The 50,928-nt window shown below is 71.8% G+C and carries 43 protein-coding genes and 1 tRNA gene; 16 read left to right on the forward strand and 28 right to left on the reverse strand.

What is annotated here, in order from left to right; all coding sequences use genetic code 11:
• Positions 1–167: 167 nt before the first annotated feature.
• The gene (locus NS184_RS06575) at positions 168–1,136 is read right to left on the reverse strand and encodes an oxygenase MpaB family protein (RefSeq protein ID WP_058725336.1); all 969 of its coding nucleotides are present in this window, start codon (positions 1,134–1,136) and stop codon (positions 168–170) included.
• A 99-nt stretch (positions 1,137–1,235) separates the two neighbouring features.
• On the opposite strand from NS184_RS06575, the gene NS184_RS06580 reads away from it, so the two are divergent.
• On the forward strand, positions 1,236–2,921 hold the full coding sequence (locus NS184_RS06580) for a long-chain-fatty-acid--CoA ligase (RefSeq protein WP_058725337.1): 1,686 nt from the start codon (positions 1,236–1,238) through the stop codon (positions 2,919–2,921).
• A gap of 164 nt (positions 2,922–3,085) precedes the next feature.
• Here NS184_RS06580 and NS184_RS06585 read toward each other — a convergent pair whose 3' ends face one another.
• From NS184_RS06585 to NS184_RS06620, 8 genes are all read right to left on the reverse strand, one after another.
• A complete protein-coding gene (locus NS184_RS06585; RefSeq protein WP_242862983.1) occupies positions 3,086–4,987 on the reverse strand; it encodes an amino acid transporter in 1,902 nt (633 codons plus the stop codon).
• A 109-nt stretch (positions 4,988–5,096) separates the two neighbouring features.
• A complete protein-coding gene (locus NS184_RS06590) occupies positions 5,097–5,945 on the reverse strand; it encodes an ABC transporter permease (RefSeq protein WP_058725339.1) in 849 nt (282 codons plus the stop codon).
• Entirely contained in the window at positions 5,942–6,973 is a 1,032-nt protein-coding gene (locus NS184_RS06595; RefSeq protein ID WP_058725340.1) for an ATP-binding cassette domain-containing protein, read from the reverse strand. Before NS184_RS06595 ends, NS184_RS06590 begins: the two co-directional genes overlap by 4 nt.
• Positions 6,974–7,061: 88 nt before the next feature.
• Positions 7,062–7,784, reverse strand: coding sequence for a hypothetical protein (locus NS184_RS06600; RefSeq protein WP_058725341.1), 723 nt, complete (start codon positions 7,782–7,784; stop codon positions 7,062–7,064).
• 82 nt (positions 7,785–7,866) lie between these two features.
• Positions 7,867–9,480, reverse strand: a complete 1,614-nt coding sequence (locus tag NS184_RS06605; protein WP_058725342.1) for an inositol monophosphatase family protein — start codon at positions 9,478–9,480, stop codon at positions 7,867–7,869.
• Positions 9,481–9,604: 124 nt separating this feature from the next.
• On the reverse strand, positions 9,605–10,015 hold the full coding sequence (locus NS184_RS06610; protein WP_058725343.1) for a DUF3054 domain-containing protein: 411 nt from the start codon (positions 10,013–10,015) through the stop codon (positions 9,605–9,607).
• A gap of 43 nt (positions 10,016–10,058) precedes the next feature.
• Positions 10,059–10,712, reverse strand: coding sequence for a hypothetical protein (locus tag NS184_RS06615; protein ID WP_058725344.1), 654 nt, complete (start codon positions 10,710–10,712; stop codon positions 10,059–10,061).
• 69 nt (positions 10,713–10,781) lie between these two features.
• Positions 10,782–11,723, reverse strand: coding sequence for a DUF3097 domain-containing protein (locus NS184_RS06620; RefSeq protein ID WP_058725345.1), 942 nt, complete (start codon positions 11,721–11,723; stop codon positions 10,782–10,784).
• An 80-nt stretch (positions 11,724–11,803) separates the two neighbouring features.
• Here NS184_RS06620 and NS184_RS06625 point away from each other — a divergent pair, with 80 nt between their 5' ends.
• From NS184_RS06625 to NS184_RS06655, 7 genes are all read left to right on the forward strand, one after another.
• Complete coding sequence (locus NS184_RS06625; protein ID WP_058725346.1) at positions 11,804–12,853, forward strand: alcohol dehydrogenase catalytic domain-containing protein; 1,050 nt, start codon at positions 11,804–11,806, stop codon at positions 12,851–12,853.
• A 162-nt stretch (positions 12,854–13,015) separates the two neighbouring features.
• Positions 13,016–14,251, forward strand: a complete 1,236-nt coding sequence (locus NS184_RS06630; protein ID WP_058725347.1) for an ROK family transcriptional regulator — start codon at positions 13,016–13,018, stop codon at positions 14,249–14,251.
• A gap of 114 nt (positions 14,252–14,365) precedes the next feature.
• Positions 14,366–15,706 (forward strand): extracellular solute-binding protein, encoded by a 1,341-nt coding sequence (locus NS184_RS06635; RefSeq protein WP_058725348.1) that lies wholly within the window; start codon positions 14,366–14,368, stop codon positions 15,704–15,706.
• On the forward strand, positions 15,706–16,776 hold the full coding sequence (locus NS184_RS06640; RefSeq protein ID WP_206556265.1) for a carbohydrate ABC transporter permease: 1,071 nt from the start codon (positions 15,706–15,708) through the stop codon (positions 16,774–16,776). The genes NS184_RS06635 and NS184_RS06640 overlap by 1 nt, the downstream gene beginning before the upstream one ends.
• Positions 16,776–17,684: a carbohydrate ABC transporter permease gene (locus NS184_RS06645; RefSeq protein WP_058725349.1), complete on the forward strand. Its 909-nt coding sequence runs from the start codon at positions 16,776–16,778 to the stop codon at positions 17,682–17,684. Before NS184_RS06640 ends, NS184_RS06645 begins: the two co-directional genes overlap by 1 nt.
• A 7-nt stretch (positions 17,685–17,691) precedes the next feature.
• Positions 17,692–19,029, forward strand: coding sequence for a 6-phospho-beta-glucosidase (locus NS184_RS06650; RefSeq protein ID WP_058725350.1), 1,338 nt, complete (start codon positions 17,692–17,694; stop codon positions 19,027–19,029).
• Positions 19,026–20,087: an N-acetylglucosamine kinase gene (locus NS184_RS06655; protein WP_242862981.1), complete on the forward strand. Its 1,062-nt coding sequence runs from the start codon at positions 19,026–19,028 to the stop codon at positions 20,085–20,087. The genes NS184_RS06650 and NS184_RS06655 overlap by 4 nt, the downstream gene beginning before the upstream one ends.
• 573 nt (positions 20,088–20,660) lie before the next feature.
• Here the strand turns inward: NS184_RS06655 and NS184_RS06660 are convergent.
• The 9 genes from NS184_RS06660 to mnmA all read right to left on the reverse strand — a co-directional run bounded on the left by NS184_RS06660 (position 20,661) and on the right by mnmA (position 34,071).
• A complete protein-coding gene (locus tag NS184_RS06660; RefSeq protein WP_275935019.1) occupies positions 20,661–21,380 on the reverse strand; it encodes a methyltransferase domain-containing protein in 720 nt (239 codons plus the stop codon).
• Positions 21,377–22,594, reverse strand: a complete 1,218-nt coding sequence (locus tag NS184_RS06665) for a type III polyketide synthase (protein WP_083513512.1) — start codon at positions 22,592–22,594, stop codon at positions 21,377–21,379. The genes NS184_RS06660 and NS184_RS06665 overlap by 4 nt, the downstream gene beginning before the upstream one ends.
• Before the next feature lie 196 nt (positions 22,595–22,790).
• Entirely contained in the window at positions 22,791–24,296 is a 1,506-nt protein-coding gene (gene gatB, locus NS184_RS06670; RefSeq protein ID WP_058725351.1) for an Asp-tRNA(Asn)/Glu-tRNA(Gln) amidotransferase subunit GatB, read from the reverse strand.
• A complete protein-coding gene (gene gatA / locus NS184_RS06675; protein ID WP_058725352.1) occupies positions 24,296–25,840 on the reverse strand; it encodes an Asp-tRNA(Asn)/Glu-tRNA(Gln) amidotransferase subunit GatA in 1,545 nt (514 codons plus the stop codon). The genes gatB and gatA overlap by 1 nt, the downstream gene beginning before the upstream one ends.
• A 12-nt stretch (positions 25,841–25,852) precedes the next feature.
• On the reverse strand, positions 25,853–26,152 hold the full coding sequence (gatC, locus tag NS184_RS06680; protein ID WP_058725353.1) for an Asp-tRNA(Asn)/Glu-tRNA(Gln) amidotransferase subunit GatC: 300 nt from the start codon (positions 26,150–26,152) through the stop codon (positions 25,853–25,855).
• Between the two features lie 196 nt (positions 26,153–26,348).
• Positions 26,349–28,715, reverse strand: a complete 2,367-nt coding sequence (locus tag NS184_RS06685; protein ID WP_083513513.1) for a transglycosylase domain-containing protein — start codon at positions 28,713–28,715, stop codon at positions 26,349–26,351.
• Between the two features lie 259 nt (positions 28,716–28,974).
• The gene (locus NS184_RS06690; RefSeq protein ID WP_058725354.1) at positions 28,975–30,336 is read right to left on the reverse strand and encodes an alpha/beta hydrolase; all 1,362 of its coding nucleotides are present in this window, start codon (positions 30,334–30,336) and stop codon (positions 28,975–28,977) included.
• A 182-nt stretch (positions 30,337–30,518) separates the two neighbouring features.
• Positions 30,519–32,873: an NAD-dependent DNA ligase LigA gene (gene ligA / locus NS184_RS06695; protein ID WP_058725355.1), complete on the reverse strand. Its 2,355-nt coding sequence runs from the start codon at positions 32,871–32,873 to the stop codon at positions 30,519–30,521.
• A gap of 91 nt (positions 32,874–32,964) precedes the next feature.
• The gene (mnmA, locus tag NS184_RS06700; RefSeq protein WP_083513514.1) at positions 32,965–34,071 is read right to left on the reverse strand and encodes a tRNA 2-thiouridine(34) synthase MnmA; all 1,107 of its coding nucleotides are present in this window, start codon (positions 34,069–34,071) and stop codon (positions 32,965–32,967) included.
• Positions 34,072–34,109: 38 nt separating this feature from the next.
• On the opposite strand from mnmA, the gene NS184_RS06705 reads away from it, so the two are divergent.
• From NS184_RS06705 to NS184_RS06715, 3 genes are all read left to right on the forward strand, one after another.
• Positions 34,110–35,411, forward strand: coding sequence for an MFS transporter (locus tag NS184_RS06705; protein ID WP_058725357.1), 1,302 nt, complete (start codon positions 34,110–34,112; stop codon positions 35,409–35,411).
• Positions 35,412–35,501: 90 nt separating this feature from the next.
• Positions 35,502–35,581, forward strand: a tRNA-Leu gene (locus NS184_RS06710).
• Positions 35,582–35,716: 135 nt separating this feature from the next.
• Entirely contained in the window at positions 35,717–36,415 is a 699-nt protein-coding gene (locus tag NS184_RS06715) for a DedA family protein (RefSeq protein ID WP_058725358.1), read from the forward strand.
• A 191-nt stretch (positions 36,416–36,606) separates the two neighbouring features.
• Here NS184_RS06715 and rdgB read toward each other — a convergent pair whose 3' ends face one another.
• Genes rdgB through murI form a run of 3 tightly spaced genes read right to left on the reverse strand, consistent with a single transcriptional unit; the run spans position 36,607 to position 38,776 of the window.
• Entirely contained in the window at positions 36,607–37,203 is a 597-nt protein-coding gene (gene rdgB, locus NS184_RS06720; protein ID WP_058725359.1) for an RdgB/HAM1 family non-canonical purine NTP pyrophosphatase, read from the reverse strand.
• Positions 37,200–37,934: a ribonuclease PH gene (gene rph, locus NS184_RS06725; protein WP_058725360.1), complete on the reverse strand. Its 735-nt coding sequence runs from the start codon at positions 37,932–37,934 to the stop codon at positions 37,200–37,202. Before rph ends, rdgB begins: the two co-directional genes overlap by 4 nt.
• Positions 37,931–38,776, reverse strand: a complete 846-nt coding sequence (gene murI, locus NS184_RS06730; RefSeq protein WP_058725361.1) for a glutamate racemase — start codon at positions 38,774–38,776, stop codon at positions 37,931–37,933. The genes rph and murI overlap by 4 nt, the downstream gene beginning before the upstream one ends.
• A 119-nt stretch (positions 38,777–38,895) precedes the next feature.
• Here murI and NS184_RS06735 point away from each other — a divergent pair, with 119 nt between their 5' ends.
• Complete coding sequence (locus NS184_RS06735; RefSeq protein WP_058725373.1) at positions 38,896–40,146, forward strand: nicotinate phosphoribosyltransferase; 1,251 nt, start codon at positions 38,896–38,898, stop codon at positions 40,144–40,146.
• Between the two features lie 24 nt (positions 40,147–40,170).
• Here the strand turns inward: NS184_RS06735 and NS184_RS06740 are convergent, their stop codons facing one another.
• The 3 genes from NS184_RS06740 to NS184_RS06750 form a co-directional block, all read right to left on the reverse strand.
• Complete coding sequence (locus NS184_RS06740) at positions 40,171–40,431, reverse strand: DUF3039 domain-containing protein (RefSeq protein ID WP_022904204.1); 261 nt, start codon at positions 40,429–40,431, stop codon at positions 40,171–40,173.
• A gap of 251 nt (positions 40,432–40,682) precedes the next feature.
• Positions 40,683–42,254 (reverse strand): hypothetical protein, encoded by a 1,572-nt coding sequence (locus NS184_RS06745; protein ID WP_058725362.1) that lies wholly within the window; start codon positions 42,252–42,254, stop codon positions 40,683–40,685.
• Positions 42,230–43,549 (reverse strand): ABC transporter ATP-binding protein, encoded by a 1,320-nt coding sequence (locus NS184_RS06750; RefSeq protein ID WP_242862982.1) that lies wholly within the window; start codon positions 43,547–43,549, stop codon positions 42,230–42,232. Before NS184_RS06750 ends, NS184_RS06745 begins: the two co-directional genes overlap by 25 nt.
• 323 nt (positions 43,550–43,872) lie before the next feature.
• Here NS184_RS06750 and NS184_RS06755 point away from each other — a divergent pair, with 323 nt between their 5' ends.
• The 4 genes from NS184_RS06755 to NS184_RS06770 all read left to right on the forward strand — a co-directional run bounded on the left by NS184_RS06755 (position 43,873) and on the right by NS184_RS06770 (position 46,621).
• Entirely contained in the window at positions 43,873–44,568 is a 696-nt protein-coding gene (locus tag NS184_RS06755) for an NTP transferase domain-containing protein (protein ID WP_058725363.1), read from the forward strand.
• Positions 44,569–44,654: 86 nt separating this feature from the next.
• Positions 44,655–45,434 carry an ABC transporter permease gene (locus tag NS184_RS06760; RefSeq protein ID WP_058725364.1) on the forward strand — a complete coding sequence of 260 codons (780 nt, stop codon included), beginning with the start codon at positions 44,655–44,657 and terminating at the stop codon, positions 45,432–45,434.
• Positions 45,434–46,204: an ABC transporter ATP-binding protein gene (locus NS184_RS06765; RefSeq protein WP_058725365.1), complete on the forward strand. Its 771-nt coding sequence runs from the start codon at positions 45,434–45,436 to the stop codon at positions 46,202–46,204. The genes NS184_RS06760 and NS184_RS06765 overlap by 1 nt, the downstream gene beginning before the upstream one ends.
• A gap of 114 nt (positions 46,205–46,318) precedes the next feature.
• On the forward strand, positions 46,319–46,621 hold the full coding sequence (locus NS184_RS06770; protein WP_058725366.1) for a hypothetical protein: 303 nt from the start codon (positions 46,319–46,321) through the stop codon (positions 46,619–46,621).
• A 32-nt stretch (positions 46,622–46,653) separates the two neighbouring features.
• Here NS184_RS06770 and NS184_RS06775 read toward each other — a convergent pair whose 3' ends face one another.
• The 4 genes from NS184_RS06775 to NS184_RS06790 are packed head-to-tail and all read right to left on the reverse strand — an operon-like array spanning position 46,654 to position 50,667.
• Positions 46,654–47,886, reverse strand: a complete 1,233-nt coding sequence (locus tag NS184_RS06775) for a CDP-glycerol glycerophosphotransferase family protein (RefSeq protein ID WP_058725367.1) — start codon at positions 47,884–47,886, stop codon at positions 46,654–46,656.
• 8 nt (positions 47,887–47,894) lie between these two features.
• Complete coding sequence (locus NS184_RS06780; protein ID WP_193750417.1) at positions 47,895–48,803, reverse strand: glycosyltransferase family 2 protein; 909 nt, start codon at positions 48,801–48,803, stop codon at positions 47,895–47,897.
• Entirely contained in the window at positions 48,800–49,618 is an 819-nt protein-coding gene (locus tag NS184_RS06785; protein WP_058725375.1) for a CDP-alcohol phosphatidyltransferase family protein, read from the reverse strand. Before NS184_RS06785 ends, NS184_RS06780 begins: the two co-directional genes overlap by 4 nt.
• A gap of 5 nt (positions 49,619–49,623) precedes the next feature.
• Entirely contained in the window at positions 49,624–50,667 is a 1,044-nt protein-coding gene (locus tag NS184_RS06790; RefSeq protein ID WP_058725369.1) for a glycosyltransferase family 2 protein, read from the reverse strand.
• Between the last annotated feature and the right edge of the window lie 261 nt (positions 50,668–50,928).

Here is a 50,928-nt window from a genome sequence, read left to right on the forward strand (position 1 = left end):
GCCACGCGCCTCCAGTCCGGCGACGGCGGCAGCAGCCGCTCTTCCGGTCCGGGCGCCCGCTTCCGTTCGCCGGATCGGGTCAGGACGCCGCGGCGCACTCGGCCTGCCCGTTCGCCGGATCGGGTCAGGACGCCGCGGCGGATTCGTGACCCGCTCGTCGGATCGCGTCAGGACGCCGCGGCGGACTCGGCCTGCCCAGAGCCAGCGGATCGACCGCTCGACGCAGACGACCCCGCGGCCAACCGCGCGATGCGCCGCCTGGCCGCCGTCTCGGTGTCCGGTCGCCCGCCGAGGACCCCGGTCATCCCGTCGATGACGAGCCCGGCCGCTCGACGCGACGGGAACTCCAGCGGCCCCACGGTCGGGACCCGGAGGTCGAGCATCTCCCGGTGCCGCGGGTCGAGGGTCGACACCGCCCCCGCGAAGAGCGCCCGGTAGCCCGGTCGGAGCAGCTTCGCGAGCGGCGGGTCCTTGATGAAGCGGACGACCTCGTGCGTCCGCGCTGTGGCGATCAGCTCGCCCCGCTCGAGGTAGCCGTCCATCTGCGTACGGAGCTCGGCCTCGGACTCCGGGGCGTCGGCGACACCCATGAGGTGCCCCGCGGTCGCCCACTCGCGGACGTAGGCGTCCGCTCCACCGGGGATCGGCTCGCCCCAGGTCTGCGCGCTGCGGAGGAAGGCGTCGGTGAACGCGAGGTGCACCCAGCGCGCGAGATCCGGGTCGTTCGCCGCGTACGGCCGCGTCACCCCGTGGCCGTCGACGTACTCACCCCGGACCTTCTCGTGCAACCGGACGACCCAGGCACTCGCGTGCTCCGCTGCGGCACGGTCGCCGTGCGAGACCGTGTAGATCCACCGGATGGTGCCCGCGAGCCGCCCGAACGGGTCCTCCCGGTAGCGCGAGTGGTCGACGACCCCGGCGAGGGCACCCGGGTGGAGTGCCTGGACGAGGAGCGCCCGGACCCCGGCGAGCACGGTCTGCCGACCGCCGTGGACGCTCCACGTCGCGGACCCCGGACCGAAGTACCCGGCGTCGGAACCCTGCTCGAGGGCGTCGATCCACTCGGGACGGCCGGGAGAGCCGCCGGTGAAGGTGTCGTCGAGTCGGGAGCGGAAGGCGTTCGAGAGCGAGGCCATGCCCCCATGTTCCGTCCGGCCCCTGACACTCCGCCGAGGACATCGACGCAGTGCGGTACTTCACAGGCGCCCGATGTCCCGGCCGCTAGGTTGGACGGCGTGAGCATCGACACGCCTCGTCCCTGGCTTGCCTCGTACGCCCCGGGGGTCCCGCACGACATCGACGAGCCCACCGGCTCCCTGTACGACCTGGTCGAGGAGTCCGCACGGCGGTTCCCGAAGCGTGTCGCCCTGGAGTTCTTCGGCCGGACGACGACCTACGCGGAACTCGAGGAGCAGGTGCTCCGCGCCGCGAACGGCCTCCGCAAGGCCGGGGTCACCGCGGGCGACCGGGTGGCGATCGTCCTGCCGAACTGCCCGCAGCACGTCGTTGCGTTCTACGCCGCGCTCCGGCTCGGCGCGATCGTCGTCGAGCACAACCCGCTGTACACCCCGCGCGAGCTCCGGCACCAGTTCGAGGACCACGGCGCGAAGGTCGCGATCGTGTGGGACAAGTCGGTCGCCACCGTGCAGGACTTCCCGGCCGACGTCGCGCTCGACACGATCGTCTCCGTCGACCTCACCCGTGCGATGCCCCGCAGCACGCGGCTGGCACTGTCGCTGCCGGTCGCGAAGGCCCGCGAGAGCCGCGCGAAGCTGACCACGAAGGTCCGCGGCACGACGACGTGGGACGACCTCGTCGGGAACCGGAAGCTGTCGAAGCGTCACCCGCGCCCGGCGACGGACGCGATCGCGCTCATCCAGTACACGTCCGGGACCACGGGCACGCCGAAGGGGGCGGTGCTCACGCACGGCAACCTCATCGCCAACGCCGAGCAGGCCCGGGCGTGGGTCCCGCAGATCCGCCGCGGCGACAACACCGTCTACGCGGTCCTGCCGATGTTCCACGCCTACGGCCTCACGCTCTGCCTGACCTTCGCGATCAGCATGGCCTCGCGCCTGGTGCTCTTCCCGGCGTTCGACCCGGCCCTCGTGCTCAAGGCGATGCGGAAGCACCCGCCGACCTTCCTGCCGGCCGTGCCCCCGATCTACGCCCGGCTGCAGCACGCGGCGGACTCGGCGAAGGTCTCGCTCGAGGGCATCGAGATCGGCATCTCCGGAGCGATGCCGCTGTCGCAGGACGTCGTCGAGCCGTGGGAGGCCCGCACCGGCGGCTACCTCGTCGAGGGCTACGGGCTCTCCGAGTGCTCCCCCGTGCTCATGGCCAACCCGGTCTCGCCGGAGCGCCGTCTCGGGTCGATCGGCCTCCCGCTGTCCTCGACCGAGGCACGCGTGGCCGATCCCGACGACGCCACGAAGGTCCTCGGGACCGGCGAGGCCGGCGAGCTCCAGGTCCGTGGGCCGCAGGTGTTCCGGGGGTACTGGGGCAAGGCCGAGGCCACCGACGAGGTCTTCACCGCCGACGGCTGGTTCCGCACGGGCGACATCGTCGCGATCGACCCCGACGGCTACGTCCGGATCGTCGACCGCCTCAAGGAACTCATCATCACCGGCGGGTTCAACGTCTCACCGTCCGAGGTCGAGGACACCCTCATGCGCCACCCGAGCGTGCGCGAGGTCGCCGTGGTCGGCATCACCCAGGGCGGCAACGAACAGGTCGTCGCCGCCGTCGTCCCGACGGACCCGTCGTCGTTCGACGCGGACGCGCTCCGTGTGTGGTCGCGCGAGCACCTCACCCCGTACAAGGTGCCGCGGCGCATCGTCGTGGTCGAGGACCTGCCACGCTCGATGATCGGCAAGGTGCTGCGCCGCAAGGTGCGCGACCAGATCACGGGCGGTTCCTGACGCGACCTGCACGACGGCCGGCAGGCTCGTGGCGGCGCCGCCACGAGCCTCCCGGCCGGTGATCGGAGCCGTCCGACGGCGCAGCTTGGTGCCGCCCTCGGGTCGCCCGCGCCGGACGCCTCGCCTCGCCCGCACCGGACGCCTCGCCCGCACCGTCCGCGGTGTCAGGACACGTGGACGCTCGGTCGGCGGTGGACGTCCGGCTCCGCCTCGCGCAGCACCTCGCGCGTCACCGGGGCGACGTCGCCGACGCCGGTGAACACGAAGCGCAGCGCGTTCTGGATAGGGCTGCCCTCGTTCCACTCGAAGTAGATGCTCGGGACGACCCCTGCGAGGTCACGGATCGCGAGCAGCGTCGACGCGATGGTGTTCGGCACGTTGCCGGAACGGACCCGCAGGACCCGGTGGCCGTGCACGACGTGACCCTCGACGACGAGGTCCTCCTCGAAGTCCGACGAGTCCGCCGGCAGGACCTCGAGGAACATCGTCGGGACGCGCGCCGGGATGCCCGAGTCGCGTCGTTCCTCCCGTCCCTTCGACCGGTACGCCTCGGCGGTGCCCGCTCCCGGCTCGTTCGCGATGATGCAGACCGAGCTGAACTGGTCGGCGTCGGCCTCGACGAACTGCCGGGCGACGGCGTCGAGCTCGATCGACGAGGCCCGGAGCTCGAAGGACCGCCGCACGCGCGAGATCAGCGAGACGACCACGATCGCGATGATGAACACCGCGGCGATCCGGACGCCGTCCGGGCGCTCGATCACGTTCGCGACCGTCGTGTAGACGAACACCACGGTGATGATGCCGAAGCCGACCGTGCGCTTCTTCTGTCCCTTGCGCCGGGCCGAGAGGGTCACCGCCACCGCAGCACTCGTGATGAGCACGAGCACGCCGGTGGCGTACGCACCGCCCTGCGCGTCGACGTTCGCGTCGAAGAGGATCGTGATCGCGAAGGCGATGAGCGTGAAGATGACGACGAGCGGTCGGGTCGCGCGGGCCCACTGCGGCGCCATGCCGTAGCGCGGCAGGAAGCGGGGCACGAGGTTGAGCAGCCCGGCCATCGCGCTCGCGCCCGCGAACCAGAGGATCGCGACGGTCGAGAAGTCGTAGATCGACCCGAAGACGCCACCGAGGTACTCGTGCGCGAGGTACGCCAGCGCACGGCCGTTCGCCTGCCCGCCGGCCTGGAACTCGCGCTGCGGGATGAGGAACGTCGTGACGATCGACGAGGTGATGAGGAAGCTGCTCATGATGATCGCCGCCGTGGTGAGCAGTCGCTTCGTCCCGCGGATCCGACCCTCGGGCCGGGGCGACCCCGCGTCGGACGCGTCGCCGCGCACCTGGGGCATCACCGCGACACCGGTCTCGAAGCCGGAGAGGCCGAGCGCGAGCTTCGGGAACACCACGAGCGCGATGCCGATCATGACGAGCGGATTGCTGTGCTGGGCGGTCAGGCCGCTCCACCAGTCGCTCGCCACGATCGGGTTCTCGAACACGTGCGCGAGCGCCACCACGACGACCACCGCGTTGAGCGTGAGGTACACGGCGACGAGCCCGACCGCGATGCCGATGGCCTCACGGAAGCCGCGGAGGAACACCACGCCGAGCAGGAGCAGGAGCGCGAGGGTCAGCGGCACCGGGATCTCGGTGAACCAGTGCGGGGTGAAGGGGTTCTCGGCGATGTGCGCGGTGGCGTCGGCGGCCGAGAGCGTCATCGTGATCATGAAGTCCGTGACGGCGAACCCGAGCAGGACGAGCACGAAGAGCTTGCCTGCCCACCACGGCAGGAGCTTCTCGAGCATCATGATCGACCCGGCGCCCTTGAAGCTGTCCTGTGCCACCCGGCGGTAGACCGGCAGCGCGCCGAACAGGGTCACGAGCACCAGGACGATCGTCGCGATGGGCGAGAGCAGCCCGGCGGCGAGCGCGGCGATCGCCGGCTGGTAGCCCAGCGTGGAGAAGTAGTCGACGCCCGTCAGGCACATGACGCGCCACCACGAGTGGGTCTTCTCGACCTCGACCTGGTGGGGGCCCTGGTGCGAGGCACCGCGGTCGGTGCCCTCGAGCATCCAGCGCTTGAGACGGCTTCGACGCTCGGGCAGGCGTCGGGGTTCGGTCGCGGTCACGGGACGATGCTAAGCGGTCGCGGAGTCCCCACAGTGCACCCTGTCGCGCTCCTCACTTCGCGCTGATGCGGGTGTACTTGTTGACGGCCCACGGCACGAACACCACGAGCATCAGCGCGATGCCGATGAGCACGGTGACGACGGGGTGCTGCATGGTCCAGATGTCGGGTACCGGTGCCGACCCGACGTTGCCGAAGAGCTCACGGGCGGCCTGCACGAGGGAGGACACCGGGTTCCACTCCGCGAACACCCGCAGCACGAGCGGCAGCGTGTCGCTCGGCACGAACGCGTTCGAGATGAACGTCAGCGGGAACAGGATCATGAACGAGGCGTTGTTGATCACCTCCGGCGTCTTGACGCTCATCCCGAGCAGCGCCATCACCCAGCTGAACGCGTAGCTGAACAGCAGGAGGAGCGCGATGCCGGCGAGGAACTCCGGTGGCGAGGAGTTCACCCGCCATCCCACGGCGAGCCCGGTGAGCATCATGATCACCATCGAGATGCCGTTGAGGACGAGGTCGGAGTTCGTGCGTCCGATGAGCACCGCGGAGGCCGACATGGGCAGCGTCCGGAAGCGGTCGATCAGCCCTTCCTTGAGGTCCTGCGCCATCGCCGACCCCGAGAAGGTCGCGCCGAACACGACGGTCTGCGCGAAGATCCCCGCCATCAAGAACTGGGTGTAGTCCGTGCCCTCGACGTCGATCGCACCGCCGTAGACCTGGCTGAAGAGCAGCACGAACATGATCGGCTGCAGCACCGCGAACACGAGCATGTCCGGCGACCGCTTGATCTTGGTGACGTTCCGCTTCGTGATGGTCCAGCCGTCCTCGAACCAGACGGCGACCGGCGATGTGATCGCGACGGGGAGCGCCCGACCCGGCGCCGTGACGGTGGCGGTCATCGCGCCGACTCCTTCTGCTTCTGCCCCGCCTTCTGCTTCGTGCGCCCCGGCCCCGTGGCGGTGTCGTCGGGTTCGTCCTCGGTCGCCGCGTGGCCGGTGAGCCGGAGGAACACGTCGTCGAGCGTGGGGCGGCGCATCCCGGCGTCGTGCAGGTCGATGCCCGCGTCGCCGAGGTCGGCGAGCACCCGTTGGAGGGCGGCAGGGCCGGCGTCCACCGCGATCGCGTGGGTGCGGCCGTCGCCCGAGACCTCGACGTCACCGACGCCGTACCGGCGGAGTGCGGTGGTGGCGGCGTCGCCGTCCGCGCCGTCGACGAGGGTCACGACGACACGGTGTCCGCCGACCTGGGCCTTGAGCTGGTCGGCGGTGCCCTCGGCGATCACGGTGCCGCCGTCGATCACCGCGATGTCGTCGGCGAGCCGGTCGGCCTCTTCCAGGTACTGCGTCGTCAGGAGCACCGTCGCACCGTCGGCGACGAGGCCCTCGATGATGTCCCACAGGGCGAGTCGACTCCGCGGGTCGAGTCCGGTGGTGGGCTCGTCGAGGAACAGCACGCGCGGGTTCATCACGAGGGCGCCCGCGAGGTCGATGCGACGGCGCATGCCGCCCGAGAACCCCTTCACCGGCCGGTCGCCGGCCTCGGCCAGGTCGAACACGTCGATCAGCTGCCGAGCTCGTTCCCGCGCCGTCCGACGACCGAGGTGGTACAGCCGCCCGATCATCTCGAGGTTCTCGAACCCGGTCAGGTTCTCGTCGACCGCGGCGTACTGCCCGGACACCCCGATGGACCGACGGGTCGCCTGCGGGTCGCGCACGACGTCCACCCCGTCGATCGTCGCGGTGCCGCTGTCGGGGGTGATGAGCGTGGTGAGCACCTTGACCGTGGTGGTCTTGCCCGCGCCGTTCGGGCCGAGCAGGGCCTTGACCGTGCCCTGCGGGACGGAGAGGTCGAGCCCCGCCAGTGCGTGCACGGGGCCCGACCCCGACCGGTAGGTCTTGGTCAGCCCGGTGGCTTCGATGATCGCCATGTCGCTCCTCGGTCGAGCATGGAGAATACCAGTGTGTCAGCGGGTGACCGGACGCCTGTGGACGACCGTTGCCGACCGGTCCGCGTGCTCAGATGTCGAAGTCACCACCGAAGTCGCCACCGAAGTCGCCGCCCCAGTCGGAGCCGCCGTCGGCAGACGCTTCGTCGTACCCGCCACCAGTGTCCCCCGAACCGCCGTCATCCGCAGCGTCGGTACCGCCGTCGAACGATCCGGGGTCCGGCAGGAAGGCGCTCATGATCGCTGAGCCGATGACGTAGCCCGCGACCGTGCCGAGGATCGACGCACCGACCATGCGACCGAACGACGGCCCCTGGCGTCCGCCGAACGCACCGCCGCCGCCCATACCGCCCAGCGAGCGCTCCATGAACCCCGGCTGCCGGATCTCGGACCGCGTCGCCGCCTGGGCGAGGGACCGCGGGTCGTCGCCGCGCGGGGCCTCACCCGCGGGGGCGCTGCGGGTGAACTCGTCGTAGACCATGCGCCGCTGCTCGGGTGTCAGGGTCGCGAAGGCCTCGGCGTGCACCTCCTCGATGCGCTCCGGCGGCGCGGTGCGGAGCAGGTACCGGTAGCGCTCGACGGCGCGTTCGTCCTCGGCCGACCCGGTCTGCGCCGTCGGTCCACCCGCGGGGGCGCCTGCGGGTGAACCGGATCCCCACTGCGGCGTTCCGGACGGCACCTGGTACGACTGCTGCCCGTAGCGGTAGCCCTGCTGCTGCTGCTGGGGCTGTCCCCACTGGTTCTGGTCCTGCGGGCGCTCGGGGCGGCCGAGCAGTCGATCGAGGAAACCCATGGTCCGTGCTCCTTCGGGAGGTCGGTGCGGTGCTGGGATGCCGAGCCTACGAGCGACGAACGGCCGCTCCCTGTACGCCGACTCAGAGAACGCCGAGCGCCGACGACCACACCGCGTGCAGCTCGTCGGCGGCGCCTGGGTGGGCGACGAGGAACGGCTCGCCGAGCGGCGGGAAGCCCTCGACGGGACCGCTGCGTGTCAGCACCACGCCGCCGGCCTCGTGCACGAGCAGCACCGCGGCGCCGTGGTCCACCGGGTCGAAGGCGGACACGCAGCCGCCGATGCCCCGTCCGGCCGCGACCTGCGCGATCGTCAGCGTGCCGGAGCCGAGCACCCGGAGCGTGCACGACCGGTCCGCGAGGGCGTCGAGGAACCTCCCGAACCCGGGCCACGGCCGGTGCCCGTCGAGCTCGGTGCCGACGACCGCGCCGGCGAGCGGACGAGGGTCGTCGTCCAGCCGCAGGGGTCGGTTGCGCACGACCGCTCCTCGACCCCGCCGAGCCTCGAGGACCTCGCCCCGCCACGGGTCCGCCACGACACCGACGACCGGGTGACCACCACGGGTCAGGCACAGCGACATCGACGTCCACGGGACGCCGTTCGCGAGGTTCGTGGTGCCGTCCACGGGGTCGAGGTACCAGCGGTGCCGGTCCCCCGGCGCGTCGCCGTACTCCTCGCCCGTGAAGCCGTGGGTCGGGAAGGCCGCACGGACCCGCCCACGGACGTGCTGCTCGACCAGACGGTCCACGTCCGTGACGAGGTCGGCGGGGTGCGCCTTCGTCGCGACCTGCCCGACCGGGTGCTCGCGGGTGAAGGCGATCACCTCGTGCGCGATGCGGTGCGCGAGTGCCTGCGCCCGTGCGGCGACCTCGGCCTCGGTGGGCTCGTGGGCGGACGTCGGCCACCCGTCCCGCTCGGCCGCCGCGAACGCCGCGTGCAGGGTCGTGAGGTCGTCGGTCGTGACGAGGTCGGCCCCGGTCCGGGCTGCCCAGAGCGCCGGCTCCGGGTCGTCGACGGTCCGCACCGACACCAGCAGGCCGAGCCGGTGTGCAGCCGCCACGGTGCGGGGCGTGAGGAACGCGACGTCGAGGTCGAGCGTCGACGGGGCGGCCCCGCTGTCCACACCGGCCCCGGCACCGGCACCGGAACCGGCACCGGCACCGGCCAGATCACCCGCGGTCGGCGGCTGCAGCGACTCCCACGCGAGCCACGTGTCCGCGTCCGGCAGGACCGCCCGGACGGCGCGGAGGGCGTCCGGGGTCCCACGCCACGCCACCGACACGTCGGCCGACGACGACGAGACCGCGTCCGCTGCGACCTCGGCGTCCGCAACCGAACGGCACGTGACCACGAGCGAGGACCGGCAGCCGTCGAGCCGCTCCAGGACGTCGTCGAGCCGCGGGATGCGGTCGAGCCCGTTGCCGAGTCGGGCGACCTCGCACCACGGCACCTCGTCGACTCGGCGGGCGTCGCCCCACAGTCGTCCGAGGGTCTCGTCGCGGAGCAGCACGGCGACACCGTCGGACGTCCGCCGGACGTCGACCTCGACCGCCTCCGCGCCGAGCGCCTCCGCGACGGCGACAGCGGGCATCGTGTTCTCCCGGCGGACCCGCGGCGCGCCGCCCCGGGCGATCAGTGAAGGTCGCCCCACCGGTCGCACGTGCCGCGTGGTCGGTGCGTGGTCGAGCGTCGTCATCCCGGCATCGTGCCGCCGCCCGGCGAATGGCCGGTGACGCTCCGGTGAACGCCGCCCGTCAGTGCGCCGGCGCCCGACCGTCAGCGCACCGGCGCCCGACCGTCGATGGGCCGGCGCCCGACCGTCAGCGCACCGGCGCCTCGACCGAGCGCCGCTCCCGTCGGGCGACGAGCGGACCCGCGACGAGACGCCACCCCAGCAGGAACACCGCGAGCACGATGGTCGCCACGATCACGAACGACACCGGCAGCGGGTTCCCGTCCACGACCCCCTGCCCCGTCGCCACGCGGATCGCCATCCCGATGAACACGGTCAGGATCCACACGACGACCCCGGTCGGCCAGAGGCGCAGCGGCCGACCCCACGCACCACTGGAGACGTACCCGATCGCCCAGCCGGCGAGGAACGGGTACGCGGTGGTCCAGAGGCCGAGCGGGGAGAACGCCTCGGCGTGCGACGACCGTCCGATCGCGGCGAAGGCGACGATGAGGACGATGTCGACGACGGCTGCGAGCCAGCCCCAGGTACGAGTCACGCCACCATTCTCCCGCCCCGCGGGGGCGGCCCGGACGCAGCGGTCAGAACAGCCCGTCGCGCCGGTCCTCGCCGAAGCCGTCGAACCCGCGGAACATGTCGGACACGAGCGCCTCGATCTGCGGCTCGACCAGTCGCTCGACGGCCTCGGCGATCCGCGGCCGGTGCTCGACGAGCGCCAGGCACACCGCCGTCCCGGTCGCGCGGGCGCACTCGTCCGAGAGCTCGATCTCGTGTCGGAGCGCGGCCTTCGCCTCGTCGGACAGCGGCTCGCGCGGCGCCTGCTCCCCCGCACCGGTGCCGGTCAGCTCGCCGAGGGTGAACAGGAACGGCGCGCCGGGCGACGGCTCCGGGTCGACGTCGAGGCCCTGGAACTCCGGCGACAGCCCCTCGGTCGGCTGGTAGCCCGCCTGCTGCTTGCGGGACGCCGCCCGTTCGAGTTCCCGTTGCAGCAGCGGCAGGTTCTTCGCCGTGTACTCGTCGACGGCGTCCTCGACGATGGTCGAGATCCGGCCGATCAGCGCGTGCTGGACGGCGTGCGGCACGTCCGGTCCGAAGCCCGCCGCGCGGGCGATCGGCGAACCGGTGCACTTCCGGCAGATGCGGGTTCGGGGTCGGGCGGTGCTGATCTGCCACCGCGGGAGCCACCGCAGCCAGACGTCGACGGCGCTGCGCACGCGACCGTCGATGCCGTCCATCCCTCAACAGTAGGCCTGGAGGACCGGATCACCCCGCCATCCCGCGCGCGTGGGCGAAACGGCGGGCCCTCAGGCCCTCGGTTCCGTCACGAAGTCGATGAGCTCCTCGACACGGCCGAGGAGCTGCGGCTCGAGGTCCGCGAACGTGCGGACCCGGCCGAGGATGCGCTGCCAGGCACGCGCGATGTCGGCATGCTCGGCGTGCGGCCAGCCGAGGTGTCGGCAGATGCCCTGCTTCCACTCGATCGAGCGCGGGATGGTCGGCCACGCCTCGAGACCGAGTCGCGCGGGCTTCACCGATTGCCAGACGTCGACGAACGGGTGCCCGACGACGAGCACGTGCGCGCCCCACTTCCCGCGCATCACGGCGTCGGCGAACCGGGACTCCTTCGAGCCCGGCACGAGGTGGTCGACGAGGACGCCCACGCGGCGCTCCCGGGTCGGCCGGAACTCGTCGAGGACGTCCGCGAGGTTGTCGACCCCGGAGAGCTCCTCGACGACGACGCCCTCGACGCGGAGGTCGGCTCCCCAGACCTTCTCGACGAGCTCGGCGTCGTGCTTGCCCTCGACCATGATCCGCGACGGCAGCGCCACCCGTGCGCGCTGCTGCTCGACCGCGAACGATCCGGACGCGGTGCGGAGGCGACCACCGTCGGTCGCGTGCCGCACCGACGGGGTCGACCCGGGCCTCCCGGCCGCCGGAGCAGCCGCGGCAGACTGCGCGGGCGCGCCGTTCCCGGGGCGCCGACCGACCGGCGCCTGCGGACGTCCCAGCGTGACGAGCTCGCCCTCGAGCAGGAACTGCCCGGTGAAGGGGAACGACCGCGTGCGGCCCTTCCAGTCCTCGAGCTCGACGTTGCCGGCCTCGAGCCGCACCACCGCGCCGGCCCACCCGGTCGCGGGGTCCTCGAGGACCATGTCGCGCTCCAGCGGCACCTGCCGCACCTTCTGCACGCCCCGCGAGCGCCAGTCGCCCGAGAGGACGTCGTTGCCGTACCGGTCGTCGTCCACCCGCAGGAGCGTAGTGTCGACCCGGCCCGGGACGACGTCGACCGGCCGAGCACCCCACAACCCCGACGGAAGGCAATCCCGTGCGCGCAACGATCATCCACGCCCCGAACGACATCCGTGTCGAAGAGCGCGACCGTCCCGCGATCATCACCCCGAAGGACGTCGTCGTGCAGGTCGTCGCGGCGTGCGTCTGCGGCTCCGACCTGTGGCCCTACCGCGGCGTGACGGAGACGAAGCAGCCGCACGGCATCGGCCACGAGCTCGTCGGGACCGTGGTGGCGGTCGGCGACGAGGTCACCGACCTGCACGAGGGCGACTTCGTCATCTCCCCGTTCACCATGAACGACGGCACGTGCCAGGCCTGCCGTCACGGCATGACCACCGGGTGCGAGCACCTGTCCGGCTTCGGCGGGAAGGACGCGTACGGCGACCCGGTCGGCGGCGCACAGGCCGAGTACGTGCGCATCCCGGACGCCTCGGCGACGCTCGTGAAGGTCCCGGGACCGGTCGACCCCGCGCTCGTCCCGTCGCTGCTCACACTGTCCGACGTCTTCTCGACCGGGCACCACGCCGCCGTGTCGGCGCAGGTCGGTCCCGGGCGCACCGTCGTCGTGGTCGGTGACGGCGCCGTCGGGCTCTCGGCGGTGCTCGCGTCGAAGCGACTCGGCGCCGAGCGCATCATCGCGATGAGCCGGCACGCGGACCGGCAGGCGCTCGCGCGGGAGTTCGGCGCGACGGACGTCGTGGCCGAGCGCGGTGCCGAGGGCGTCGCGGCGATCCGTGCGCTGCTCGGCGGCGACCTGGCGGACTCCGCGGTCGAGGCCGTCGGCACCGAGGAGAGCATGGACCAGGCCCTGCACTCGGTCCGCCCCGGCGGCGCACTCGGCTTCGTCGGGGTCCCGCACGGGGTGCCCACGATCGGGACGCGCTACCTCTTCGACACGAACATCACGGTCGCGGGCGGCATGGCCCCGGCGCGGAAGTACATCCCCGAGCTGCTGCCGGACGTGCTCTCGGGCGCGATCGACCCCGGCCGCGTGTTCGACCTCGAGCTGCCGCTCGACGAGGCCGCCGAGGCCTACCGGGCGATGGACGAGCGCCGCGCGATCAAGGTGCTGCTGCGTCCGTAGCGCGCCGCGTCCCCCGCGCGACCACGACCGGACGGGAGGCACGGTGCGGATCCGCACCGTGCCTCCCGTCCGTCGGCCACCCGCGTTCCGCGGTGCGGAACCCGTGTTTCGGATCTGTGAACAAACCTTTCAGTAAAGAAGGTTGTCCGTTACAGTCCTCGCATGAGCACACGCGGACGCACCCCCGGCCAGCCGGGACTGCTGCGCGTGCTCAACGACCGTGCGGCCCTCGAGCTGCTGCTCGACGAGGGGCCCCTCACCCGCAACGAGATCGCCGGCCGGACCGGACTGAGCAAGCCCACCGCTGCCGAGATCATCCGCCGGCTCGAGTCCGCCGACCTCATCCGGGCCGCGGGCACCGAGGCCCAGGTCGGTCGCCGAGGGCCGAGCGCCGCGGTGTACGAGGCGATCACCGACCGCGACCTCGCGGTGGCGGTCGACGTCCAGCTCGTCGACGTCCGGTCCACCGTGGTCGACGCGCTCGGGCAGACCTACCCCGTCGCCACGCACACCATGACGCCCGACGAGGTGCGCGGGCCCGGAACGGACATCGTCGCCGCCGCGATCGCACGCGCAGCGTCGGCTGCCGGCATCGACGAGGACCTCGTCACGGCGGTCGCGGTCGGGGTGCAGGCCTCGGTCGACCACACCACCGACACACTCATCTTCACGGACGGCCTGCCCGGTTGGCCGCGTGAGCGCGTCGCGGCGACGCTCTCGGCCGGACTCGGCGTGCAGGTCGTCATCGAGAACGACGCCAACCTCGCCGCGATCGCCGAGCGCAGCATGGGCGCCGGCCGGGCCGTCGGCTCCTTCGCGCTGTTCTGGATGGCCGAGGGCCTCGGCATGGCGCTCGACCTCGACGGTCGCCTGCACACCGGGGCCTCCGGCGCCGCCGGTGAGATCGGCTACCTCGGCGTCCCCGCCGACGCACGCCCCATCGACCCGACGGCCACGATCATCGCGGACCTCATCTCCGAGTCCGCGATCACCGCACTCGCCGCCGAACACGGGATCACCGCTCCGGACGGCGCTCCAGCCGACTGGCGCGAGGTGCTCCTGAAGCTGCCCGGACTCCCCGAGCAGCACCCCTTCACGACCGCCCTCGGCGAGCGCATCGGGCACAACGTGCTGCCTGCCCTCGCCGTCGCCGATCCCGAGACGGTCGTCCTGCACGGCCCGACCGGCATCGCGGGCGGTCCCGCCCTGGCCGCCGCCGTGACCGCCTGGCTCCGGACCCGCACCCGCTGGTCCACCGCCGTCGTCGCGCCCGGCGTCCCCGACACCCCCGTCCTGCACGGAGCACGGCACGTCCTCATCGACGTGGTGCGCTCCGCGCTCGCCGGCCGGGTCGACCGCATCAGCGACGATGCGCCGGCCCCCGTCGAGCGCACCTGACCAGCACCACCCCACCCGCACCACTCGAGGCACCACCACCCGGCCCTGTCCCAGGGCTCTTCGGCGCGCCCGGAAACGGGCTGCGCCGGAGCGAGCGCAGAGAGCGAGTCCCACATGTCACTCCCCAGTCCCAGGTTCCGGCGCGTCGTCGCCGCGACCGCCGTCGCCGCCACCGGAGCGCTCGTCATCGCGGGCTGCAGTTCGGGGTCGAGCGCCCAGAGCATCGACAAGACCGCACCGAAGGAACTCAAGGGCACCGTCTCCCTCTGGCACTTCTTCACCGGTCGCGAAGCCGGCGTCGTGAAGAGCGCGGTCGACGGGTTCGAGAAGGCGAACCCCGGCGTCACGGTCGACATCCACGCCGGACAGGACGACGAGAAGCTGCAGAAGGCGATCTCGTCGGGCCAGAACATCGACGTCGGACTGTCCTACTCGACCGCCATCGTCGGGAGCTTCTGCTCGTCCGGTGCCTTCCGCGACCTGACGCCGTACATCGAGCGGGACGAGGTCGACCTGTCCGACATCCCGAAGGCCGTGCGCTCGTACACGGAGTACAAGGGCAAGCGCTGCACGCTGCCGGCCCTCGCCGACGTCAGCGCGCTGATGTACAACAAGCCGCTGCTCGAGAAGGCCGGGATCACCACCCCGCCGAAGACCCTGGACGAGCTGAAGACCGATGCGCTCAAGCTCACGACGTACAACGCGGACGGCTCGATCAAGCAGCTCGGCTTCAACCCGCTGATCGACTTCTACGAGAACTCCCCCGAACACTGGGCGCCGATGGTCGACGGCCGCTGGCTCGACAGCAAGGGCAACAGCGTGATCGGCACCTCGTCGGCGTGGAAGAAGCTCATCACCTGGCAGAAGGACTTCGTCGACGAGATCGGCTACGACAAGCTCAAGGCGTTCACGTCGGGCCTCGGGCAGGAGTTCGCCGCCGACAACGCGTTCCAGACCGGTCAGGTCGCGATGCAGATCGACGGTGAGTACCGTACGGCGTTCATCAAGGACCAGAAGCCGGACCTCGACTACGGCACCGCGCCGACCCCGGTGATGGAGGGCCTCGGCAACTACGGCTCGACGTACATCGCGGGCAACGTGGCGGGCATCGCGAAGGGTTCGAAGCACCCCGAGCTCGCCTGGGCACTCCTGAAGTACCTGTCGACGAACACCGACGCGCAGGTCACGATGGCGAACGGGCTGAAGAACATCCCGACGATCACCTCGGCGCTCGAGTCGCCGAAGCTCGAGGTCGACGAGAACTACAAGACCTTCGTCGACGTCGCGGGCAACAAGGACACGATGACCTCACCCGGCACCGCGGACGGCGCCGCCTACATCGGCACCTTCACGAAGTTCTGGCAGGCGTACCAGGAGAACGGCGGGAACCTCGACCAGAAGCTCAAGCAGCTCGACCAGGACATCGACAACGCGAACCAGCTGGCGGGTCCGTGATGACGGACGTCACCAGCCCCGGAACCGACAGCCTGGAGGCGCGGGCCGCCCGCGCCTCCCGGCCCGCCTTCCCGAAGGGGTCGGCTCCCGACCCCGCTGGCGGCACCGCGCACTCGTCCCGTCGGAACACGTCCGGTCGGCGCCGCAGCGCCGAGTCGCGGCGCAGGCTCGTCGCCCTGACGATGCTCGCGCCGGCGCTCCTCGGGCTCGTGGTCTTCTTCGTGTACCCGTTGGTCGCGTCGATCGTGTACTCGTTCACGCGGTACAACCAGCTGCAGGAGCCGCAGTTCGTCGGGCTGCTCAACTACCGGTTCCTCTTCACGCAGGACCCGCAGATCGGCGCGGCGGTCGTCAACACGCTCTGGTTCGTGGTGATCCTCGTGCCGGTGCGGATCGTCTGTGCGCTGCTCGTCGCCGGACTGCTCAGCCGGGCGAAGACCGCCACCGGGTTCTGGCGGACGCTGTTCTACCTGCCGGCCCTCGTGCCGCCGGTGGCGAGCGTCGTCGCGTTCGTGTTCCTGTTCAACCCCGGCACCGGCCCGGTGAACCAGATCCTGCGGTTCTTCGGCATCGACGGTCCCCTGTGGTTCAACGACCCGTCGTGGTCGAAGCCGTCACTCGTGATCATGGGCGTCTGGGTGATGGGCGACATCATGATCATCTTCCTCGCGGCGCTGCTCGACGTGCCCCGAGACCTGTACGAGGCGGCGTCGCTCGACGGTGCGAACGGCCCCCAGCAGGTGCGGCACATCACCCTGCCGACCATCGCGCCCGTCATCGGGTTCGCGGTCGTCACCGGGGTGATCGCGGCGCTGCAGTACTTCACCGAGGCGGCGGTCGCGTCCGGGGTGGCATCGGGCAAGGCCACGATCGGCGGTGGGACGGCGGCGCAGCTCGGGTACCCGGGCACCTCGCTCCTGACCTACACCGAACTGCTGTACCAGCACGGGTTCGCGAACTTCCAGTTCGGGTACGCCTCGGCGATGGCCGTGGTCCTGTTCGTGGTCACCGCGATCGTCCTCGTGTTCACGATGCGCCGCATCTCCGTCTTCCGACCGGAGGAGTCCTGATGACCGCCGTGTCCCAGTCCCCGCTCGCTCGCGCGCCTCGTGGAGCAGCCCCCGGCAGCACTGCGCCGGGCACCGCCCGCGGCCCGCGGCGGAGCCTGCTCGTCTGGATCGCCGAGCACGCGGCCCTCGTCGCGCTCGGGGTGCTCACGATCGCGCCGATCGTGTTCGTCGTGCTGACCTCGCTCATGTCGAGCAACCAGGCACTGACGGCGTCGATCGTCCCGAAGCCGTTCGACCCCGCGAACTACGGCCGGGTGTTCACCGAGCTGCCCCTCGCGCAGTGGTTCGGCAACTCCGCGCTGTACGCCGTGCTCGCGACGGCGTTCATGCTCGTCAGCTCCGTGCCGGCGGCCTACGCCCTCGCCCAGATCAGGTTCCGCGGCGCGAACGCGATCTTCACGATCATCATCGTGGCGATGCTCCTGCCCCCGCAGGTGACCGCCGTGCCGGTGTACGTCATGTGGTCCGAGCTGCACCTCACCGGGACGCTGTGGCCGCTCATCCTGCCGAACCTGCTCGGCGACGCGTTCAGCATCTTCCTGCTCCGCCAGTTCTTCCTGACGATCCCGAAGGAGTACGGGGACGCCGCCCGCATGGACGGCTGCAGCGAGTGGGGCGTGCTCGCGAGGGTCGTCGTGCCGATGGCGCGGCCGGGCATCGCGTCGGCGGCGATCTTCATGTTCTTCCACTCCTGGAACGACTACTACGGACCGCTGCTCTACGCGTCCGAGAACCAGGCGGCGTGGCCGGTGGCGTACGGCCTCGCCACGTTCCGCGGGCAGCACGGCACCGACTGGTCGATGACGATGGCGATGACCGTCGTCGTCATGGTCCCGGTCGTCGTCATCTTCTTCTTCGCACAGAAGGCATTCGTCGAGGGCATCGCGCTCACCGGCGTGAAGGGATAGCACCACAGTGAAACTCACGGTCATCGGTGGCGGATCCACCTACACCCCAGAACTCGTGGACGGCTTCGCCCGGCTCCGCGACCAGCTGCCGATCGACGAACTCTGGCTCGTCGACCCCGACCCCGAACGCCGGCGCCTCGTCGGTGGTGTCGCGCAGCGGATGTTCGCCCACGCCGGGCACCCGGGCACCGTCCACGTCACGGACGACGTGGTCGCGGGCGTGTCGGACGCCGATGCCGTCATGTTCCAGCTGCGGATCGGCGGTCAGGCGGCGCGGCAGCAGGACGAGACCTGGCCGCACGAGGCGTGCTGCATCGGGCAGGAGACCACGGGGCCCGGCGGGTTCGCCAAGGCGCTCCGGACGGTGCCCGTCGTGCTGGAGTACGCCGAACTCGTCCGGGAGCACGCGAAGCCGGACGCCTGGATCGTCGACTTCACGAACCCCGTCGGCATCGTCACCCGCGCGCTGCTCGACGCAGGGCACCGCGCGGTCGGGCTCTGCAACGTCGCGATCGGGTTCCAGCGCCGGTTCGCCCGGGAGTTCGCCGTCGCCCCCGAGGCCGTCCGGCTCGACCACGTCGGTCTCAACCACCTGACCTGGGAGCGCGGGGTGCACGTCCGGTCCGCCGACGGGACGGAGCGCGACGTCCTGCCGGAACTCCTCACCGCCGACACCGGTGCGCTCGACCGGATGGCGGAGAGCGTGCACATGCCGGCCGACCTCATCCGGCTGCAGCACGCCGTGCCCTCGTACTACCTCCGCTACTTCTACGCCCACGACGTCGTGCTCGAGGAACAGCTCCACGAGCGCACCCGCGCCGAGGCCGTGATGGACACCGAACGGGCACTGCTCGCGAAGTACGCCGACGAGGCCGTCGTGACGAAGCCGACCGAGCTCGAACAGCGCGGCGGCGCGTACTACTCCGAGGCCGCGATCGACGTGCTGTCCTCGATCCTCGGCGACCGCGGCGACGTGCAGGTCCTCAACGTGCGGAACGACGGCACCTTCCCGTTCCTCCCCGACGACCACGTCATCGAGGTCCCCGCGCGCGTCACCCGACAGGCGATCACCCCGCTGCCGGTGGAGCCCCTCGCGCCGGACATGGTCGGACTCGTGTCGCACGTCGCCGGCTACGAGCGGCTCGCCCTCGAAGCCGCGGTGCACGGCGGACGCGACCGGGTACTCCGGGCGATGTGGGCGCATCCCCTCGTCGGACAGGTCGACAAGGCCGAGCGCCTGACCGATCTGCTGCTCGCGGCGAACGCCGACCTCATCCCGTGGGCCGGCGGCACCGCTGCGGGCAGCGGCGGGGCGCACGGCGGTGCGCTCGCGGGGGCACGGTGACCACCGCGGACGGCGTGGTCCGCGCGTCGACCGGCTCCGGGTACGGGCCGGACGACGTCGTGCTCGCGGTGGACGGCGGCGGCAGCAAGACCGACGTCGTCGCGATCGGCCTCGACGGATCCCTCGTCGCCCACGCGCGCGGCCCGGGGACGAACCCGCAGACCCGTGGCTGGGCTGCGGTGCAGCCGATCCTCGACGAGATCCGTGCCCGGGTGCTCGACGAGATCGGCACGCGTGAGGTCCGGACCACCCATGTCTACCTCGCCGGGCTCGACCTGCACGACGAACTCGTCGCGGCCGAAGCGGCGCTCGCCCACTGGTCGGAGGACGGCGGTGCACCGGACGTCCTCGACAACGACCTGTTCGCGCTGCTGCGTGCCGGGACGCTCTCGCCCGACGCTGCGGCACTCGTCTGCGGCACGGGCATCAACGCCCTCGCGGTCCGGGCCGACGGCGCCACGATCCGCTACCCGGCGATCGGCGACGTCTCGGGCGACTGGGGCGGTGGCGCGTACCTCGGCAACCGCGCGCTCTGGCACGCGGCTCGCGCCGACGACGGCCGCGGCCCGGCGACCGCCCTCGTCGACGCCGTCCCGCGGTCGCTCGGGTTCCGGTCCGTCCGCGAGGTCACCGAGGCCCTGCACTTCGGACGCCTCGACCCCGCTGCCGTCGGTCGGCTCTGCCCGGTCCTCTTCGACGTGGCCGGAGCCGGGGACCCGGTCGCCCGGTCGGTGGTCGAGCGACAGGCGGAGGAGATCGTCCTCATGGCCTCGGTCGCCCTCGAACGGCTCGGCCTCGGCCGCACGGACGCCCCGGTGCCGATCGTGCTCGGCGGCGGCGTCCTCGCGGCACGGCACCCGCTCCTCGTCGAGCCGGTCGTCGCCGGCTTCGCCGAGCGCGTGCCGGGTGCGGTGCCGACGTGGGTCACCGCACCGCCGGTGCTCGGTGCGGGGCTCGCGGCGCTCGAGTCGGTCGGGGCCGGACCGGAAGCGCTCGACCGCTACCGCGCAGCGGTCCTCGGGCGCGAGTTCGCGTCGACGGCAGCGCCGATCGTCTGAGACCGCACCACAGGACGGACGGGAGGCCCGTGGCGGCGCCGCCACGGGCCTCCCGTCCGTCCTGTGCGCGAGTCTCGTGCACGGCGTGGCGAGTCTCGTGGAGAGCGACGTGCCTCGCGCTCCTGGGCACGAGGGTCGTCGCCGAGCCCGAGTCTCGCCTGCGCGGACAGTTTCGCGATGACCCGACCGCGAAACCGTCCGCGGGGCCGAGTCTCGGCCGGCGTGGCGCGGCCAGCAGCGCAGCCGCTCCGCGGCGGCCGCGCGGTGGCGCAGCCAGCAGCGCAGCCGCTCCGCGGCGGCGGCCGCGACCGCGCGCCCGAGCAGGCCGAGCGTGTCCACGCCGGGATCCCGACGTCGAGGGGCTTGGCGCCGGGCAGGACGAGGACGGCCACGCGGTGCGGACGATCGGCCATGCGCCGACGCCAGCGGATCGGCCGCGACCACCGGCCGCCGCAGGACGGATGCGCTGCGCGGGCCCGCCGCCCGGCCCTGCCGCCGCACGGCCCTGCCGCCGCACGGCTGTGCCGCTGCCCGGCCCTGCCGCCGCCCGGGACCGCCACCGCCGCCCTCCTGTCAGGTGTCGCAGACGGCGAGCACCCGGTGCGGGGACGCGGCCTCGGCGACCCAGCCGGCGGGCAGCTCGCGGCGGAGCTCGTCGACCGTGAAGCTCCGACGGATCGAGCGGAGGCCGTCGACCCGCACGAAGGTGCCCGCGGCAACGAGGGGAGACGCCAGGGCGTACGAGCGGTAGGCGCTGCGCGAGCGTCGGATGTCGGAGTGCACCACGCGCGAGCGGGCGAGGCGCGCAGAGTCGGCGAGGAAGCCGGAGCGTTCGTCGTCACCGAGGTGGTGCAGCACGTGGTTCGAGACCACCACGTCGAAGCGTTCACCATCCGCGACGAGGTCCCCGCTCGACGCCTGCCGGAACGTCGTGCCCGGGAGCCTCGATCGGTCGGCCGCGGCGATCGCACGCGGGTCGGGGTCGACGCCGACGACCTCGACGTCGAAGCCGTCGCTCGCTGCCCACCGGACGAGTGCGCGGGCGAGGTCCCCACCGCCGCACCCGAGGTCGAGCACCCGACCCCGCCCGGTCGGCGGCAGCGCCGGCATGACGTGCGTCCGCCACGCCGTCCGCCACCCGCTCACGAGGGCGTTCACGACGGCGAAGCGCCGGAAGGTCCGGTGCAGCGCGCGCGGGTCGCAGTCGGGGTCGTCCATGAGTTCGCGCAGCGTGGTGTCGCGGACCGAGAGGTCGACCGGGAGGCGCGGTGCGGCCTCGTCATGCCGCCTCACGGCCGGCCAGCGGTCATCGCTGCGCCGGTGGCGAGCGGATCGGTGTCGGTGTCGGTGTCGGTGCCGGTGCGGGTGCCGGTGCCGGTGCCGTCCGCGACGGCCGCTGGCGCGGCTCCGGCGAGCGCGCCGCGCGCCGGCGTCGCCACGGTGAGGCGCGCGCACTCGACCGTGAGGCCCGGACCGAACGCGAGGGCGATGACCGGCTCGCCGTCCTCCAGGCCGCTCCCGAGCGCCTCGGCCAGCACGAACAGCACCGTCGCGCTCGACATGTTCCCGTGCTCCCGGAGGACCGTCCGGCTCGCGGCGAGGGCGGCGTCGGGCAGCCCGAGTGCCTCCTGCGTGCGGTCGAGGATCGCCCGGCCACCGGGGTGCACGGCCCAGGTCGGTACGGAGGTCGCCGGCGCGTCGCCGAGCAGCGGAGCGACGGCGGCCCCGGCGTGCTGCCCGATGAGCTTCGGGACGGCCGTGGAGAGCACCATCTCGAAGCCCTCGTCGCCGATGTTCCACGCCATGTCGCCGGCGCCCTCGGACACGACGCTGGTCGCGAAGTCGTCGATCCGGAGACCCGGTCCGTCGGCGGCCACCAGGGCCGCCGCCGCCCCGTCACCGAAGACGCTGTTCGACACGATCTGGTCCGGGTCGTCCGAGGTCCGGACGTGCAGCGTGCAGAGCTCGGCGCAGACGACGAGCACCACCGCGTCCGGATCGGCGTCGACGAACGCGGCCGCGACACGGAGTGCCGGGAACGCCGCACAGCAGCCCATGAACCCGATGTGCTGCCGGAACACGGACGGACGGAGGCCGAGCTGCTCGACGATGTCCAGGTCGGGCCCGGGCTGCGTGAAGCCCGTGCAGGACACCGTCACGACGTGGGTGATCGAGGACGGTGCAGCCCCCGCGCGAGTGAGCGCCTCACGGGCGGATGCGACGAAGAGCGGCGGCGCGAGCACGCGGTAGGCATCGTTCCGCGAGCCGGTCGACGGGGAGACCAGCGCGCCTGCCGCGTCCCGGAAGGCCCCGGCGTCCGCGGTGGGATCGAGTTCGGGCAGCACGGTGTGCCGCGTGTCCACGGCGGACCCGTCGAACGCCGCCCCGATGAGCCGTTGCGCCAGCCGCGTCGTGTCCGTCTGGCTGCGGAAGAGGTCGCGGACGTCGGATTGCCCGAGGGTCGTCTGCGGGACGGCGGTACCGATGGCGCGGATCGTTGCAGACACGACTCATCCTGTCACCGGGTCGCTGACGCATCCCCAGGTTGCGTCGCCCATCGCGTCGCAGTCGTCGGTGTCGACGTCGGCACGACACCGGATCGACACGACACCGTGGAACGGACACAGCACCGTGGAGGACCACGGTGCTGTGTCCGGAACCTGGTTCCGCCGGGTTCGTCGCGCGGGGTTCGGCGCTTGGTCGTCAGCCCTGCTGCGCGCGCTCGAGCACGAGTTCGCGGACGCGGGCGGCGTCGGCCTGACCCTGCATGGCCTTCATGACCGCGCCGATGATCGCGCCGGCGGCCTGGACCTTGCCGTCCTTGATCTTCGCGAGGACGTCCGGCTGCGCAGCCAGTGCCTGATCGACCGCAGCCGTGAGCGCGGAGTCATCCGAGACGACCTTCAGACCGCGTGACTCCACGACCTGCGCCGGCGACCCCTCGCCGGCGATGACGCCCTCGAGCACCTGACGTGCCAGGCGGTCGGTGAGGTCGCCGGACTCGACGAGCGCGATGAGCTCGGCGACGTGGCGGGGCGAGACCAGGTCGCCGGCGGTTGCGTCCTGGGCGTTCGCGACGCGGGTGATCTCGCCCGTCCACCACTTGCGTGCGGCCTGCGGCGCGGCCCCGGCAGCGACCGTGCCCTCGACCTCGTCGAGGAGCCCGCCGTTGACGACGTCCTGGAACTCGAGGTCCGCGAAGCCCCACTCGCCCTTGAGCCGACGACGACGCGCGACCGGGGCCTCCGGCAGCGCGGCACGCAGTTCCTCGACGAGCGCGGGCTCGGGCACGACGGGCAGGAGGTCGGGCTCCGGGAAGTAGCGGTAGTCGTCGGCGTCCGACTTCGGACGGCCGGCCGAGGTGCGGCCGGTGTCCTCGTGCCAGTGGCGGGTCTCCTGCGTGATCGTGCCACCGGCAGCGAGGATCGCCGCCTGTCGCTGGATCTCGTACCGGATGGCGCGCTCGACCGAGCGGAACGAGTTGACGTTCTTCGTCTCGGTACGGGTCCCGAGCTTCTCCTGCCCGCGCGGGCGCAGCGAGATGTTCGCGTCACAGCGGAGGTTGCCGCGTTCCATGCGGGCCTCGGAGACCCCGAGCGCACGGACGAGGTCACGGATGACCTGCACGTACGCGGCACCGAGCTCCGGTGCGCGGTGCTCGGCCCCGAAGATCGGCTTGGTCACGATCTCGACGAGCGGGACACCCGCTCGGTTGTAGTCGACGAGCGAGTACTCGGCGCCCTGGATGCGTCCGGTCGCACCGCCGACGTGCGTGAGCTTCCCGGCGTCCTCTTCCATGTGGGCGCGCTCGATCGGCACCTGGAAGATCGTGCCGTCCGCCAGCTCGACCTCGACCTCGCCCTCGTACGCGATCGGCTCGTCGTACTGCGAGATCTGGTAGTTCTTCGGGTTGTCCGGGTAGAAGTAGTTCTTCCGCGCGAACCGCGACGACTCGGCGATCGAGCACCCGAGCGCGAGCCCGAGGCTGATCGAGTACCGGACGGCCTGCTCGTTCACGACCGGCAGCGACCCGGGCAGCCCGAGGTCCACCGGCGTCACGTTGGTGTTCGGCTCGCCGCCGAAGAAGTTCGGCGCGTCGGAGAACATCTTGGTCTTCGTGCCGAGCTCGACGTGCACCTCGAACCCGAGCACCGGCTCGTAGCGTTCGAGTGCCTCGTCGAAGTCCATCAGGGCTTCCTTCTGCGCCATCAGATCACGCCTTCCTGCGCTGCCGACTGCTGGGAGGCGTCCAGGTCGGGGATTCGGTCGATGAGCGGGGCGCCCCACTGCTGCTCGAGCAGACGCTCGAGTGCGGCGCCGTAGCGGTAGAGCCGGGCGTCCTCGCGCTGCGGCGCCATGAGCTGGACACCGGTCGGCAGCGAGTCCTCCGGTGCGAGGCCGTTGGGGATGCTCATGCCGGGCACACCCGCGAGGTTCGCCGGGATCGTGGTCAGGTCGTTGAGGTACATCGCCAGCGGGTCGTCCATGCGGTCGCCGAACGGCAGTGCCGTGGTCGGCGCCGACGGGCTGAGGAGCAGGTCGACCTGGTCGAACGCGGCCGCGAAGTCGCGCTGCACGAGCGTGCGGACCTTCTGCGCGGAGCCGTAGTACGCGTCGTAGTAGCCGGCACTCAGCGCGTACGTGCCGAGGATGATGCGTCGCTTGACCTCGGGGCCGAAGCCGGCCTCGCGCGTGGCGGCCATGACGTCCTCGACCGTCGCACCGTTCTCGGGCGTGACGCGGAGACCGAACCGCACGGAGTCGAACTTCGCGAGGTTGGACGACGCCTCGGCCGGGAGGATCAGGTAGTACGCGCTGATCGCGTAGGCGAACGAGGGGGCGTCGATCTCGACGACCTCGGCACCGGCCGACTCGAGGAGCGCGACGGTCTCCTGGAAGCGTTGCGTGACGCCGGCCTGGAAGCCCTCGCCACCGACGAGCTCCTTGACCACACCGACCCTGAGGCCGCGGAGCGTGTCGGCCTGCAGTCCGGCACGGGCGGCGTCGGCCATCGAGGGCCAGTCCCCCGGGATCGAGGTCGAGTCGCGCGGGTCGTGCCCGCCGATGACGTCGTGCAGCAGCGCGGCGTCGAGCACCGTCCGCGACACCGGACCGATCTGGTCGAGCGACGACGCGAGGGCGATCGCACCGTACCGGCTCACACCGCCGTAGGTGGGCTTCACGCCGACGGTGCCGGTGAAGGCACCGGGCTGCCGGATCGAGCCTCCGGTGTCCGAGCCGAGCGCGAAGGGCGCCTCGTACGCGGCGACCGCAGCGGCCGACCCTCCGCCCGAGCCGCCGGGGACGCGGTCGAGGTCCCACGGGTTGTGGGTCGGGCCGTAGGCCGAGAACTGCGTGGTCGACCCCATGGCGAACTCGTCCATGTTGGTCTTGCCGATCGGCACGAGGCCGGCGGCGCGCAGCTTCGCGACCGGGGTGGCGTCGTACGGGGGCCGCCAGCCCTCGAGGATCTTCGAGCCGGAGGTCGTCGGCATGTCCTGCGTGCACAGGACGTCCTTCACGGCCACCGGGACGCCGGCGAGAGCCCCGAGTTCGTCGCCGGCGGCGCGGCGGGAGTCCACCGACTTCGCGACGGCGAGGGCGTTCTCGTTGAGGTGGAGGAAGGCGTGCACGTCTCCGTCGACGGCCGCGATGCGGTCGAGGTGCGCCTGCGTGGCCTCGACGCTCGAGACGTCGCGGGCGACGAGCGCATCGGCGAGCGCGGCGGCGCTCAGCTTGGTGATCTCGGTCACGATCGTGGCCCCTTACTGCTCTTCGCCGAGGATGGCGGTGACGCGGAACCGCTCACCGTCGGAGTCTGGTGCCCCGGAGAGCGCCTGCTCCTGCGTGAGGGTCGTGCCGACCTCGTCCGGGCGGGTGACGTTCTCGAGCGGGACCGGGTGGCTCGTCGCCGGGACGTCGGGCGTCGCGACCTCGGTGACCCGGGCGACGCTCTCGACGATGTGCGCGAGCTCTCCGGTCATCTTCTCGATCTCGTCGGGCGTGAGTGCGATACGCGCGAGGCTCGCCAGGTGGGCGACCTGCTCGCTCGTGATGTCAGGCATGGTGCTCCGTCGATTGCGTTCGTGGGATGCGCACCAGTCTATTGCTGACGCCGGAGCCGCCCGCTGCCAGGGCACGACGCTGTGGACGGGACGACCGGGTGCATCACCGGTGCAGGACGGCCCACTGCTCTGCTGGTGCAGCAGGAGTCACGCAACGCGGCCCGGCGAGGCGGGGCCGACCCGCGCCGCCCGACCGTCACTTCCCGGACGCGCCACCCTTGCTCGTCCCGCCGGTCTTCCCGGCCTTCCCGGCGGGCGCCGCCGGCGCGCCGGTCTGCTGCTGCCCCGGCTGCTGCTGCGTCCCGCTCGTCGCCTGGCCCCCCGGGTTCGCGAGCGGACCCGACCCGTCGCCCGACTGCGACCCCGCCGAAGAAGACGAAGACGACGACGAAGACGAAGACGAAGACGAGGACGACGACGACGACGACGAGGCGTGCCCGATCATCGACGGGTCCGGCGTCGGCAGCGCATCGCCACCGTAGTGCCCGTCGAGGTAGGTCATCATCTGCTTGCCGACCCCGAACTTCGCGCTGTACCCGGTCGTGCCCTGCAGGAACGGCGTGTTCGCGAGCCCGACGTTCCCCTGCACGTTCCCGATCCACGTCGCGTTCGTGTACTTCGTCGTCGACGCGACGAGCCAGTTCTGCACGTCGCTGTCGGTCGTCCCGGTCTTCGCGAACTTCGGCACCCCGTCGTTCGGGTTCGCGGTGGCAGCCGTGCCGTTGCCCTTGAGCACGCCCTGCAGCGCGTAGTCGACCGTGCCCGCGACGGACGGGTCGACGCCCTGGGTGCAGGACGACTTCGTGGGGGTGATCTTCGTGCCGTCGGCCTCGGTCACGGAGTCGATCGCGGTCGGGGTGCACACGATGCCGTCGTTCGCGAAGCCCGCGTACGCCTCGGCGAGGTCGATCGGCGACAGGTTGTTCGTGCCGAGGATCATCGACGGGACCGAGCTGATCTTCCCGCCGTTCGCCAGGTGGATGCCCATCTTCTGCGCGAGGTTCGCGATGGCGCACAGGTCGAGCTGCTTGCCCATCGCGGCGAACGCGGTGTTGATCGACTCGCTGGTCGCGGCCTGGACGCTCATCGAGGCAGGGACCGCCTCGGCGTTCGCGACGTTCCAGTTCGGCCCGGCGATGTTCGCGCAGGAGTTCGTGAACTCGGAGGTCGGGTACGAGTGCTCGGTGGTGCTGACCGAGTCGCTCAGGGTGTGCCCGGTGGCGAGCCACTCCGCGAGCGTGAACACCTTGAACGTCGAACCGGTCTGGAACCCGCCGGAGTTGCCGTACGCCGTGTCCGCGCTGTAGTTCACCGCGGTCGTCCCCGGCGCGCTGCTGTCGCCCTGCGTGTAGGCGGTGTTCTGGACCATCGAGAGGATGCGTCCGGTCCCCGGCTCCACCGTGACGTTCGAGCCGCCGACGTCGACCCCGGCCATCGTCGACGGGACGTAGCTCGACAGGGCCGCCTGCCCCTGCGCCTGCAGGTCGAGGTCGAGCGAGGTGTGGATCTGGAGCCCCTTGGTGTCCAGGGTGTTGATCCGCTCCGCCGCGGTCGCGCCGAACGCCGGATCCTGCAGCACCTGGTCACGGACGTAGTCGCAGAAGTAGCCGGCGTCGAAGCCGGTGGCCGCGGTCGAGCAGCCGTTCGCCGTCGCGGTGATCTTCGGCTGGATCGGCGTCGCGATGGCCGCGGTCATCTGCGCCTTCGTGATCGAGTGATGAGCCTCCATGCGCCGGAGGACGTAGTCGCGACGCTCCTTCGTGAGCGCGTACCCGTTCGCCTTGCCGTTCGCCTTGTCCGAGGGCTGGTCGATGCGCAGGTTGGACGGGTTGTTGAGGATCGCCACGAGGGTCGCGGACTGCACGAGGGAGAGGTCCTTCGCGTGCACGCCGAAGTAGTACTCCGCACCCGCCTCGGCGCCGTAGACCCGGCCGCCGAGCCCGACGATGTTGAGGTACCCGGTGAGGATCTGGTCCTTCGAGTACTTCTTGTTCACGGCGATGGCGTAGCGCATCTCCTGCAGCTTGCGTTGCGGGGTCACACCGGCAGCGTCCGCGTAGCAGGCATCGACCTTCGCCTTCGTGGCTGCGGCGTCCTTGCCGGTGAGCGACTCGCACTGTTGCACGAGGACGTTCTTGACGTACTGCTGCGTGATGCTCGACCCGCCCTGCACGTCGCCGCCGACCGCGGTCGCCGCCGCGCCACGGAGGGTGCCGATGACGTCGATGCCGCCCTCGTCGTAGAAGCGCGGGTCCTCGGTGTCGATCGCGGCCTCCTTGAGGGAGTCGGCCATCTGCGCGCTCGTCACGTTGACGCGGTTCTCGGCGTAGAAGGACGCGATCTTGACCTGCTGGCCGCCCTTCGTCGCGTACACGGTGGAGACCTGCTGCGGCGTCTGGATGTCGAGGTAGTCCGGCAGGTCCTCGAAGAACGAGACTGCCCCGGACGCACCCTCGCCGACGACCGCCACGGCGGGCGTGACGGCGACGGTCACGAGCATCCCCGCGAGCACGGACATGCCGAGGAAGGTCAGGAGGGCCGCCGGCCACCGGATCACACGCATGGCGAGCACGGTAGGTGGACGGCCTGGGTTGGTTCTGCCCCGGAACCACCGCAGACTGCACCGTCGCTCAGGTTGCCGCTCAGGCTGGTCCGCCTGCGGCTCACCCCGCCGACGCTGGTGCGGATCCGGCCTGGAGGAGCGGCGTGAGCACCGCGGATCGGCCGGGGGTCACGATCGGGTCACGGTGAGCCGCGCCCCGGTCGCGTCGGGCGTCGCGGTCGGGTCCGGCGGTGTGGTCCGGTCCGGCGTCGCGGTCGCGTCAGTCGCGCTGCTGGATGTCCTGCGGACGCACGAGGTACATGTCGGGCGTGCCCGGCACACCTCCGCCGCCGGTGCCCTCGCCCCGTCGGAGCTGCTCGCGCACCAGGTCGCCCCGCCCGACGGCGATGAGGGCCACGTCGTGCAGCGATGCGGTACCGGGCTTGAGGTAGTCGTTGTGTCCCGACGGTCGGCGGAGCACGTCGCCTGCCGTGCTCACGTCCGCGCTCCCGGCGAGGTCGAGCAGGGTCGAACCGAAGGACGCGGATCCGGGGTCGGTGCCGAAGTACCCGGACCCGGCGATCGGGTCGCTGTGCGCACCGCCGACGAACACCTCGCCGGGGGTCACCGCGAGCTGCGAGGCCGTCCGGACCGAGCTGCCGGGTGACCCGAGCACGGTGAGGCTGTCGGCGTGCATCCTCCCCGACGCGAGAGCGATGAGCGCCGTCGTCGAGCCGTAGGAGTGCGCCACGACGTTCAGCCGCGGCTGTTCGGTGCCGCGGACCTCCCGCAGCCCGGTCACCGCGCGTTCGAGCCGCTCGGCCCCGGTCTTCGCGAGGGAGAGCGACAGGATGTTCGACAGGTCCGGCGTGCGGTACCCCATCCACGCCACGACGGCCACGCCGTGCCCGTGCCCCGGGACGGCCAGGGGCGCGAGCGTCGCCTGCTCCGTGGCGAGGTCGTTCGCGGTGTCGGTGAAGTCCCGCATCTGCCCGGTGACGGTGAAGAACATGCCGGGGACGACGACGGTGACGTCGGCCGCGGTCCCGAGGTCACCGATCGCGATCGCCGCGCGTCCGGCCCCACGGGTGTCGAGTGTGACGAGCGAGCGTCGCGGGTCACCGGGGCCGGACTCGAGCGAGCGGCGGACCTGGCCGAGCATCGCGGTCTCGGCGGACGGCGTCGCGGGGTCGGCGAGGGCCGCGGTGAGCGTGATGCGGTTCGCGCGGTCCCGGACGGCGTACGGGACGCCCTCGAGGTTGCCCACGACCTGCGGCGCGAGGGTCTCCAGCACCTGGTGCTCGTCGTCGCCGAGGCCCGCCCACCACGTCGCGACCTGCCGTGCGGTGGGCGGATCGTCCTGCACGGTGTCCACGACCGCCGGGTCGACGGCGACGCGGCGGAGGTCCGCCGTCGGCATCGACCCGAGGTCGTCGAGGAACTCGATGCCCGTCGCGTGCGCGACGGCGGCCGGATCGATCTCCACCCCGATGGACCGGGTCTGGGTCACTGAGGGGTCCTCGAGGACACGCGAGGCCGTGTGCACGATGGCCACCGGGGCAGGAGCGGGCGCGGCGGGGGCCTCGACCACTCCGAACGAGTGCATCGAGGCGGTGAGCAGAGCCGCGGCGATGAGCAGCAATCGGGTCTCCCCCGGGAAGGCCGTCCCGTCGTCCCCCTGCAGACGACGGGTGATGCTCCCTCGAGTCTACGGAAACCGGCCCGCCTGGGAACATGCGCGGTGCAACTTGGCCCCCCAACTGGGTGCACCGAGGGGCGTGCCGCTCCGAGCGGACACGAGTACGGCGTGCTCCTGAGTGCGTCTCAGTCTTCTGCGGGCGTCTCCGGGGCGTCGCCGAGTGCGCCCGGTCCCTCGGTCACGAGCAGGCGGAACTGCTCGGCGTCGATGATCCGGACGCCGAGCTGCTCCGCCTTCGTGAGCTTCGACCCGGCGCCCGGCCCGGCCGCGACGAAGTCGGTCTTCTTGCTGACGCTCGACGCCGCCTTGCCGCCCGCCGCGAGGATCGCCTCCTGCGCACCTTCGCGGGTGTACCCCTCGAGCGTGCCCGTGGCGACGACCGTGACACCGGTCAGGACCCCTCCCTCGGCAGCGGCCGCACCCGGCCCGGGGTGCCCGGGGATCGCGAACCGCACCCCGGCGGCGGTCCACCGGTCGACGATGTCACGGTGCCAGTCGACGTCGAACCAGGCGAGCAGTGCGTCGGCGATGATCCCGCCGACGCCGTCCACCGCGGCGAGGTCGTCGCGGGACGCCGCACGGATCGCCTCGAGGGAGCCGAAGTGCGTGGCGAGTGCCCGAGCAGCGACGGGCCCGACGTGCCGGATGTTCAGCGCCACGAGCTGCCGCCAGAGGTCCTTCGTCTTCGCGGCGTCGATGTTCGCGAGCATCTCGAACGCGTTCTTCGACGGGTACCGGCTCGGCTCGCCCGTGTAGTCCACGCCGCGGGCATCGGGATCGAACGGCGGGTCGGTCTTCTTGCGCGCGCGGCTGAACGGCGTCACGCGCTTCGGCACACCGGCGTCGTCGGTCTTCTGCATGCCGGTCTCGGCGTCGCGGACGATCACCTCGATGGGGACGATGTCCTCCATCGTCAGGTCGAACAGCCCCGCTTCGGTCACGAGCGGCGGGGTCTCCGGGTGCAGCGGCTGGGTCAGTGCTGCGGCGGCGACCTCACCGAGGCCCTCGATGTCGAGCGAGCCGCGCGAGGCGATGTGCTCCACCCGACCGCGGACCTGCGCGGGACAGCTCTTCGCGTTCGGGCACCGGAGGTCCTTGTCGCCCTCCTTCGCGGGGGCGAGGGGCGTGGCGCACTCCGGGCACGCGGCGGGCATGACGAACTCGCGCTCGGAGCCGTCGCGGAGCTCCACGACCGGGCCGAGCACCTCGGGGATGACGTCGCCGGCCTTCCGGAGCACCACCGTGTCGCCGATGAGCACGCCCTTCGCCTTGACGACGTCCTGGTTGTGCAGCGTCGCCTGACGGACGACGGACCCGGCGACCTCGGCCGGCTCCATCGAGGCGAACGGGGTCGCACGGCCGGTGCGCCCGACGCTGACCACGATGTCGAGCAGCTTGGTGTGGACCTCCTCCGGCGGGTACTTGTAGGCGATCGCCCAGCGCGGCGCGCGCGAGGTCGACCCGAGTTCCTCGTGCAGGGCGAGGTCGTCGACCTTGATCACGATGCCGTCGATCTGGTGCTCGACCGATGCTCGGCGGTCGCCGTAGTCCCGGACGAACCCGAGGACCTCGTCCACGGTGTCGAAGACCCGGTAGTGCGAGCTCGTCGGCAGGCCCCACGTCTGCAGGAGCTCGTAGACCTCGGACTGGGAGTGTGCTTCGGTCGAGCGCTCGAGCTCCCGCACGGGCCACGCGCCGATGCCGTGCACGAGCATCCGGAGCCGGCGCAGGCGGTCGACCATGAGAGCACGCTTCGCCTCGGACTTGCCCTCCTCCTTCTGCCGGAGGGACCCCGCGGCCGCGTTGCGCGGGTTGGCGAAGACCTTCTCGCCCGCCTCGCGCTGCTTCGCGTTGAGCTCGTCGAACTCGGCGACCGGGAAGAAGATCTCGCCACGGACCTCGACGATGGGCGGGTGGCCCGTGCCGGAGAGCCGTTCGGGGATCGTGCCCATGGTCCGCACGTTGCCGGTGACGTCCTCACCGACGACGCCGTCACCGCGCGTCGCCGCCGAGACCAGCCGGCCGTCCTCGTACCGGAGGTTGATCGCGAGCCCGTCGATCTTCAGCTCCGTGAGCCACCGCACCCGCTCGGCCCCGGCGTCGCGTTCGACCTTGGTGGCCCAGTCCGTCAGTTCCTCGGGGCTGAAGACGTTGTCGAGGCTGAGCATGCGCTCGGCGTGCTCGACCGGCGCGAACTGCGTCGTCTGCGCCTGGCCGCCGACGGTCTGCGTCGGGCTGTCCTCGGTGAGGAGCTCGGGGTGGAGCTCCTCGATCGCGGCGAGCCGGTGCTGCAGCGCGTCGTAGTCGGCGTCCGACGCGGTGGAGGCGTTGCCCTCGTAGTACTCGTGCCGGAGCTCGGTGATGCGGGCACGGAGCCGGTCGACCTCACGCGCGGACTGCGCGGCGTCGAGGTCGGACGGGGCCGTGGTCTCGAACGTGGTGTCGTCAGGCGTCGCGGCGTCGGGCGTGCTCTCGCTCATGCCCTCAGTTCTACCGGCTACCACCGACCGGACGCGCAGCGAGCAGCCGCCCCGGGAGCGCCGTGGTCGTGGCCGACCGGGGCCGTCGCGGTCAGGCGCCGACCGGCACCGCCGACACCGTCGCGTCGATCGTGCACTGCCCGAGCACCCGCGTGCCGACGTACACCACCGCGGTCTGTCCCGGGGCGACCCCGGAGAGCGGCTCGTCGACGTCGATGACGAGCCGGCCGTCGGACACCCGCGCGGTCGCGGGCACCGGGTCGGCGTGCGCGCGGATCTGCACGTCGCAGGCGAACGGCACCGAGGGGTCTGCCGGCGCCGTCCCCGCCCACGTGAAGCGTGCGCCGGACATCGAGGACACGTCGAGCGCCTCCTTCGGCCCCACCACGACGGTGTTCTCCTTCGGACGGATCTCGAGGACGAACCGCGGCTTGCCGTCCGGCGCAGGACGACCGAGGTGCAGGCCGCGCCGCTGCCCGACCGTGTAGCCCGTCGCGCCCTGGTGCTCCCCCACGACCGTGCCGTCGCGCTCGACGACGTCACCGGGGGCGGTGCCGACCCGGTCGGCCAGCCAGCCGCGGGTGTCGCCGTCCGGGATGAAGCAGATGTCGTACGAATCGGGCTTCTGCGCCACGGTCAACCCGCGCGCGGCGGCCTCGGCCCGGACCTCGTCCTTCGACGGCGTGGCACCGAGCGGGAACATCGCGTGCTGGAGCTGCTCGGCGGTCAGCACCCCGAGTACGTAGGACTGGTCCTTCGCCCACGCCGCCGCGCGGTGGAGTTCACGCGAGCCGTCCGCGCCGGTGACGATCGAGGCGTAGTGCCCGGTCGCGACCGCGTCGAACCCGAGGGCGAGTGCCTTCTCGAGCAGCGCCGCGAACTTGATGCGCTCGTTGCACCGCATGCACGGGTTCGGCGTCCGACCGGCCTGGTACTCGGCCACGAAGTCGTCGACCACGTCCTCCTTGAACCGCGCCGAGAAGTCCCACACGTAGTACGGGATGCCGAGGACGGACGCCGCGCGCTGGGCGTCCATCGAGTCCTCGATCGTGCAGCACCCCCGACTGCCGGTGCGCAGCGTGCCGGGCATCCGGCTGAGGGCCAGGTGCACCCCGACCACGTCGTGTCCGGCGTCGACGGCCCGTGCCGCCGCGACCGCCGAGTCGACGCCGCCGCTCATCGCTGCCAGTACTCGCATGCCTCCAGGGTAAGCACCGGCGTAGCGTTGTGCGAACGATGCCCTCCGAGACCCCCGCCTTCGACCTCCGGGCGGTCGTCCTGTCCGGCTTCCTCCCCGCCGCCCTCTTCGCGATCGGCGAGGGGGCGATCATCCCGATCATCCCGATCGCCGCCGACTCCCTCGGCGCGGGGCTCGCGTTCGCGGGCTTCGTCGCGTCGCTCATCCTCGTCGGCGAGCTCATCGGGGACGTGCCGTCGGGCGTCGTCGTCGGACGGATCGGCGAGCGGAACGCGATGATCGGCGCGGCCGCGGTGTCGGTCGTCGGGCTGCTCGTCTGCGTGTGGTCCCCGAACGCCTGGGTGCTCGCCGTGGGGGTGTTCCTCGTCGGGGTCTCGACCGCGGTGTTCGCACTCGCACGCCACGCGTACATGACCACTGCGATCCCGGTCCACGTCCGGGCCCGGGCGCTGTCGAGCCTCGGCGGCGTGTTCCGCTTCGGCTACTTCGTCGGCCCGTTCATCTCGGCGGGCGTGATCCACCTCACCGGCGCGACACAGAGCGCCTTCTGGATCCACGTGACCTGCTGCCTGCTGGCGGCCGTGGTGCTCCTCGTCATCCGCGACCCGGCGACGGGCGCACGCGGCTTCCGGAAGCCGGCCCGGGCCTCCAGGCCGGACACGGCTGCCCCCGCGACCGCGGCGGCCGTCACGGAGCCGCCCACGGACACCGGCGCGCAGTTCGTGCAGGACGAGGCCCACGGCCTCTTCCGCACCATCCGCACGCACCGGAAGGTCCTGCTCCGCCTGGGCAGCGGCGCCGGGTTGATCGGCGCGCTCCGCGCCGGACGGCAGGTCATCCTCCCCCTCTGGGCCGTGAGCGTCGGCCTGGACGACCCCACGGCCGCGCTCGTCATCGGCATCGCCGGAGCCGTCGACTTCGCGCTCTTCTACACGAGCGGGCAGATCATGGACCGGTGGGGACGCCTCGCGAGCGCCCTCCCGTGCATGCTCGGGCTCAGCGTCAGCTACTTCCTGCTCGCCTGGTCCGGGCACCTCGACACCCGGGTCGGCTGGTTCATCGCCATCGCGATCGGCATGTCGCTGGCGAACGGCGTCGGGTCCGGCATCCTCATGACACTCGGCGCCGACCTCGCCCCCCGCGACCACCCCGCGCCCTTCCTCGGAGCCTGGCGCTTCACCGGCGACTTCGGGTCGGCCGCGGCACCGCTGGTGATCTCCGGGGTCACCGCGGTCGCCTCCATCGCGGTGGCGAGCGGTGTCATGGGGGTCCTCGGGCTCGTGGGGGCGGGCGTACTGCTCCGCTACGTCCCGCGGTACCTCCCCCGCCGGTTGCGGTGACGGCGTCGACGGCGCTGCGCGCGTCAGGACGGCCGGGAGGCACGGCGCGCGTCCGGCCCGCCGGTCCCGCTCGGTAGACTGCCGCTGCTCGCGGGAGTGGTGGAATTGGTAGACACGCAGGATTTAGGTTCCTGTGCCCCGGCGTGAGGGTTCGAGTCCCTCCTTCCGCACGACGGCGGTTCCCCGCACCTTCCTGATCCCCTCCGCAGACTCATACCGAGGGCGGATGGTCCCGACACGCGGGGACGGTAGCCTGACCCCTGCGGGGTCGTCCTCGTGTCCCCGCCCGCTCGACCGGAAGAACCATGCACTCCGTCGCTCTCGCCCTGATCCCCTGGCTGGATCCGCAGTACATCCTCGACCACTTCGGGGCCGTCGCCGTGCTCGTCGTCTGCGCGATCATCTTCGCCGAGACCGGCCTGCTCGTCGGGTTCATCTTCCCCGGTGACAGCCTGCTCGTCATCACCGGGCTGTTCGCCTTCGACCGTGGCGGTGCCATCGGCGGGATCCCGATCTGGGTCGCGGCCCTGATGATCGCGGCGTCGGCGTTCATCGGCGGTGAGCTCGGCTACTACATCGGCAAGAAGGCCGGTCCGCCGATCTTCGAGCGCAAGGAGAGCGGCCTGTTCTCCAAGGCGAACGTCGACCGCACGAACGCGTTCTTCCACCGGTTCGGGCCGCTCGCCGTGATCCTCGCCCGCTTCGTGCCGGTCGTGCGCACGTTCCTGCCGATCGCCGCCGGCGTCGGCCGGATGAACTACAAGAAGTACTCGCTCTACAACGCGATCGGTGCCGTGATCTGGGGCGTCGGCGTCACGTTCCTCGGCTACTTCATCGGGCACATCCCGTTCGTGGCGCACATCGTCCGGTCCTACATCGACGTGATCCTGCTCGCGGCCGTCGTCGTGACCGTCGTCCCGATGGCGCTGACCTACATCCGGAACGCACGCAGGGCGAAGCACGACGAGGAACAGCAGCAGACGCCCGCAGTCGACCCGCAGTAGCGCGAGGCCGTCCGCGCGGCCCGTTCGCGTTCGCACAACCAAAGTCACCCCGAACCACGTGATCACGCGGTTCGGGGTGACTTTGGTTGTGCGTCGACCACGGGCACCGGGGCTGCCTCGGCGCTGCCGCGCGGCTGCCGCGGCGCTGCCGCGGCGCCGCGCGGCTGCCGCGGCGCCGCGCGGAGGCGCGACTACTCCGCGCCGAAGTACTCCCGCACGATCGGCGCGATGCCGCGGAACGCCTTCGACCGGTGGCTCAGCGCGTTCTTCTCGTCACGCGTCAGCTGCGCCGAGGTCCGGTCTGCGTCGTCCGGCCGGAACACCGGGTCGTACCCGTGCCCGCCGTCCCCGATCGGCTCGGTCGTGACCTCGCCGTTCCAGACCGCCTCGAACACGTGCTCGGTGCCGTCCGGCGTCACGAACGCGGCGGCGCACACGAACGCGGCGGTCCGCTCGACGACCCCCTCGAGGTTGCGGAGCAGCAGCGCGATGTTGTCGGCGTCCACCCGGGTCCCCGCGTACCGGGCCGAGTGGATGCCGGGCGCACCGTCCAACGCGTCGACGGCGATGCCGGAGTCGTCGGCGAGCGCCGGGAGCCCCGTGTATGCCACCGCGGCCCGTGCCTTGATGAGCGCGTTCGCGGCGTAGGAGTCGCCGTCCTCGACGGGCTCCGGGCCGTCGTACCCGACGAGCCCGACACCGGCGCCGAGTGCGTCGCCGAGGATGTCGCGCAGCTCGACGAGCTTGCCGGCGTTGTGGCTGGCGAGGACGACCCGACGGTCGGTCACGAGGTCTGCCCCAGCACCTCGCGCTGGATCGCGGCGAGCGACGCGTTGCCCGCGAGCCCGAGGTCGAGCAGGGTGTTCAGCTCGTCGCGGTCGAACGGCGCGTGCTCGGCGGTGCCCTGGACCTCGATGAACTTGCCCGAGCCGGTCGTGACGATGTTCATGTCGGTGTCGGCCGCGGAGTCCTCGGTGTAGGCGAGGTCGAGCATCGGCTCCCCCTTGACGATCCCGACCGAGATCGCCTGGACACTGTCGAGCAGCGGGGTCGCCTTCTTCCCCACGAAGCCACGCTCGCGGCCCCACTCGATCGCGTCGACCATGGCCACGTACGCGCCCGTGATCGACGCCGTGCGGGTGCCGCCGTCGGCCTGGAGCACGTCGCAGTCGATCACGAGGGTGTTCTCGCCGAGGCCCTTCGTGTCGACCACCGCGCGGAGCGACCGGCCGATGAGTCGCGAGATCTCGTGGGTCCGACCACCGACCTTGCCCTTGATCGACTCGCGCTGCATGCGCTCGTTCGTGGAGCGGGGCAGCATCGAGTACTCGGCGGTGACCCAACCGGTGCCCTTCCCGGCGAGCCAGCGGGGCACGCCGTTGGTGAAGGACGCGGTGCACAGCACCTTCGTGTCGCCGAAGGAGATGAGCGCGCTGCCCTCGGCCTGCGAGCTCCACCCCCGCTCGATCGTGACGGGACGGTGGTCGGTCGCGGCGCGGCCGTCGATGCGGGTGCTCATGGGGTCCTTTCGGTGTGGGGCAGCAGGATGGCCCCGGTCTGGAGGTGGCCGACGCTCGAGACCTCGGGTCCGAGGAAGCGTCGGGCGAGCCGGATGAAGCCGTTCTTGTCGTCGCCGGTGGCCTCGAACGCGTAGGTCGGTGGCTCGGGGGCGGTGCGTTCGAGCCCGTGCTCGACGAGCCGACGGTAGACGTCGTTCGCCGTCTCCTCGGCGCTCGACACGAGGGTGACGTCGGGACCCATGACGTACTGGATCGCCGCGGACATCAGCGGGTAGTGGGTGCAGCCGAGGACGAGCGTGTCGACGTCGGCGGCGCGGATCGGGGCGAGGTACTGCTCGGCGACCGTGCGGAGCGCCGGCGATGAGGTGTCCCCGGCCTCGACGAACTCGACGAAGCGGGGGCACGCGGCCAGCGACAGGGTGACGTCGGCGGCGACCGCGAACGCGTCCTCGTAGGCACGGGAGGCGATGGTCCCGACGGTGCCGATCACCCCGATGCGGCCGGTGCGGGTCTGCTTCACGGCGGCGCGGGCTGCGGGCTGGATGACCTCGATCACGGGGATGCCGTACGCCTGCTCGTAGCGCTCCCGGGCGTCGCGGAGCACGGCGGAGGACGCGGTGTTGCACGCGATGACGAGCGCCTTCACGCCCTGCTCGACGAGGTCGTCCATGACCTCGAGGGCGTACCGGCGGACGTCGGCGATGCGCTTCGGCCCGTACGGCGAGTGCAGGGTGTCGCCGACGTACCGGATGCTCTCGCGCGGGAGCTGGTCGATGATCGCCCGCGCCACCGTCAGCCCGCCGACCCCACTGTCGAAGACTCCGATCGGTGCATCCGTCACGGTGACCAGCGTACCGACGCGAGCCGACCGCCCGACGCAACCCGTGCCTCCCGGCCGAGCCCTGCCGTAGTGTCGGGGAGGTGACCAGCGCGCTCCTCACGGACCAGTACGAACTCACCATGGTGGACGCCGCACTGAAGGACGGCACCGCCGACCGCCGGTGCGTCTTCGAGGTGTTCACCCGCCGCCTGCCCGACGGTCGCCGCTACGGTGTCGCGGCCGGCCTCGGCCGGTTCCTCACCGCGCTCGGCGACTTCCGCTTCGGCGACGAGGAGATCGGGTTCCTCCGCGACCGCGGCGTCATCGACGAGGGCACGGCGCGGTGGCTCGCCGACTACCGCTTCAGCGGCAGCATCCGTGCGTACCGCGAGGGCGAGGTGTTCTTCCCGAACTCGCCCGTGCTCCAGATCGAGGGCACCTTCGCCGAGGCCGTCGTCCTCGAGACCCTGGCGCTGAGCATCTTCAACGCCGACTCCGCGGTCGCGTCGGCGGCCGCGCGCATGGTGTCCGCGGCGGACCACCGGCCGCTCGCCGAGATGGGGTCCCGTCGCACGGGTGAGTGGAACGCGGTCGCCGCCGCCCGCGCCGCGTACATCGCCGGGTTCGGTGCGACGAGCAACCTCGAGGCCGGGCGCACGTGGGGCATCCCGACGATGGGGACCGCCGCGCATGCGTTCACCCTGCTCCACGACTCGGAGGAGGCGGCGTTCCGGTCGCAGCTCGACGCCCTCGGCGACGGAACGACCCTGCTCGTCGACACCTACGACATCGAGGCCGCGGTCGAGACCGCCGTCCGGCTCACCGACGGGAAGCTCGGCGCCGTGCGCATCGACTCCGGCGACCTGCCGTCCGTCGTGGCCGCGGTCCGGGCACAGCTCGACCGACTCGGCGCGACCGGGACGAAGATCACGGTGACGAACGACCTCGACGAGTACACGATCGCGGCGCTCCGGGCTGCCCCGGTGGACTCCTACGGCGTCGGCACGTCGGTGGTCTCGGGCTCCGGGCACCCTGCCGCGGGCATGGTGTTCAAGCTCGTCGCGCACCGTGACGCCGCGGACGACGCCTGGGTGCCGGTGGCGAAGAAGTCCGCCGACAAGGCGTCGACCGGTGGCCGCAAGGAAGCCGGCCGGCGACTCCGCAACGGCATCGCGACCGCGGAGGTCGTGCTCACCCAGGGCGCGGTCGGCCCGGACGAGCGACCGCTGCTCGTCCCGGTCGTGACGAACGGCGAGGTCGACCCGGTGTTCCTCGGCAGCCAGGGCGTCGAGGCCGCGCGGAGGCACCACAGGATGGCGAAGGCCGAGCTGCCCGCCGACGCGTCGCGCATCGGTCGGGGCGACCCGGCCGTCCCCACGCTGGTCATCTGACCGGCGTCCACGTCCTGCGGAGGACTACTCCGCCTTCATACGCTCGTAGATCTTCTTGCAGTCCGGGCAGACCGGGAACTTCTCCGGGTCACGACCGGGGATCCACTTCTTGCCGCAGAGAGCCTTGACGGGCTTGCCGCTGAGCGCCGACTCGAGGATCTTGTCCTTCTTCACGTAGTGCGAGAACCGCTCGTGATCGCCGGGCTCGATCCCCTCGTCCTCGAGGAGCTTCTCGAGCTCGCGGTCCATCACGTCGAGGCCGCCACCGGGTTCCGTCATGCTCATGCACCCAGGGTACGACGCGTCGCGCCCCGTCGCGAAGGGGGCCACGTGGCGATGCGGTCGCCACCCCGACGGCCGCCAGCGCGGGGCGACGGCGTCGGAGACGGCCGGGAGGCGCGGGGCGGGGCCGCCACGCGCCTCCCGGCCGTCACCTGGTCACCACGCGCCGGTGGCGACCCCGATGGTCACGCCGCGCGGTGGACCGGTCCCGCAGCCGGGCGACAGCACACCGTGCCGGCGCACCACCCGCCCGGTCAGTTGCGCTGCGCCGCCGCCAGGAGGTCCGGTCCGTGCCGGTCGAACGCACGGCCCCCGATCGCGACACCGGCGACGAGCACGACCACGCCGACGACCGCGCCGACGACCAGCGTCGTCGTGGCCCACGGGTCCGCGCCCTCGCGGAAGGCCAGGGCCGCGAGCCACACGGCCGGGATCGAGCAGACCACGGTGCCGATGACCATCACCGACTGCGCGACCGTCGCGGTCACGCCGGCGGCCTGGGGCTGCTGGAACGGGTGGTCGCCTGGACGCACCGTCGGGTAGGGCAGCAGGACGGAGACGATGCTCGACAGCCCGAGACCGGCCAGGAGCGCCGACGCACCGATCCCGATGAGCACGGGGAACGCCACCCAGTCGCCGAAGAGCCGCGCCGAGACCGCGGCGCCCGCGACGAGCGCCGGGATCCCGACCACGAGCACGGGGACGACCCGACCGAGCCGGTCGCTCCACCCCGGTGCGCCGGACGCGACGTGCAGCCAGACGGCGGTGTTGTCGTACGAGACGTCGTTGTGCGGCAGGAACCCGGCGATGAGCGCCATGAGGGGCAGCGGCACGAGCGCCGTCCACTGCCACGGCACACCGGCGACGCCGAGCGGGATGACCACGATCGGCACGAAGACGAGCACCAGGTAGGACGTCCGGTAGCGCGGGTCGCGTCCCCAGTAGGTCAGGGCGCGTGCGGCGACGGCGGCGACCGGTGTCGCGCCGAGCCGGTCGAACCAGCCCAGCCCGCGGTACCGACGGCTGCGTGTCCGGGACTCGACGGTCTCCAGGGCGTGGCCGACCTGCGCCCACCAGGCCCACGCGAGGAGGGCGACCGTGCCGAGAGCGACGAGCAGCTTCAGGAGCCCCGTGCCGACGGCACCGACCGCGACGTCCGCGGGGACCGCCCACGCCGCACCCCACGGGGTCCAGCCGGCGATGTTCGCGACCCGCTGTGTCTCGGCTCCGGCGGGGTCGATCCAGCCGCTGTCGACCAGGAGCGAGACCGTGGGGACGGCGAGGACCGCGATGACGAGGGCGACGAGCCAGCCGGCGTCGCGCGTGCGGTGTTGTCCGATCAGACGGGAGCCCGCCGTCGACGCGACCCGGACGAGCAGGGCGCACGTCGCGATCGCGAGGAGGCAGCCGACCACTCCGAGCACCGCCGTGCCGCCGCCGCGCATCCACGTGACGGACTGGCCGACGGCGACGATCGCCACCGCGACGACCGGCACGCCGACGAGTCCGGCGACGGACAACCCGATCGCGAGGTCCTTCCGGCCGATCCCGAACACGGCGAAGCGGCGCGGGTCGAACTGGTCGCCGTGGCCCGCGACGAGCGGGACGACCGTGAAGCCGAACGTGACGAGGGTGCCGACCGGGACCACGACCGCGCGTGCCGACTCCGGGTCGACCGTGCGCAGACCGGCGGCCACGACGGCGATCGCCACCGCGACGACGAGCCCGACGAGGCTCCCGAGGACGACCAGGACCGAGCGACGTGCACTCCCCCGGACGCCGCCCGCGAGCAGGTCGGCCCTCAGGCGGAGAAGCTGTGCAACCATTCCATGCTCTCTGCCACGACGCGGCCGCCCGCGAGTTCGACGAACTTGTCCTCGAGGCTCTTCCGCCCGCGGACCTGGGCCATCGTCCCGGAGGCGAGGACCTTGCCGCCGACGATGATGGCGACCGAGTCGCAGGTGCGCTGGACGAGTTCCATCGAGTGGCTGGAGAGCACGACCGTGCCGCCGCCCGCCGTGTAGCGACGCAGGATCTCCGTGATGGTCGCGGCGCTCACCGGGTCGACGGACTCGAACGGCTCGTCGAGTACGAGCACGCGCGGCGAGTGGATGAGCGTCGCGGCGAGTGCGATCTTCTTCGCCATGCCCACCGAGTAGTCCGCGACCTGACGGCCGAGTGCCTCACCGAGACCGAACGCCTCGCCGAGGTCAGCGCTGCGCTCCCGTGCCGTGACACCGTCGAGGCCCCGGAGCGTGGCCGAGTAGTAGAGGAGCTGTGCGCCGGTGAGGCGGTCGAACAGCCGGAGCCGGTCGGGCAGCACGCCGAGGCTGCGCTTGGCGGCGGTCGGGTCGGCCCAGACATCGTGGTCGAGCACGGTCACGGTGCCGGCGTCCGGTCGGAGCAGGCCGGTGACCATGGAGAGCGTGGTGGTCTTGCCGGCGCCGTTCGGACCGACGACGCCGAAGATCGAGCCCTGGCGGATCTCGAGGTCGACCGCGTCCACGGCGAGGGTCTGGCCGTAGCGCTTCACGAGGCCCTCGGCGCGGAGGACCACGGGCTGCTTCGGCGCGGCCGCCGCAGGGCGCTTGGCGGCGGCCCGGGGAGCGCGCTTCTTCGACGGCGCGGAGTCGCCCGGCGCGGCGTCGCTGGTCGGCGCGGCGCCGTCCGGCACGGCGTCGCTGCTCGTGCCGGCGCGCTGATCGGTGCTGTCCGGTGCACCGGCCGGGCGCTTGACCCGCCCCTTGGCGCCGCGGGAGCCCGAGGGCCGCTTCGACTTCTTCGTCGCCGAGGCAGCGGCCGCGGCTCCCGCAGCCGTCGTCCCGGAACCGGCGTCGTCGTCGCGCGTGTCGAGGGCGTCGTCGCGCGTGTCGAGGGCGTCGTCGCGCGTGTCGAGGGCGTCTCCACTCGTGTCCGGGGTCTCGCCTTCGACACGGCCCGTCGCTTCCGCGACCGTCAGCGCGTCGACACCGTGGGCCTCGATCGTGGTCGTGTCGTCGGTCATCTCGTCACCAGCGGGCGCGTCTCGCGCATCCCCGTCCCCCATGTCGCTCTCGGCCTCGGTCAGCCAGGCAGCGTCGGACGTCGCGTACACGTCCTCGTCGTCTGCTCCTGCGGCCATCGCCCCACCGTACCAACGGTGCGACGAGCGGTGGCGACCGTGACCGGACCGTCACCGACGTCCTCCGTGCGAGGGTCACGAATCGAGAACGAAGCGGCTCCGGGTGTACCCCTCCGATCCGGTCGTTCCGTATCATTCACCGGGACACGCCGAAGTGTTCACCACTTGGAAACCCGCTCGGGCCGCCCAACGTGATGCAACCCGCGCTGGGAGTCTGATCCGAGAAGCGCAGGGTTCACGGCGGAACCGGACCCTGCGGGAGCAGACTCGACCAGGCCCGCCCGTGCCCATCGGCGCGCGGGCGGACACCAGAAGGGACCAGCATGACCACGCAGATCGTCATCCTCGCCGCGGGGATGGGCAGCCGCCTCGGGCGCAGCCTGCCGAAGCCGCTGACGGAGCTCTCCGACGGCCGCACCATCATGCAGCAGCAGTTCGACAACATCCGCGCCGCGTTCGGCTCGAGCGCACGCGTGACGATCGTCGTCGGCTACAAGTCGGAGTACATCGTCGAGGCCTTCCCCCAGGCGAACTTCGTCTACAACGAGTCCTACGACTCCACGAACACCTCGAAGAGCCTCCTCCGTGCGCTCAAGGCCACCGGCAAGAGCGGCGTGCTCTGGATGAACGGCGACGTCGTCTTCGACCCGCGCGCGCTCGTCCGTGCCGCGGACATGATCGACGAGGACCGCTCGTTCGTCAGCGTGAACACCGACAAGGTCTCCGACGAAGAGGTCAAGTACACCGTCGACGCCGAGGGCTTCATCGAGAAGCTCTCGAAGCAGGTCGTCGGTGGTCTCGGCGAGGCCGTCGGGATCAACTACGTCTCCGCCGCTGACAAGCAGGCGCTCATCCGCCAGCTCGGCCGCGTGGACGACCAGGAGTACTTCGAGGGCGGCATCGAGGCGGCCATCGCCGAGGACGGGCTACGCTGGTCGCCGGTCGACATCTCGGACCTCTACGCGGTCGAGATCGACTTCGCCGAGGACCTCGAGCGCGCGAACGACCTGTTCGCCTGAACGACCCCCGTCCCCTCGGCGGTTCCGCCCGGAGGGAAACCGTGACCACAGCGAGTGCGCCGACCGTGCCCGCGGCTGCTGCCCCCATGGCCAGCCGCAGTGCCGGTCGGCGCTATCGTCATGCCCTCCGGCTGCTGACCGTCCGCGACCTCCGGGTCCGGTACTCGACGTCCGCGCTCGGCTACCTCTGGTCGATCCTCGACCCGCTCGTGATGTCGGCCATCTACTGGTTCGTCTTCACGCAGGTGTTCCACCGCGGCAAGGTGGGCGAGGAACCGTACATCGTCTTCCTGCTCTCGGCACTCCTGCCGTGGATGTGGTTCACCGGTGCGGTCTCCGACTCCACCCGGGCGTTCACGAGCGAGGCCAAGCTGATCCGCTCGACGACGATCCCGCGGAGCATCTGGGTGGCCCGGATCGACGCGTCCAAGGGCATCGAGTTCGTGCTGAGCCTGCCCGTCCTCGCGATCTTCGTGCTCGCGACCGGGGCGCACCTCCACTGGGAAGTGCTGCTGTACCCCCTCGCGATCGTGCTGCAGTGCGCGCTCATCTACGGACTCGGCCTCATCGTCGCGCCGCTCGTGGTGTTCTTCCGCGACCTCGAACGCGCGGTCAAGCTGATCCTGCGCTTCCTCTTCTACGCATCGCCGATCATCTACGGCACGTCGGCCCTCCCCGAGCGGTTCCGTGACCTGATGGCGCTGAACCCGCTCTCGGGGATCATCGGCATCTACCGCTCGGCGTTCTTCCCGAGCCAGCTCAACTGGCTCGAGGTGGCGTCGTCGACGGTCGTGACCGTGGTCGTCCTCGTCATCGGCACCGTCGTCTTCAAGCGGAGCGAGCACCGCGTCCTGAAGGAGCTCTGATGACCGCCACCGATCAGCCCCGGCGCAGCACCACCACGACGCCCGTGATCTCCGTCCGCGGCGCGGGGATCCGGTTCAAGCGGAACCGGCGGGCGAGCCGCAGCTTCAAGGACCTCTTCGCCGGGCGGAGCCGACGGAAGCGCGGCGACGAGTTCTGGGCGCTCCGGGACGTCACGTTCGACGTCCAGCCCGGGGAGGCCATCGGCGTCGTCGGTCGGAACGGCCAGGGCAAGTCCACCCTCCTCAAGCTCGTGGCGCAGGTCATGCTCCCCGACGAGGGGCGCATCCAGGTCGGCGCCGGTGTGGCACCGCTCATCGAGATCACCGGCGGGTTCGTCGGCGACCTCACCGTGCGGGACAACGTCTACCTGACGGCCGGTCTGCACGGCATGTCGCGAGCGGAGATCCGCGACGCTTTCGACGAGATCATCGAGTTCGCGGAGATCGGCGACTTCGTCGACACCCCGTACAAGCACCTGTCGAGCGGCATGAAGGTGCGGATCGCGTTCTCGGTCATCTCCCGTCTGGACGAGCCGGTGCTGCTCGTGGACGAGGTCCTCGCCGTCGGCGACAAGGGGTTCCGCGAGAAGTGCTACAAGCGGATCGACGAGCTCCTGGCCGGCGGGCGGACGCTGTTCTTCGTGTCCCACAACGACAAGGACCTGCGCCGGTTCTGCGACCGCGGGCTCTACCTCGACAAGGGACGGCTGCAGTTCGACGGCCCCATCGACGAGGCCCTCGCGCGCTACAGCGCCGACTCCGTGTCCTGAGCAGGACCGCTCACCCCTCCACAACGACCGGCGCCCCGGCCTCCTCCACAGCGCCGGTCGCACACGGACGTCCCAGCGGCGCCGACGTCGGTACCCTCACCTAGCGTTCGTGGCATGCACCCCAGCGCCACCGCGTACCGAGTCCCGTTCCACCTCGACCGCACGGATGCCCCGCGCCGGTACACCCTGACGAACACCGGCCCGGAGCCCGTCCACGGACTGACGCTCACCCACCTGGGGACGGGATACGCGCCACCCATGGCCGTCCGCCGGCTCGACCCTGGCCGGGCGCTGTCCATCGCCGTGTTCGGGGCCGCCGCGGACGACACCGGTGCTGTGGTGCTCCGGTGGCGACGCCCCGATCGCAGCGAGTACCTGTGGCAGGTCCCGCTCGTCGCCCACGCCGCCGGACGATGACGGGCTCCGACCACCCGACCCCGGCGGACGGGTCAGCGCCCGTCGTGTTCGGCTGCGACGACGCGCCACCGCTCGAGCAGCTGTTCCACGGCCGCGTGGAACCGAGCCGTGGCCGCCCCGGGCGTCGTGTCGCCGAAGTACCGCTCGACCCAGTGCCGGAGCCGCGCCAGCTCCTCGGCGTCGTTCGCAGCGGCGTCGATGCGTGCGACCACGTCCGACGTCTCCGACGCCTCCAACCAGTTCGCGTCTCCGAGGTACCCGCGTTCGTCGACGTCGGCGTCCGGGGACACCGGCCGCGTCACGATGAGCGGCTTCCCCACGGCGAGCCGGTCGTAGATCATCGCCGAGATGTCGGTGATGGCCACATCGGCACCAGCGAGCTGCCAGCCGAGTGTCGGTCCGTCGTCGTACACGTGGTGCGCCGACGGATCGGCGGCGTTCGCAGCCGAGATCGCCGCGATGATCCGTTCGTGTGCGGACCGGTACTCCGCGTCGAGCACGCCCGAGCGCGGGTGGGGCCGGTAGACGAGTCGGTGCGCCGGGGACGCGAGCACTCGCTCGGCGATCGTCGTGCCGTGGCTCGCGATCGACCCGTAGGCCGCGGCGGCGCGGTCCCCCTCCCACGTCGGGGCGTAGAGCACGACGGTGCGGTCGTCCGCCGGCCAGGGCACCGCGCCCGCGAAGTGGTCGGCCTGCGGGCGGCCGATCGCCGTCGTCCGTGCGTCGAGGTCGTAGTCCCACAGCGCGGCGGCCAACCGGTCACGAGCGGCGTCACCGGCGATCAGGGCGTGGTCGTACGCCTTGAACTGGTTCGTCGTCATGTACATCTTGTCGCTCTCGCCGTGGTTCACGAAGACGTGCCACATGCGCCCGTACCGCATCATCTGGAAGTTGCGGGCGTTCTGGTTGACGTAGAGGACGATCTTCGGGGACTGCTCGTCCACGAACCGTTCGAGGTCCACGACCTGCCGCGCGTACACGACCGGCACCGGCGACTCGTCGAGCAGGGCGAGCATGGCACCGGGGCTCCGCGAGACGATCGCCACCGGGTGCTGTGCGTGCAGTTCAGCGAGCGGGGCGTACCACTGGCGGACCTGGTACAGGTTGACCGGCCCGTCGGCGAAGTACACCGCGATCTCGACGGCCCCGGGTGCGAGCGGTGTCTCGGTCTGCAACCGCCGGGCCAGGGCGTTCCGGTTCTGCCGCGACTTCAGCAGACGCTGCACGAGCCGCACCGCGGTGCGCGCATCACTCAGGATCGACATGGGTCTCCTCAGATGATCGGGGGACGGCCGGCGAGTGTCATCCGCCCGATGGTCAACCACCCCATGGTCGCGGACGGACCGCAGTCCGCGGTCCAGCCTTCGCGGACGCCACCGAACCACGTCGACAGACGCCGGGGGTGCCGCCACCAGCGGGCGACCTGGACCGCGGCCCACGAGCCGACGTACAGCGGCCGCAGCACCGGCGGCAGGTTCCGCCGGGCGAGCCACACCCGGTTCCTGGCGTTCAGCCGGTAGTACTCACGGTGTCGCGCGGGGTCGATCGCGGGGTGGTGCGCGACGAGGTCCCCCGCGTACCAGGTCCGTCGGCCGGCGTCCCACACGCGCCAGGCGAGCTCGATGCCCTCGTGTGCGTAGAAGTACGGCGCGCCCCAGCCACCGACCGCACGGTAGACGTCCGTGGGCAGCACGACGGCGCCCTCCCACACGGAGAACACCACCGACGACTCCGACGGCGATCCCTTGCGGATGCGCGGGATCCAGCGCGTGGGGTTCGCGGCACCGGTCGGGTCGACGACGCGGGGCTGCACGAGGCCGAGCGACGGGTCGTGCTCGAACAGCGCGATCGCGTCGCGCAGGAAGGTCGGCGACGGCACCGAGGCGTCGTCGTCGAGGAAGAACAGGTAGTCGCCGTGGACGACCTCGGCTCCGGCGTTCCGCCCGGCAGGGATGCCGACGTTCTCGGGCAGGGCGAGGGCACGGACCCCCTCGGGCAGCCCGGTCGGCTCCCAGCCGTTGCCCACGCACACGACGTCGAGCTCGACGTCCTGCTGCGCGAGCACGCTCTCGAGGCCGCGCCGCAGGTCGTCGGGTCGGGTGCCCTGCGACAGGCTCACGACGGCGACGCGGGGTCGTTCCCGGTGCGGGACCGCGTGACGGCGCACGGTTCCTGGCGTCACGCGCGGACCCGCTTGGAGGCGATGATCGCGAGGAAGTGCCCGGCGGTCGCGAGGACCGCGAGCGGCAGCAGAGCCCCGACGAGGATCCGCGACGCCGTCGTGTCACCGATGACGAGTCCGAGGAGCGCGAAGACGAAGGCGAGGATGCTCAGCTCGACGGAGTGGTACAGCCGGTGGAACGGCAGGAAGCGCGCGGCCTTCCGGAGCGTCGCGAGCCGGCGGCCGGACGGGGCGGTCGAGGCGTCGCGGCGGTCGACGAGCTTCTCGAGTCCGGCGTTCGCCCGGGCGACGTGCACCATGTCGTTCAGTGCCTTGTTCAGGACGATCACGAGCCCGAGCGCGCAGCCGATCGTCGTCCACATCCAGTCCGCGCCGTGGATCGGCCACGTGGCCGCGCGGATGCCGAGGGCGATCGGGATGAGCCCCTCGGTCGTGTAGTGCCCGACCTTGTCGAGGAACACGCCGGCGGGCGAGTGGGTGCCGCGCCACCGAGCGACCTCGCCGTCGCTGCAGTCCACGAGCATCTGCAGCTGTCCGAGCACGAGTGCCAGCGCCGCGCCCCAGATCCCCGGGATCAGCAGGGCGGCGGCGACGCTCCACCCGACCAGGATCATCAGGCCGGTGACCTGGTTCGCACTCACCCGGGTCTTCAGCAGCACCCAGGTCAGGTAGGGCGAGACGTCCCGGAGGTACAGCGACGCGGTCCAGTGCTCGGCGTTCGCGCGCATCCTCACCGCGTCCGGCTGCGCGACCGCCCGGAGTTCGGCGATCGAGGTCGGCCGGGCGGCGCGTCCCCTGGTGGCGTCGTCGGTCATCCCGATCACCGTCCCGTGTGCGTCGTGAGGTCGGACGTCCTGGTCAGGAAGCCGATGATGAACCCGATCCCCCAGCCGACGTGGATGCACGGCAGGACGACGAGGAGCCAGAGGAGCGTCGCCGCCCCGGATCGCCGTGCCACGGCGACGGCGCCGACCACGACGAAGAGCAGGTACACGGCGGGCACCACGAACCCGAGCATCGCCCACGCCGCGCCGGTGCCGGTGGCCGCGCCGACGACACCGACGATCCCGGCGACGAGGCCGATCGCCATCGCCGCGACCATCGCCGGCGGCACGAAGTAGCGCAGGCCGTTGTTCGCGGGGAACCGGCGGGCGAGTTCACCCCGCCAGAGCCCGGTCGCGACGAACTGCCGCACGAGCCGCTTCAGACTCGGCCGCGGCCGGTACGTGACGACGAGCTCCGGCGTGAACCAGACCGTGCCGCCGGTCTGCCGCAGCCGTCGGTTGAGCTCCCAGTCCTGGCCACGCTTGATGCCCTCGTCGAAGAGCCCGACCTCGAACAGACGGTCACGCCGGAACACGCCGAGGTACGCGGTCTCGGCCGGTCCGGCCTGCCCGCCGACGTGGTGTGGCGTACCCCCGAGCCCGACCCGACTGCCGTACGCGAGTGCCACCGCCCGTTCGAACGGCGTCCGCCCCTCGGCGTGCATGATGCCGCCGACGTTGTCCGCCCCGGACTCCTGCAGCACGCGGACCGCGATGCGCGTGTAGTCCCGCGGCAGCACCGAGTGTGCGTCCACCCGGACCACGACGGGGTGCTCCGACGCCCGGATCGCGACGTTCAGCCCGGCGGGGGTCGACCCGACCGGGTTCTCGATCGCCCGGATCCGAGGATCGGCCGCGCTCATCTCCGCGACGAGTTCGTTCGTGCCGTCGATCGACGGCCCGAGCGCGAGGATGACCTCGAACGGTCCGGGGTAGTCCTGATCGAGCAGGCTCTGCACGGCAGCGCGGACCTCGGTGACCTCGTTGAGCACGGGCATCACGTACGAGACGCCCGGCAGGGGCTGTCCGTCTGGCTGCATGCGTCCCTCGGGGTGGTGGCTTGGTGCGCGGGGCGCACCGCGAGCGGTGCCGCCCCGCAGAGCGACCATGAGCCTATCAAGCCGGCTCCGCGACGACGGACTGGAGGCCCGGTGCCAGCTGGCACCGGGCCTCCAGTCAGTGGGTCGCGTCAGCTCTTGCTGTCGTACGTCCCGAGGGTCACGTCGGTCGTGTAGGACTTCCCGCCACGGAGGTAGGTGATCTCGGTCTTCGTGCCGCCCGCGAAGAAGCGCACCACCGCG

It is taken from the genome of Curtobacterium luteum, assembly GCF_001475545.1.
Lineage (GTDB): Bacteria > Actinomycetota > Actinomycetes > Actinomycetales > Microbacteriaceae > Curtobacterium > Curtobacterium luteum_A.

What these genes read in the sequence shown, in the direction of transcription:
- NS184_RS06575 (WP_058725336.1), bottom strand. Translation starts at nt 1,136, where the DNA reads ATGGCCTCGCTCTCGAACGCCTTCCGCTCCCGACTCGACGACACCTTC.
- NS184_RS06585 (WP_242862983.1), bottom strand. Translation starts at nt 4,987, where the DNA reads ATGCTCGAGGGCACCGACCGCGGTGCCTCGCACCAGGGCCCCCACCAG.
- NS184_RS06590 (WP_058725339.1), bottom strand. Translation starts at nt 5,945, where the DNA reads ATGACCGCCACCGTCACGGCGCCGGGTCGGGCGCTCCCCGTCGCGATC.
- NS184_RS06595 (WP_058725340.1), bottom strand. Translation starts at nt 6,973, where the DNA reads ATGGCGATCATCGAAGCCACCGGGCTGACCAAGACCTACCGGTCGGGG.
- NS184_RS06600 (WP_058725341.1), bottom strand. Translation starts at nt 7,784, where the DNA reads ATGGGTTTCCTCGATCGACTGCTCGGCCGCCCCGAGCGCCCGCAGGAC.
- NS184_RS06605 (WP_058725342.1), bottom strand. Translation starts at nt 9,480, where the DNA reads ATGACGACGCTCGACCACGCACCGACCACGCGGCACGTGCGACCGGTG.
- NS184_RS06615 (WP_058725344.1), bottom strand. Translation starts at nt 10,712, where the DNA reads ATGGACGGCATCGACGGTCGCGTGCGCAGCGCCGTCGACGTCTGGCTG.
- NS184_RS06630 (WP_058725347.1), top strand. Translation starts at nt 13,016, where the DNA reads ATGAGCACACGCGGACGCACCCCCGGCCAGCCGGGACTGCTGCGCGTG.
- NS184_RS06635 (WP_058725348.1), top strand. Translation starts at nt 14,366, where the DNA reads ATGTCACTCCCCAGTCCCAGGTTCCGGCGCGTCGTCGCCGCGACCGCC.
- NS184_RS06640 (WP_206556265.1), top strand. Translation starts at nt 15,706, where the DNA reads ATGACGGACGTCACCAGCCCCGGAACCGACAGCCTGGAGGCGCGGGCC.
- NS184_RS06645 (WP_058725349.1), top strand. Translation starts at nt 16,776, where the DNA reads ATGACCGCCGTGTCCCAGTCCCCGCTCGCTCGCGCGCCTCGTGGAGCA.
- gatB (WP_058725351.1), bottom strand. Translation starts at nt 24,296, where the DNA reads ATGGCGCAGAAGGAAGCCCTGATGGACTTCGACGAGGCACTCGAACGC.
- gatC (WP_058725353.1), bottom strand. Translation starts at nt 26,152, where the DNA reads ATGCCTGACATCACGAGCGAGCAGGTCGCCCACCTGGCGAGCCTCGCG.
- NS184_RS06685 (WP_083513513.1), bottom strand. Translation starts at nt 28,715, where the DNA reads ATGCGTGTGATCCGGTGGCCGGCGGCCCTCCTGACCTTCCTCGGCATG.
- ligA (WP_058725355.1), bottom strand. Translation starts at nt 32,873, where the DNA reads ATGAGCGAGAGCACGCCCGACGCCGCGACGCCTGACGACACCACGTTC.
- mnmA (WP_083513514.1), bottom strand. Translation starts at nt 34,071, where the DNA reads ATGCGAGTACTGGCAGCGATGAGCGGCGGCGTCGACTCGGCGGTCGCG.
- NS184_RS06705 (WP_058725357.1), top strand. Translation starts at nt 34,110, where the DNA reads ATGCCCTCCGAGACCCCCGCCTTCGACCTCCGGGCGGTCGTCCTGTCC.
- NS184_RS06715 (WP_058725358.1), top strand. Translation starts at nt 35,717, where the DNA reads ATGCACTCCGTCGCTCTCGCCCTGATCCCCTGGCTGGATCCGCAGTAC.
- rph (WP_058725360.1), bottom strand. Translation starts at nt 37,934, where the DNA reads ATGAGCACCCGCATCGACGGCCGCGCCGCGACCGACCACCGTCCCGTC.
- NS184_RS06735 (WP_058725373.1), top strand. Translation starts at nt 38,896, where the DNA reads ATGGTGGACGCCGCACTGAAGGACGGCACCGCCGACCGCCGGTGCGTC.
- NS184_RS06740 (WP_022904204.1), bottom strand. Translation starts at nt 40,431, where the DNA reads ATGAGCATGACGGAACCCGGTGGCGGCCTCGACGTGATGGACCGCGAG.
- NS184_RS06745 (WP_058725362.1), bottom strand. Translation starts at nt 42,254, where the DNA reads ATGGTTGCACAGCTTCTCCGCCTGAGGGCCGACCTGCTCGCGGGCGGC.
- NS184_RS06750 (WP_242862982.1), bottom strand. Translation starts at nt 43,549, where the DNA reads ATGGCCGCAGGAGCAGACGACGAGGACGTGTACGCGACGTCCGACGCT.
- NS184_RS06755 (WP_058725363.1), top strand. Translation starts at nt 43,873, where the DNA reads ATGACCACGCAGATCGTCATCCTCGCCGCGGGGATGGGCAGCCGCCTC.
- NS184_RS06760 (WP_058725364.1), top strand. Translation starts at nt 44,655, where the DNA reads ATGGCCAGCCGCAGTGCCGGTCGGCGCTATCGTCATGCCCTCCGGCTG.
- NS184_RS06765 (WP_058725365.1), top strand. Translation starts at nt 45,434, where the DNA reads ATGACCGCCACCGATCAGCCCCGGCGCAGCACCACCACGACGCCCGTG.
- NS184_RS06770 (WP_058725366.1), top strand. Translation starts at nt 46,319, where the DNA reads ATGCACCCCAGCGCCACCGCGTACCGAGTCCCGTTCCACCTCGACCGC.
- NS184_RS06775 (WP_058725367.1), bottom strand. Translation starts at nt 47,886, where the DNA reads ATGTCGATCCTGAGTGATGCGCGCACCGCGGTGCGGCTCGTGCAGCGT.
- NS184_RS06785 (WP_058725375.1), bottom strand. Translation starts at nt 49,618, where the DNA reads ATGACCGACGACGCCACCAGGGGACGCGCCGCCCGGCCGACCTCGATC.
- NS184_RS06790 (WP_058725369.1), bottom strand. Translation starts at nt 50,667, where the DNA reads ATGCAGCCAGACGGACAGCCCCTGCCGGGCGTCTCGTACGTGATGCCC.